This is a genomic window from Rubrivivax rivuli (assembly GCF_004016505.1).
Classification (GTDB): Bacteria; Pseudomonadota; Gammaproteobacteria; order Burkholderiales; family Burkholderiaceae_C; genus Rubrivivax; species Rubrivivax rivuli.
The window spans coordinates 619,513-676,175 of the sequence record NZ_SACR01000001.1 but is presented as its reverse complement, the minus strand read 5'-3'; the positions used below and the strand labels follow the sequence as shown (position 1 = coordinate 676,175).

Genomic DNA, 56,663 nt, shown 5'->3' with positions numbered 1-56,663 from the left:
CACCACGGTGAGCATCGTGTACTCGTGCTGGGGGCCCATCCATTCGTCGTGGGCCGCCAGGTAGGCCAGCATGCGGCGGGTGTACGGGCTGCCATCGACGGCGGCGAGGATCTTCATGGGTCAGGTCTCCAAGGTTCTGAGGTCGCCCGCCAGGCGCAAGCAACGGGTGGGCGGCGAAGCCCGAGTGTGGCACCTGCGAACAGGCCCACCCTTGATGTGCCTCACAGCGCCAAGCCCAGCAGCGCCTGGTGACCGGCCTCTTCGCCCTTGCTGGCCAGGCCGCGCGGGTTGCACACCACGCGGGTGGGGCGCAAGCCGGGTCGCGGCACGGTGTAGTCGTGGCGGCAGTGCAGGTGGCCGTGCAGCCACAGGTCGGCGCGGGTGAGCAGCGTCTCGTCGTCGTTGCAGAAGCTGGCGGTGCCGGGCTGCTTGCCGTACCTGGGATCGGCGCTGCGGACGCTGGGAGCAAAGTGAGTGATCACAACTGTCTGGTCCCAGCGGCCCCGGGCCGGCACGGCCAGCGCGTCTTCGAGCCAGGCGCGGCTGGCCAGCGCCTCGGCACGCACCGCCGCGGCGTCGAAAGGCCGGCCGCCACGCGTGGTGCCCATCAGCTGCAGAAAGTAGCCGGCCGCGCGCTCGGCGCGGGCGCGCTGCTGCGGGCCGAAGAGGTCGAAGTCGCTCCAGCGCGTGCAGCCCAGGAAGCGGAAGCGCCGGCCGTCGGCAGCCGTGACGAGGTGGCTGCCGCGCTCCAGGAAGGTGAAACCCAGGCGCTCGCACAGCGCACGCAGGCCGGCCAGCGCGGCATCGAAATCGCGCCCGTCGAACTCGTGGTTGCCGGCCACCACCAGCACCGGCACCGGCCAGCCGGCGAAGCGTTCGTACCCAGCCCAGGTGCTGTCGATGTCGCCGGCCAACACCAGCAGCTCGGCGCCCGGGGCGGGTTGCGGCTCGAAGGTTTCGGTCTCCAGGTGCAGGTCGGACAGCAGTTGCAGCTTCATGGGCGGGTGATGATGGCCCAGCCGGCGTGGGAAGGCCCCCGGGCCTGCTGGCACCGGGGGCCTTGAAAGGGGCTTGCCAGTGACCGGCCGCGCGGGGCGGCCGGGGAATCAGGCGCCCAGGCGTGCCTCGATCTGCGCCTTGGTGGCCGGCAGCGCTGCGGGCAGGTGGTGCTCCAGCTGCTTGAAGAGCTCGGCGTGCAGCGCCAGCTCTTGCTGCCACGCGGTCTTGTCGATGCCGATCACGCTGTTGAACTGCTCGGCCGTGAAGGCCAGGCCGTCCCAGCGCAGGTCTTCGTAACGCGGGCTGGTGCCGAACACGTTGTCGGCGCCCGGCGCCGTGCCTTCCAGGCGGCCCAGCATCCACTCCAGCACACGCATGTTCTCGCCGTAGCCCGGCCAGACGAACTTGCCGTCGGCCCCCTTGCGGAACCAGTTCACGCAGTAGATGCGCGGCAGGCGGGCGCCCGACTTCTGCGCATCGGCCGCCAGGCGTTCGCCGAGGTTCAGCCAGTGCTGGAAGTAGTCGCTCATGTTGTAGCCCATGAAGGGCAGCATGGCGAAGGGGTCGCGGCGCACCACGCCCTGCTGGCCGGCGGCCGCGGCGGTGGTCTCGCTGCCCATGGTGGCGGCCATGTACACGCCTTCGGCCCAGGTGCGGGCCTCGGTGACCAGCGGCACCGTGGTGCTGCGGCGGCCGCCGAAGATGAAGGCGTCGATGGGCACGCCGGCGGGGTTGTCCCACTCGGGGTCGAGCACCGGGTTGTTGGTGGCGGCCACGGTGAAGCGCGCGTTCGGGTGGGCGGCCTTGGCGCCGGTCTCTTTCGCGATGGCCGGCGTCCAGTCGCGGCCTTGCCAGTCGATCAGGTGCGCGGGCGGGGTGTCCGTCAGGCCTTCCCACCAGACATCACCGTCGTCAGTCAGCGCGACGTTCGTGAAGATGGCGTCGCGCTTGAGCGAGGCCAGGCAGTTCGGGTTGGTCAGCTCGTTGGTGCCCGGGGCCACGCCGAAGTAGCCGGCTTCGGGGTTGATGGCGTACAGGCGGCCGTCAGCGCTGGGCTTGATCCAGGCGATGTCGTCGCCGATGGTGGTGACCTTCCAGCCCTGGTAGCCGGCCGGCGGCACCAGCATGCTGAAGTTGGTCTTGCCGCAGGCGCTGGGGAAGGCGGCGGCCACGTGGTACTTCTTGCCCTGCGGGTTGGTCACGCCCAGGATGAGCATGTGCTCGGCCAGCCAGCCCTGGTCGCGACCCATGGTGCTGGCGATGCGCAGCGCGAAGCACTTCTTGCCCAGCAGCGCGTTGCCGCCGTAGCCCGAGCCATAGCTCCAGATCTCGCGCGTTTCGGGGTAGTGAACGATGTACTTGGTGGGGTTGCAGGGCCAGGCCACATCCTTCTGGCCCGCGGCCAGCGGCGCGCCCACGGTGTGCACGCAGGGCACGAAATCGCCGTTCTCGCCCAGCACGTCCAGCGCGCCCTTGCCCATGCGCGTCATGGTGCGCATGCTCACGGCCACGTAGGGGCTGTCGCTGAGTTCAACGCCGATGTGCGAGATGTGGCTGCCCAGCGGGCCCATGCTGAAGGGCACGACGTACATCGTGCGGCCCTTCATCGCGCCCTTGAACAGCGCCTGCTCACCGGTCTGCAGCAGCGCACGCATCTCGGCCGGGGCCATCCAGTTGTTGGTGGGGCCGGCGTCTTCCTTCTTCGCGCTGCAGATGTAGGTGCGATCTTCCACGCGGGCGACGTCGGACGCGTCGCTGCGGGCGAGAAAACTGTTGGGACGCAGCTCGGGGTTGAGCTTCATCAGCGTGCCGGCGTCCACCAGTTGCTGGCACAGGCGCTGGTACTCGGCTTCGCTGCCGTCGCACCAGTACACGTCGGCGGCTTCGGTCAGCGCAGCGATCTGCGCCACCCATTCCACCAGGCGCGCATGCTTCACATACGCGGGCACATTGAGGCGCAGGCCTTCCATCGCGGGACGGTTCACGGGTTCTCCAATCATGGCAATGTAAAAACGGACTTGGGCGAACACCGCCGGAACGCCGGGGTTCGCCGAAGGCCGCTCTCGCCGTGGCGCCAGAGACTGCCGCTGCGCGCCGTTCACTTCACGCGCGGGGCGCCGATTGTGGCGCCGGATGTAATCGCGCTGTAACTCGAAGGGCGCTTCACATCATGCAAATCCGGCATGGCGTGATGCAGTGCCAGCTTGCCAACTGCTGCGCCTTGAAGCCGCCCGGAACAACCCGCCGCCAACACGACAAAAACGCGAGCAAAGACCATGGAAGTGCAGCCAACATCCGCCAACGCGCGGCGGCCCCATCTGACGAACCGGCATCCGAACCGGCAGGCCAAAGCAGTCATGACTGCCAAGGTGGGAATCGAACCCCGCCGAAACCCCCGCCGGCCAGGCACCCCACGATGAGCAAGCTGCCAGCCCGCGTCTTGAGCGTGAATCTGGTGCGCACCGCGCCGCCGGCGCTGACGGGCGGCGGCAGCGCCCGCAGCGGCATCCACAGGCGTCCGGTGGTCGGTCAGGTGCCCATCCGGCTGATGGGCCTGCAAGGCGATGAGCAGGCCGACCGCAGCGCGCACGGTGGCCAAGGTGGCGTGAGCAAGGCCATCTACGCCTATCCGCACACGCACTACGCCTTCTGGCAGACCGTGAGGGCGCAGGCCGGCGTGGCGGGCTGGGGCGAAGCGCTGGCCCCCGGGTCGCTGGGCGAGAACCTGACGCTGGAAGGCCTGCAGGAGACCGACCTCTGGGTGGGCGACCGGTTGCGCCTGCCGCACTGCCTGCTGGCGGTGAGCGAGCCCCGCATGCCCTGGGCCGGGCTCAACGCCGCACTGGGCTTCCAGCACGCGGAGAAGCTGATGGCGCAATCTGGCTACTGCGGCAGCTTCCTCTTGGTGCTGGAGGCGGGCACGGTGGGTGCCGGCGACGCGATCGAGGTGGTGCCGGGCCCGCGCGAGGTGAACATCAAGGATCTGTTCCGCGCCCGGATGCGGCCCGATTGAACGCCGGGCCGCAGCAGGGCGTGGCCCTCAGGCTGCAGCGCCGAGGAACGGGTAATCCGTGTAGCCCTCGGCACCGCCGCCGTACAGCAGTGCCGGCCGCAGCTCGTTCAGCGGCGCGTTCTCGCGCAGGCGGCGGCCGAGGTCGGGGTTGCTGATGAAGGGCTTGCCGAAGGCGACCAGGTCCGCGCCGCCGCTGGCCACGGCGTCCAGCGCCATCGTGCGCGTGTAGCCGTTGTTCACCATCCAGGGTGCGCCGAAGGCGACGCGCAGCGCGGCGTAGTCGAAAGGCGCGTTGTCGCGCGGGCCGCCGGTGGCGCCCTCGACCACGTGCACGAAAGCCAGCTTCAGCGGGGCAAGCTGGCGGCCCACGTGTTCGAAGAGCTGTTGCGCCTGGCTGTCGATGCCGGCGTCGTTGGCCGGCGTCACCGGGCTCAGGCGCAGGCCGGTGCGGCCGCCGCCGATGGCGCCGGTGACGGCCTGCATCACCTCGATCAGGAAACGCGCGCGGTTCTCGATGCTGCCGCCATAGGCATCGGTGCGGTCGTTGATGGTGTCGCGCAGGAACTGCTCGATCAGGTAGCCGTTGGCGCCGTGCACTTCCACGCCGTCGAAGCCGGCCTCGATGGCCAGCTCGGCGGCACGGCGGTACTGGGCCACCACGCCTGGGATCTCGTCGGTGCGCAGCGCACGCGGGGTGGAGACCTCCGCGAAGCCGCCGGCGATGAAGGTCTTGGTCTTCGCCGGCGTGGCGGTGCTGGACAGCGGCGCCACGCCGCCGGGCTGCAGCGAGACGTGCGAGATGCGCCCCACGTGCCACAGCTGCACCACGATGCGCCCGCCTTCGGCGTGCACGGCGTCGGTGACGCGGCGCCAGCCGGCCACCTGCGCGCTGTTGAAGAGGCCGGGCGTGTCGAGGTAGCCCTGGCCCTCGGGGCTGATCTGCGTGGCCTCGGTGACGATGAGGCCGGCGCCCGTGGCCGGGTTGGCGCGCTGGGCGTAGTACTGCGCCATCAGCGCGTTGGGCACCTGGCCGGCGCTGGCGCGGTTGGCGTGCAGCATGTCCAGCGCGGTGCGCACGGGCATGCGCTGGCCCTTCTTGTTGAGGCTGGCGCGCAATACGCCGGCCACCAGCGTGAGCTGGTCTTCGGGCAGCACGCTGGTGTGCGCGTCTTTGCGCTGCTTGCGCCCGCTGTTGAAGCCGGCCGCGCCCAGCTTGCGGTAGGCCGTCTGCACGCTGCACTGCAGCGCCGCGGCGGTGCGCTCCACGATGGGCTTGCGCAGGCCGTGCGGCGCGCGCTTCAGCTCTTCACGGGCGCGGCCGAGGATGTCGTGTTCTGTGGCTGTGAGCATGGTGGGCCAGGTGCCTCAGCGTTGGGTGGTGGGTGGCGCCACCCACGAGAGTTCTTGCGAGCCGCCAGGGGGCGCAATCGGGGTGATGCGCCAGACGCCTTGAGCCAACATCGGCCCCGGCAGCACAGCCACACCGCCGCAGGGCATCCAGCCCGCGGCCAGCAGCCGCTGGACGTTCTGTTCCAGCTGCACGAGGGTTTCGCCGCACGCGATCTGGTACTGCATGGCGCGCCCTCAGCAGCCCGCGCCGATGAGCTGGGCGGCCACGCGGCGGCACTCAGCGGCCCAGAACGAGGGGCGGCCTGCGTTCACGCTGCCGGCGCGTGCGCGCTCCAGCCAGAACACACACTGGTCGGTGAGGTAGAGGGCCTGCTCGCTCATGGCTTCAGCCCCCCTTGCGGCCGCGGCGCGGCGCGGCGGCGGCGTCTTCCAGCGGCTTGGCCCAGATGGGCGAGACGCGCTCGGCCAGGTCGACCGTGATGCCGCGCGCCATGCAACCGTCAACGACGCGCTGCACCAGGTAGTCGAGGCTGTGGCGCGCGCACTTCTCGGCGGCCTCGGTGGCGGGCGCGTTGATCACCTCGTCCACGCTGGCCAGCAGGCGCAGCAGGCACTCTTCGGCCGAGAGCGTCAGGAAGCGCAGCTCTTCAACCTGCGCGGCCTCGGCCTCCTCCATCGTCGCGTCGCGGCGGGTGGCGGCCTCTTCCTCCAGCTTGTCGAGCTTGGCGCTCTTGGACTGGATCACCTTGTCCTTGGCGTCCAGCTTCTTGCGGGCCTCGGCCAGCGCGGCGCGAAGTTCGCGCACGCTCATGGTCTTCATCTCGTCCAGCTCGATGCCGGCGAGCGTGCCGCCCTCGGCCAGCTCGGCGAGGTCTTCATCGGCCTCGTCCATGAGGTCGAAGAGCTTGGCCTTGCCCAAAAGCGACAACGTTGTCGCTTTTGCGGCCAGCGCAGGCGACAGGTACTTGACCGCCGCATTCATCATGCGCTGAGCGCTGCGCGCGCCGATGCCCAGCTGTTCGGTGACGATCTGGGTGAAGTCGCCGTACGGCTCGTTCTCCTTGATCTGGATCAGGCACTTGCCCAGCTCCAGCATCGCCTCGGCGCTCGCGGCCATGAAGAAGCGGGCCTGGCCCACGATGCGGGCGCGGTCGTAGGGCGTGCCGTCGCCGAAGCGGCGGCTGACCTCCAGGCTGCGCTGCGACACTTCGGTCAGCGCGGCGCTGTCGGCCGCGAGGTTCTCGCGGTGCAGCATGTCGGTGTGTGCTGCGGGTTCTGGGCTGGGCTTGCGGCCACGGTTGGACATTGCGAAAGGCTCCTCAGCTGCGGCTGTAGCGGTTGGTGGTCTCATCCAGGCGGCGCTTGGCGCGTTCCAGCGCGGTCTGGTGGCGGGTGTCGTCCTGGAACTTGCTGAAGCGGCGCACCTTGGGCTTCAACTCCAGCAGCGCCGCAATCTCAGCGTTCACGTCTTCCACCCGCGGTGGCATCTCTTCTTCTTCGCTGGTGGGGTACATCGCAGCGTGGATGCGCCGGCCCAGCTCGGGCTCGGCGCGCTCGACGGCATCCAGGCGCAAAACGGCGGCAATGGCTTGGACGGCGATGACGGCCTCAACAGCGCGACCGTCTACTTGTTCCAGCGCACCAGCTCGAGCACGCCACCTGCGCTGCCGAGTGCGAACGTCACGTACACCTTTGGTAGTGGCGCAGCCTCGGGGGTCAACAACGGCTGGGTGCAGAGCCTACCGACTTCAGGCGGCAGCCATCGCTGGGTGACAACGGCGACGGCGCTCTCAACGGGCTCGACGGACACGATCCTGCCTGGCGAATGGGCTGCGGCCAGCTTGCTGGCTGAGGATGGGCTGCAGGGGCCCACCGGCAACAAGGTTGTGCGCGTGTACCGCCGCAGCCTCAATGCGCCGAGCGCGCCGGTGGGCGATGGCGTGCCGAGCGGCTGGTCTGTAGCCGCGCCGGGCCCCGACGGCACCAGGTTGTGGATGAGCGAATCGGAGCAGACCACAGCCGGCGTTGTTGTGGTCGCCTGGAGCGCACCCGTGCTGAGCGACGCGACGCCCGGGCCGGGCCCGGTGCAGTTCGGCGTGACCGTCAGCACGCTAGAAATCAACAACGGCGTAGCGGCCAACAGCTACGTGCGACTCAACAACGACGGCACCTTCTCTCAGCGGGTGGGTGCTGGCGGCTCTTGGCTCCCTGCTGGCAATTGGCACTGGCCCACCACGGTAGGCATCGGCGCCTCGTTCCGCGTGCGCACGGTAGCTGCCGGCGACATGCTGGCCTTCGGGATTCTGGAGAGTTGGGTAGCTCTCAGTACCGAGCCGATCTTCCGGCTGGAGCAGGCTGTGTCGCCCAGCGCATATGCGCAGAAGAGCGCCACGCTGCAGCACTTCATCGCGGCAACTGGTGTAGACACCGTGCTGGCCACCGGCTACAGCTTTCTCGACGCTGCCTACGACCCTGCCTTATGAACGCTCCTCTCGCGAAGCTGAAGTTCCTGGCCTGTCAGGACATTGACCGCAAGGCAGGTGAGGTGCGTCTCAAGTTCATCAGCGCCGCTTCTGGCCAGCAGCGGGTGTACGAGCGCAAGCGTGCCGAGGCGGCTGCGCTGGTGGCCGACCCGCAGTCCATGCCCGGCAACTTCTTGTTCGCCGAGGCGCAGCGTACGGGCCGCTCGGCGATGGAGGTGGCTCAAGCCATCCTGGCAGCCGTCTGTCGGGAAGACCTGGCAGCGCCGTTCATAGAAGCTGAGCGCGTAGGCGGCAAGCGCGACGTGCGCCTGGCGAACAGCCCGGAGGCGGTGGCCGCCGCGCTGGCCAGCAGCTTGGCGGCGCTCGAAGCCGCGACCGATTAGGGGGACACCGGGATGACCATCAAGCAGAGTGGCCAAGGCGAGGACGCTGCCTGGGAAGTGTGGGTCGGCCGCAGCCGCAGGCGCTTGTTCGTGTGGCGGAAGCTCGGCGGCCGCGAGGCGGCGCACGAGGCGGCCAAGCAGGAAGAGCAGCGCATGCGGGCCGAGCAGCCCAAGCCTCTGGCCAGGGCCTCGGCATGGCTCAGGCAGGCGATCGGGCCGCGCAAAGGGCCCTGAGCGGCCGTAAAGAACAGGGCGACTGGCTGAGGTGCGGTAACACCTCATCCAGCCGCCAGTCAGCAGTAGGAGCTGCTTCCCAGCCAAGGCCCTGCCGCCTCGCGAGGCGGGCCGAGGATGTACCGGAGCACTCGATGGCACAACCCATCATCCCGTGGATCGGGGGTAAGCGGCGGCTCGCCGAGACCCTGATCAACCGCTTTCCGCCGCACACCTGCTACGTTGAGGTGTTCGCCGGCGGCGCCGCTTTGTTCTTCATGCGCCCGCCCGCCGAGGTGGAAGTGATCAACGACGTGAATGGCGAGCTGGTGAACCTCTACAGGGTCGTGAAGCACCACCTGGAAGAGTTCGTCAGGCAGTTCAAGTGGGCGCTCAGCTCGCGCGAGGTCTTCAAGTGGACCCAGGCCACGCCGCCTGAGACCCTGACCGATGTGCAGCGGGCCGCTAGGTTCTTTTACCTGCAGCAGCAGGCCTTCGGCGGCCGCGTCGACGGCCAGACATGGGGCACGGCTACCACTGGCGGCCCGATCAATCTGCTGCGCATCGAGGAGAACCTCAGCGCTGCCCACCTTCGCCTTGCTGGCGCCTTCGTCGAGCATCTGGACTGGGGCACGTGCGTGGATCGGTACGACCGGCCGCACACGCTCTTCTACCTCGATCCGCCCTACTGGCAGACCGAGGGATACGGGGTGCCCTTCCCCTGGTCCGAATACGAGCGGCTGGCTGAGAAGCTGGCTTCGATCAAGGGCAAGGCCGTGCTGAGCATCAACGACCACCCCGACATACGCGCCTGCTTTGCTGGCTTCGAGCTGGAGGAGCTGAGCATCGACTACACGGTCGGTGGTGGCCAGAACCGGGCAGCCAGGCAGGAGCTGATCATCTACAGCTGGCCGCGGAGCGCTGACCCGCCCGGCCTGTTCTGAGCATCCTGGCCGCCGCCTCTTTCCTCCTCGGCAATTTCCTTGCCGCCTGGGAAAGAAGGCCGGTCTGCGGTTTATCTCACTTGCGGGCCGAATTTTTCGCGCGCGGCATCAGCCCGGCCCCCCGTGGCTGCGGGGGGCCGGCCGCCGCCGATGAGCTCCTGGGCTCAGGTGCCCTGCTTTGCAGGGTGACCCCTTCCCACACCGAGAGCGCCCCCATGATCCACAGCCCCTTGTTCCGTGCCGCCGCGGCGGCCGCCCTTCTTGGCGCCACCGCCCAGGTTTCGGCCGGTGTCGTCTACGCCAGCAACAGCAACTCGCTCTACACCCTGAACAAGGTCGACGGTTCCGCCACCTTGGTCGGAACCATGCTGACGGCCGCCAGCGGCCGCGCCGTGATCGACATGACCGCCGTGGGCACGACGCTCTACGGCCTGGTGCAGCAGCAGGTGGGCAACGTGGTGCAAACCAACCTGGCGGTGATCGATGCCGCCACGGCCACCCTCACCGACCTGCCGCTGATCAACGGCATCGTCACCAACAGTGGTCCGGCGCGTCGCATCGACGCGATCGCCTACGACGCGGCCAGCGGCCGCATGTACGGGGTGAACAACGGACCCGACCGCTCGCTGTACACCCTCGACCTCGTCACGGGCGCCGCCACACGCATCGGCGCACTGCCCAGCGTGAGCGACCCCAACATCCAGTACCGCAGCCTGGGTTTTGGCGCTGGCGGTGCGCTGTTCGCCGCGCTCATCACCGCCGGCAGCAACAGCGCCTCCCAGCTCGTGCGCCTGGACCCCGCCACCGCCGCGCAGACCCTGGTGGGCTCCACCTTGGCCGACACCATTGCCGACCTGGCCTACGACGCCGACGATGGCGTCTTCTACGGTGGTGGGTCCAGAACCGAAGCCTCGACCGGCAACACGGTGACCGCGTTCCTGTCCATCAACACCCTCACGGGTGCGGCCACGGAACTGAGCAGCGGCTTCGCAGGCGGGTGGAACGGGCTGGCCGTCGTGCCAGCCGCCGTTCCCGAACCCGGCACGCTGCTGCTCGCGGCGCTGGCCATCACCGGCCTGCTGGCAGGGCAACGGCGCAAGCCCATGGCGCCCTGAACCAGGCCGGGCCGGGGCCGGGCGGCCTCAGCGAACGCCCAGGGCCGCCAGCTGGCCCTGCCACCAGGGTGTGAGCTGGCCGGCCCGGGCCAGTGCCGCCCCACTTTGGCGGGCCTCGGCCAGCGCAGCTTGCGCTGCGGCATCGCCCTCGCCAGCCCAGGCGGCCCCCAGGGCCTGCGCCCAGGCCAGGCGCACGCGCACCAGCGCCAGGCTGGGTGTGGCCTGCAGCTGCGCCTGCAACGCGGCCTGTGCATCGCGCAAGGTCGCCTGGGCTGCAGGCCTGTCGCCCAGGGCGTGCTGCACCTGGGCCTTCAGCAGGAAGGCTTCGGCCAGGTCGGCCGCCGCCCGCGGGTTGGCGGGCAAGGTGGGCGGCAGGTGCGCCAGTTGCGCCAGCGCGGCCCGGGCCTGCCCCTGCTTCAGCAGGCTCTGCGCGAGCTCGCGCTGCAGGTACAGGTGCTGCGCGTAGAACGGGCCGTCGGCCGGCGTGAACACCGCGCTCACGGCCAGCAGTGCGGGCAGCTCGCGCGCATTGGCGGCCAGGGCTTCGGCGTCGCCGATCAGGTTGTTGACTTCGCCAAAACGGCGGCCGATGTTGGCCAGGCGCGCGCGCAGGTGGCGGTCGTCGGGCTCGGCGCGGTGGCGGGCCCACAGGGCGTCCAGCGCCTCGCGCGCCGCGGCGCGGGCGTCGGCGTGGGCCAGGCGGTGCGCCTGGATCTCGGCCAGGCGTGACTGCGAGGTGCTCAGGTACACGGCCGCGTCGCGGCTGTCGCGCATCTGGCGCAGGGTGCGGGCCGTGGCGAGCGCGTCTTGCACGGCGGGCAGCGCGTCATCGGCCCGGCCTTCGGCCAGCAGGCGTGCCGCCTTGAAATCCTGCGCCACGCGCAGGTTCTCGTGCGTCTTCAGCCCCGGTGACAGGGCCAACAAGGCCTGCGCCGCGGCCAGCTGCGTTTCGGCCAGGGCCAGGCCGCGGGCGTAGGCCTCGCCGGTCTGCCGCGTGCTCACGCCGGCCAGGCGCTGCACGGCGTCGAAACGCGCGTCCTGGGCTTCGAATTGCAGGCCGGCATCGGCGCCCGCGGCTGCCACGGCCTTCTCGGCCAGCGCCAGGGCTTCGTCGAAACGGGGCAAGGCCTGCGGCAGCTGGCCCTGGCTGAAGGCGTTGTCGCCCAGGCGCACCAGCGTGCGGGCCAGGGCCACGCAGGCCGAGCGGGCCGTGCCGGGCTGGCCCGACGCCGTCGGGCCAGCCGGGGCCGCCCCGCTGGCCGCTGCCCCAGTGCGCGGCGCTGCGGGCTGGACCACGCCGCTGGCGCACAGGCTGCGGCGCAGCGCCTCGGCGCGTTCGTAACTGCGCTGCGCGCCCGGCAGGTCACCCAGGTTCGCGCCCGTGACGCCCTTGCCCTGCATGTCGCCCACGGCTTCGAAGCCGTCGGCCACGTCGGCCAGCAGGGCCTGGTCGCCGCTGGCCTCGCGGCTCAGGCCCTCCAGGTAGCTGAGCGCGTCGGCCACCAGGGTGCGGCGCACGGCCAGCGTGCCGGGCACGGGTTCCAGCGCGCGGTTGTAGTCGAACACCACCTTGTTGGCGATGCTGCGCACGGCTTCCAGCCGGGCCTGCGCCACGGCCTGCTGGCGGCGCGCCTCCATGGCGTTGAGCTGGGCCCAGGCCGCGGCCGACAGCACGGCCACCGTGGCCAGGCTCGCCCCACCCACGGCCCAGCGGTGGCGCGAGACGAACTTGCCGGCGCGGTAGGCCGCGCTGGGCACGCGGGCCGTGACCGGCCGGCCCTCGAGGTAGGCCTGCAGATCGGCGGCCAGGGCTTCGACCGAGGCATACCGCCGGGCCCGCGGTTTCTCCAGGGCCTTCAGCACGATGGCGCGCAGGTCTTGCGGCACGCGGGCTTGCTGCAGCGGCAGCGGGTCAGGCTCGCGTTCCAGCACGGCGCGCAGCGTGGCCAGGGTTGAGGCCGATTCACCGCTGGCCACCAGCGCCCCGCCGCTCGGCCCGAAGGGCCGCTTGCCCGTCAGCAATTCGTACAGCACCACCCCCAGGCTGAACACGTCGGTGGCCACCGAGACGGGCTGGCCCAGCAGCTGTTCCGGGCTGGCGTAGGCGGGCGTGCAGGCCGCGCGCTGCGTGTGCGTGCCTTCGTCGCCCGACAGCACCTTGGCGATGCCGAAGTCCAGCAGGCGCACGCGGCCCGTGGTGTCCACCAGCACGTTGGCCGGCTTGATGTCGCGGTGCACCAGCAGCTGCGCGTGCGCAAACTGCACGGCGGCACACAAATCAAGCACCAGCCGCAGCCGCGCGGTGGTGTCCAGCCCCTGGCGCTGGACGTGCAGGGGCAGCATCACGCCATCCACGTACTCCATCACCAGGAAGGCACAGCCCTGGTCGTGGCCGGCATCCAGCAGGCGGGCGATGTTGGGGTGTTCCAGCCGGCCCAGCGCGCGCGCTTCTGCGGCAAGGCGCGCCGCGCCTTCGCTGCCCACCAGCGCGGGCGGCAGCACCTTGATGGCCACTTGCTTGTCGAAGGCGCCGTCGGCACGCTCACCCAGCAGCACCACGCCCATGCCGCCATGGCCGATCTCGCGCAGCACGCGCCACGCGCCCAGGCGCTCGGGCCAGCCCCCGGCACCGACGCTCGCCGCCCAGCGGGCCGGCGCCCCGAGCCCGGGCGAGGTGGCCATGGCGCCGGGCAGCAGGGCCAGCACCGCCGCGGCCAACGCTGGCTCTTCGGTCTGCAGGGCCAGGATGCGTGTCTCGCGTTCGGCCGCAGGCAGCTCGCTCAGGTCGTACAGGGTTTGCTTGAGGGCTTCGGGATCGGGGTGCGGGTGGGTCACGAACAGGGGTCTCGGCGTGTCGCGGGCGTGCTTCGGCGTGCTTCCGGGGTGTCTCAGGTCATCAGCTGCGCCAGGCGAGCGCGGGCGTAGACCCAGTCGCGCTTGACCGTGGGCTCGCTCACTTGCAGGGCCGCGGCGATCTCGCCCACGTCCAGCCCGGCGAAGACCTTCATCTCCGCCACCTGGGCGGCGCGGGCGTCTTCGGCGGCCAGCTGCGACAGCGCCTGGTCGATGGCCAGCAGCTCTTCGGGGCCGGCGGCCGGGCAGGGCGCGGCGTCGGCCAGCGACACCGTCACGTGCGGCACGTCGCCCTGGCGTTTGGCCGCCCGGCGCGCATTGGCGTGGTTCACCAGGATGTGCCGCATGGCGCGCGCCGAGAGCGCCATGAAGTGGCTGCGGTCGGCCAGCTGCAGCGGGCGCTCGCCTGCGCTGAGCTTGAGCCAGGCCTCGTGCACCAGGGCGGTGGGCGACAGCGTGTGGCCCGAACGCTCCTGGGACATCAGGCGCGCTGCCAGGCGGCGCAGCTCGGTGTAGAGCAGGGGCCAGTGGGCGGCCACATCAAAACCAGCCTCGCCAAGCGGCAAGCCGGCGGGTTGGTCGGGGATCAGGGCATCCATGGGGCGCGCAGGCTAACCCAAGGCCCGGCGAGCCCGCCCCCATGGCCCCGGGGGGCGCCAGGGCCGAATGTGGCGCACTGCACAACCAGGGCCGATGGCGCGGGAAATTGCGCGCGCTTCGGCCGGTGGCGGGGTGCCCTTGACGCAGCCCTTGACGCAGCCCTGGCCGCGGGCCGGTGCGCCCGTGGCACCATCGCTGCATGAATCTGCCCCAAGCTCACTTCGTTCGCGGCCCCCGAGGCGTGTGTCAGCACCTTCGGGCCCACGGGCAGGCCTGACGTGCTCGCCTACCGACACGCCTTCCACGCCGGCAACCACGCCGACGTGCTCAAACACACCGTGCTGGCCCTCGTGCTGCAGCACATGAACCAGAAAGACAAGGGCTGGCGCTACATCGACACCCACGCCGGCGCCGGGGGTTATTCACTGGAAGGCGAGTACGCCAAGAAGCGCGGCGAGTTCGAACTCGGCATCGCCAAACTGCTGGATCGCCCCGACCTGCCCGAACCCCTGGCCGAACTGGTGACGCTGGTGCGCGCCTTCAACGGCGGCCCGCGCATCACGCAGTACCCCGGCTCGCCGGCCATCGCGCAGATGCTGATGCGCCCGCAAGACCAGCTGCGCCTCTTCGAGATGCACCCCACCGACCACAAGATCCTGGCGAGCTACCTGGGCGACATGCCGGGCATCGAGGTCAAGCTGGCCGACGGGTACGGCTCGCTGAAATCGCAGCTGCCGCCGCCCACGCGGCGTGGCGTGGTGTTGATCGACCCGCCCTACGAGATCAAGACCGACTACGCGCGCACGCTGGCCGCGCTGCGCGAGGCGCTGGAGCGTTTTGCCGACGCCGTGGTGGTGATCTGGCTGCCGCAGCTGCAGCTGCTGGAAGCCGCGCAGCTGCCGCCGCGCTTGAAAGCCACGGCCGACAGCGCCGGCAAGAAGGGCTGGCTGCACGCGCAGCTGACCGTAGCGCAAGCCGACGAGCGCGGCTTCGGCATGCTGGGCAGCAGCGTCTTCGTGGCCAACCCGCCGCACACGCTGTTCACGGCGCTGCAGCCGGTGCTGCCCTTCCTGGTGCAGACCCTGGGCCAGTTCGACGGGGCGCGCTCGGCGCTGGACCGTTCGGCCAAATCCTGATGTCTGCGATCTGCTGATTTCGAGGTGGTGATGGACCTGCGGTTTCGCCGCTCGGCGCTGGTGCGCGTGGCGCCCTTTGTCTTCTTCATGGCCGTGCTGGCCTTGCGCGGCCATGCGCCCACCGATGGCAGCTGGGGCTTCGACACCCGTTGGCTCTATGCGCTGCAGGCCGGCGGCACGGCGCTGCTGCTTGCGCTGTGGTGGCGCGAGTACGGCGAGATCTCGCGCCAGACCTGGCTGACGCTGCGCGAGGCGCTGTTCGCCATCGCCGTGGGCGTGGCGGTCTTCGTGCTGTGGGTGAACCTGGACGCGCCGTGGATGAACCTGTCCACCGCCAGCACCGAGCCCTTCGTGCCGCGCACCGCCACGGGCGGGCTCGACTGGGCGCTGATCGCCGTACGCATCGCCGGCGCGGCGCTGGTGGTGCCGGTGATGGAAGAGCTGTTCTGGCGCAGCTTTCTCATGCGCTGGATCCAGCAGCCGGTCTTCGAGAGCGTGTCGCCCGCGCAGGTGGGCCTGCGCGCAGTGGTGCTGAGCACCTTCGTCTTCGTGCTAGCGCACACCCTGTGGCTGGCCGCCATCGTGGCGGGCCTGGCCTACGCCTGGCTCTACATCCGCACTGGCAAGCTCTGGGCCGCAGTGCTGGCGCATGCCGTCACCAACAGCGTGCTGGGCGTGTGGGTGGTGATGACGGGGAACTGGCAGTTCTGGTGAAGCTGCCGCCGCGGCGCTAGACGCCGCGCGCCCGGTCGGCGTGGAACTGCACGCGCCAGCTGTCGAAGCGGTCTTCGTCCAGCGCCTGGCGCACCTCGCGCATCAGGTTCACGTAGTAGTGCAGGTTGTGGATGCTGGCCAGCATCGGGCCCAGCATCTCGCCGCAGCGGTCGAGGTGGTGCAGGTAGGCGCGGCTGAAGTTCTTGCAGGTGTAGCAGGTGCAGGTTTCGTCCACCGGCGCTTCGCTGTCGCGGTGGCGGGCGTTGCGCACCTTCAAGTCGCCGAAGCGCGTGAAGAGGTGGCCGTTGCGCGCATTGCGCGTGGGCATCACGCAGTCGAACATGTCCACGCCCTGCGAAACACCTTCGACCAGGTCTTCGGGCGTGCCCACGCCCATCAGGTAGCGCGGCTTGTGCGCCGGCAGGCGGTGCGGGGTGTGCGCCATGATGCGCAGCATCTCGTCTTTCGGCTCGCCCACGCTCACGCCGCCCACGGCGTAACCCGGCAGGTCCATCGCCACCAGCGCGTCCAGCGACTCTTGCCGCAGGTTTTCGAACATGCCGCCCTGGACGATGCCGAACAGCGCGTTGGGGTTCTCGAGCCGCGCGAATTCGGCTTGGCTGCGCTTCGCCCAGCGCAGGCTGAGTTCCATGCTCTTGCGCGCCTCGGCCTCGGTGGTGAGGTGGCCCTTCACCTCGTAGGGCGTGCACTCGTCGAACTGCATGACGATGTCGCTGTTGAGCACGGTCTGGATCTGCATGCTCACCTCGGGCGTGAGGAAGAGCTTGTCGCCGTTGACGGGCGACGCGAACTTCACGCCCTCTTCCGAGATCTTGCGCATCTCGCCCAGGCTCCAGACCTGGAAACCGCCGCTGTCCGTCAGCATGGGCTTGCTCCAGCCCTCGAAGCGGTGCAGCCCGCCGAACTTGCCGATGACGTCCAGCCCCGGGCGCATCCACAGGTGGAAGGTGTTGCCCAGGATGATCTGCGCGCCCATCTCCTCCAGGCTGCGCGGCAGCACGCCCTTCACGGTGCCATAGGTGCCCACCGGCATGAAGACCGGCGTTTCCACCGTGCCGTGGTTCAGCGTGAGCGTGCCGCGGCGCGCGTGGCCGTGGGTCTTGTGGAGTTCGAACTTGAGCATCGGGCGATTGTCGGTGCGCTGGCGCGCTGGCTTCAGCGCGCCAACTGCAAGAGCATCGCGTCGCCGTAGCTGAAGAAGCGGTAGCGGCTTTCCACCGCGTGCCGGTACAGCGCCTGGATGTGGGCGTGGCCGGCAAAGGCGCTCACCAGCATCATCAGCGTGCTCTTGGGCAGGTGGAAGTTGGTGAGCAGCAGGTCCACCACGCGGAAGTCGAAGCCCGGGGTGATGAAGATGTCGGTGTCGCCGCGGTAAGGGCGCAGCGCGCCGCCACCCGCACGCGCAGCCGATTCCAGCGCGCGCAGCGTGGTGGTGCCCACCGCCAGCACACGCCCACCGGCGGCGCGTGTGGCTTCGATGGCGGCCACGGTGGCCTCGCTCACCTCGAACCACTCGCTGTGCATGCGGTGCTCGGCGATGTTCTCCACGCGCACCGGCTGGAAGGTGCCAGCGCCGACGTGCAGCGTCACCGCAGCACGGCCCACGCCTTGCGCGGTCAGCGCCGCGAGCACAGCGTCGTCGAAGTGCAGCGCGGCCGTGGGCGCGGCCACGGCGCCGGGGTGGGCGGCGAACACGGTCTGGTAGCGCGCTTCGTCTTCGGCGTTGTCGTCGTGCGTGATGTAGGGCGGCAGCGGCACGTGGCCGTGGCGCGCCAGCAGGTCCAGCACCGGCGCCGGAAAGCGCAGGTGGAAGAGCGCGCCTTCCGGGCCGGCGCGGCCCAGCACCTCGGCGTCGAAGGCGTCGGCGAAACGCACCACACTGCCGGCCTTGGGGCTCTTGCTGGCGCGCAGGTGGGCCCAGACCTCGTGCACGTCTTCGCCCGGCAGGATGCGTTCGACCAGCGCTTCCGCCGCACCGCCGGTGGGCTTTTCGCCGAGCAGGCGAGCCTTGATGACGCGCGTGTCGTTGAAGACCAGCAGGTCGCCGGCGCGCAGCAGGCCGGGCAGTTCGCGAAACACGCGGTCCACGGGCGGCGCACCGGCTTCGCGGCCGTCGAGCAGGCGCGAGGCGCTGCGCTCGGCGGCGGGGTGCTGTGCAATCAGTTCGGGCGGCAGCACGAAATCGAAGTCGTGCAGCGTGTAGGCCGGGGCGGGGGTGGAGGCGGAAGAAGAGGGCTTCATGGGCAGGCTGTACCGACCTGTTGATGAGGGGGAGGTCAAAATTGTTCCATGCCGACCGAGAAGGCCCCAGCGCCTGCCGCCAAAGCCCTGCCCGCGCCGGTGCGTGCCATGCACAAGCTGGGCCTGGTGCGCGACATCGACCTGGCCCTGCACCTGCCCATGCGCTACGTGGACGAGACGCGCATCGTGCCCATCAGCAGCCTGCGCGATGGCGACACCGGCCAGGTGCAGGGCACGGTGAGCGAGTGCCGCGTGGAGTCGCGCGGCCGCCGCCAGCTGCTGGTGAAGCTGGACGACGGCCACGGCGAGCTCACGCTGCGGCTGCTGCACTTCTACCCCTCGCACCAGAAGACGCTGGCCGTCGGCCAGACGGTGCGCGCGCGCGGCGAGGTGCGCCACGGCTTCTTCGGCCGCGAGATGGTGCACCCCGAGTTCCGCGCCGTGCAGCCCGACACGCCGCTGCCGCAGGCGCTGACGCCCGTCTACCCCAGCACTGCCGCTCTGCCGCAGGCCTACCTGCGCAAGGCCGTGATCTCGGCGCTGGGCCGTGCGCCCTTGCACGAACTGCTGCCGCCCGGCGTGGTGCCGCCGGGCCTGCCGCCGCTGCGCGAGGCGCTGCACACGCTGCACCACCCGGGCCGAGAGACACCCACCGAAGCGCTGGAAGACCACAGCCACCCCGCCTGGCAGCGCCTGAAGTTCGAGGAGCTGCTGGCCCAGCAGCTGAGCCAGGCGCAGGCCCAGGCCGCGCGCGCCAAGCTGGCCGCGCCGGTGCTGCAGGGCGCGCCCGGCGGGCTGGCCGAGCGCCTGCTGGCCGCGCTGCCCTTCACGCTGACGGCCGCGCAGCAGCGCGTGGTGGCCGAGATCGCCGCCGACCTGGGCCGCCCGCAGCCCATGCACCGGCTGCTGCAGGGCGACGTGGGCAGCGGCAAGACCGTGGTGGCCGCGCTGGCCGCCGCCGCGGCCATGGGTGCGGGCTGGCAGTGCGCGCTGATGGCGCCCACCGAGATCCTGGCCGAGCAGCACTTCCGCAAGCTGGTGGGCTGGCTGGCGCCGCTGGGCATCACGGTGGCCTGGCTCACCGGCAGCCGCAAAGGCAAGGCACGCCAGGCCGAGGTGGAGAAGGTAGCCCGCGGCGAGGCGATGCTGGTGGTGGGCACGCACGCCGTGATCCAGGACGACGTGGTCTTCGCGAAGCTGGGGCTGGCCATCGTGGACGAGCAGCACCGGTTTGGGGTGGCCCAGCGGCTGGCCTTGCGCAAGAAGCTGGAAGGCGAAGGCGCGCCCCCAGGCAAGCAGCTGGAACCGCATCTGCTCATGATGAGCGCCACGCCCATCCCGCGCACGCTGGCGATGAGCTACTACGCCGACCTCGACGTCAGCACCATCGACGAACTGCCGCCCGGCCGCACGCCCATCGTCACCAAGGTCTTTGCCGATGGCAAACGGCCCGCCGTCATCGAACGCATCCGCGAAGAGGTGGCACAGGGCCGGCAGGTGTACTGGGTGTGCCCGCTGGTGGAAGAAAGCGAGCACATCGACCTGCAGAACGCCACCGCCACGCACGCCGAGCTGACGGCCGCGCTGCCGGGCGTGCTGGTGGGCCTGCTGCACGGCCGCATGAAGCCGGCCGAGAAGGCGGCGGTGATGGCGCTGTTCACCGCCGGCGAGATGAAGCTGCTGGTCGCCACCACCGTCATCGAGGTGGGCGTGGACGTGCCCAACGCCAGCCTGATGGTGATCGAGCACGCCGAGCGTTTCGGCCTGGCGCAGCTGCACCAGCTGCGCGGACGCGTGGGCCGCGGCGCGGTGGCCAGCGTGTGCGTGCTGCTGTACACCGCGCCACTCTCGCCCACGGGCAAAGACCGCCTGAAGGCCATGGCCGAAACCAACGACGGCTTCGAGATCGCCCGGCGCGACCTGGAAATCCGCGGCCCCGGCGAGTTCATGGGCGCGCGCCAGAGTGGCGATGCGCTGCTGCGTTTTGCCGACCTCGCCGAAGACGGCGCGCTGCTGCAGCGCGCCCGTGAGGCCGCACCACGCCTGCTGCGCGAGCAGCCCTCGGTTGCAGCCGCCCATGTGCAGCGCTGGCTGGCGAGCAAGGCCGAGTACCTGAAAGCCTGAGACCCCGCCCGCGGCGCCGCGCAAAGGAGAATCAACCCCATGACCCTGACCGAGCTCAAGTACATCGTCGCCGTGGCGCGTGAACGGCACTTCGGCCGCGCTGCCGAAGCCTGCTTCGTGAGCCAGCCCACGCTGAGCGTGGCGATCAAGAAGCTGGAGGAAGAACTCGACGTGAAGATCTTCGAGCGCGGCGCCTCGGAAGTGAGCGTCACGCCCTTGGGCGATCAGATCGTGCGCCAGGCGCAGCAGGTCATCGAGCAGGCACAGGCCATCCGCGAGATCGCCAAGCTCGGCAAAGACCCGGTGAGCGGCCCGCTGCGCCTGGGCGTGATCTACACCATCGGCCCCTACCTGCTGCCCGACCTGGTGAAGAACGCCATCGCCACCGTGCCGCAGATGCCGCTGATGCTGCAGGAGAACTTCACCGCCAAGCTGCTGGACATGCTGCGCACCGGCGAGCTGGATGCCGCCATCATGGCCGAGCCCTTCCCCGACACCGGCCTGGCCGTGGCACCGCTGTACGACGAGCCCTTCATGGCCGCCGTGCCTGCGGGCCACCCGTTCGCGCAGCGTGCCTCGGTGACCGCCGAAGAGCTGAAGAACGAGACCATGCTGCTGCTGGGCACCGGCCACTGCTTCCGCGACCACGTGCTGGAGGTCTGCCCCGAGTACGCACGTTTTGCCAGCAATGCGGAGGGCATCCGCAAGAGCTTCGAGGGCAGCAGCCTGGAGACCATCAAGTACATGGTGGCCTCGGGCATGGGCGTGACAGTGGTGCCACAGCTCAGCGTGCCGGCCGAGGTGCAGGCGCACATCCGCTATGTGCCCTTCACCGCGCCGGCACCCACGCGCCGCGTGGTGCTGGCCTGGCGCCGCACCTTCCCGCGCTACGAGGCCATCGCCGCGCTGCGCAACGCCATCTACGCCTGCCCGCTGCCGGGTGTGACGCGGCTGACGGCCTGAGCGCAGCCTGCGGGTGATCCCGGGGCTATGGCGGCCATAGGCCCGCCGGCTATTCCGCCCTTCGATGCAATTGCGTTGACCCTCACCAGGGCGGTTTCTACATTCGACCTCCTGAACCCGCCTGCCCAGGCGCAGCCCCAAGGAGACCCGCGATGTCCAACGAAGCCAAATGCCCTTTCAACCACAGCGCCATGACCATGGCCGCCGGTGGCCGCAGCAACCGTGACTGGTGGCCCGAGCAGCTGAACCTCGACATCCTCAGCCAGCAATCCGAGAAGACCAGCCCCCTGGGCCCGGACTTCGACTACGCCCAGGCATTCGCCCAGCTCGACCTGGATGCCGTCGTCGCCGACCTGAAGGCGCTGATGACCGACAGCCAGGAGTGGTGGCCGGCCGACTGGGGCCACTACGGCGGCCTGATGATCCGCCTGACCTGGCACGCTGCCGGCACCTACCGCATCGCCGACGGCCGCGGCGGCGCCGGCACGGGCGCGCAGCGTTTTGCGCCGCTGAACAGCTGGCCCGACAACGGCAACCTCGACAAGGCCCGCCGCCTGCTGTGGCCCGTGAAGCAGAAGTACGGCAACAAGCTCAGCTGGGCCGACCTGCTGGTGCTGGCCGGCAACGTGGCCCTGGAGAGCATGGGCTTCAAGACCTTCGGCTTCGCCGGCGGCCGCCCCGACATCTGGGAACCCGAGAAGGACATCCACTGGGGCGCCGAGACCGAGTGGCTCGCCACCAGCGACAAACCCAACAGCCGCTACAAGGGCGACCGCGAGATGCAGGGCCCCTTCGGCGCCGTGCAGATGGGCCTGATCTACGTAAACCCGCAAGGCCCGGATGGCCAACCCGACCCCGTGGCCAGCGGCCGCGACGTGCGCGAGACCTTCGCGCGCATGGCCATGAACGACGAGGAGACCGTGGCGCTGGTGGCCGGCGGCCACACCTTCGGCAAGGCCCACGGCGCGGGACCTGAGAGCCACGTCGGCCGCGAGCCCGAAGGCGCCTCCATCGAAGAACAGGGCCTGGGCTGGAAGAACAGCTTTGGCAGCGGCAAAGGCGCGCACACCATCACCAGCGGCATCGAAGGCGCCTGGAAGCCCAACCCCACCACCTGGGACAACGGCTACTTCGACATGCTCTTTGGCTACGAATGGGAGCTGAGCAAGAGCCCCGCCGGCGCCTGGCAGTGGCACCCGAAGAACTGCAAGCCCGAGCACCTGATCCCCGACGCGCACGAGCCCGGCAAGAAGCACCCGCCGATGATGACCACGGCCGACCTCTCGCTGCGTTTCGACCCCGCCTACGAAAAGATCAGCCGCAAGTTCCACCAAGACCCGGCCGCCTTTGCCGACGCCTTCGCCCGCGCCTGGTTCAAGCTGACGCACCGCGACATGGGCCCGAAGGCGCGCTACCTGGGCAAGCTGGTGCCGCAGGAAACGCTGATCTGGCAAGACCCGGTGCCCGCCGTCGACCACCCGCTGATCGACGCCGCCGACCAGGCCGCGCTGAAGGCGCAGGTGCTGGCCTCGGGCCTGAGCACGGGGCAGCTGGTGCGCACGGCCTGGGCTTCGGCCAGCAGCTTCCGCGGCAGTGACAAACGCGGCGGCGCCAACGGCGCGCGCATCCGCCTGGCGCCGATGAAGGACTGGGAAGCCAACAACCCGGCCGAGCTCGCGCAGGTGCTGACAACGCTGGAAGGCATCCAGGCCGGCTTCAATGCCACGGCCGGCGGCGGCAAGCATGTCTCGCTGGCCGACCTGATCGTGCTGGCCGGCAGCGCCGCAGTGGAAGCCGCCGCGAAGAAGGCGGGTGTGGACGTGGCCGTGCGCTTCGCGCCGGGCCGCACCGACGCCCGCGCCGACCAGACCGATGTCGAGAGCTTCGCGGTGCTGGAGCCGCGGGCCGACGGCTTCCGCAACTTCGCCAAGCCGGGCCTGGCGGCGCACGCGGCCGAGCTGCTGGTCGACAAGGCGCAGCTGCTCACGCTCACCGCGCCCGAGATGACGGTGCTGGTGGGCGGCCTGCGCGTGCTGGGCGGCAACCACGGCGGCGCGAAACACGGCGTGTTCACCACGCGTGAAGAAGCGCTGACGAACGACTTCTTCGTCAACCTGCTCGACATGGGCACCGCCTGGCAGCGCAGCGCCACGGAGGGCGTGCTGGAAGGCCGCGACCGCAAGACCGGCGCGCTGAAGTGGACGGCCACCACGGCCGACCTGGTGTTCGGCTCGAACTCGGTGCTGCGCTCGCTGGCCGAGGTCTATGCGCAGAGCGACTCGCACGAGAAGTTCGTGCGCGACTTCGCCGCCGCCTGGACCAAGGTCATGAACCTCGACCGCTACGAGCTGCCGAACAAGGGGCTGTGATGAAGCTGCTGCGCCGCGCCGTCGGCGCTGTCATCGCCGCAGGGGGTTTCACCCTGCTGGTGGCGGCACCCCCAGGCCCCGCTGCGCCCTGGGCCTGAGGCCCGGCGCCACTGTGCCCCGGGGCACAGAACCCGACCCCCGGCTTCGCTAGAGTCCGGGGGTTGTTTTTCACTTTCGGGAGAACCCAGCATGGCCAAGAAATCCAGCGGCAAGAAAGCCGGCGCGGTGGCCGCCACGACCGGCGGCGCACTCATCAACATCGGCATCAGCGAGCATGACCGCGGCGCCATCGCCGCTGGCCTGAGCCGCCTGCTGGCCGACACCTACACGCTCTACCTCACCACCCACAACTTCCACTGGAACGTGACGGGCCCGATGTTCAACAGCCTGCACGCCATGTTCATGGCGCAATACACCGAGCTGTGGAATGCGGTCGACCCCATCGCCGAGCGCATCCGCAGCCTGGGCCATGCGGCGCCCGGCAGCTACCAGCAGTTCACCGCACTGAGCACGCTGCCGGATGCCCCGGCGCTGCCGCCCAAGGCGCTGCAGATGGTGCAGATCCTCGTCGACGGCCATGAGGCCGTGGCACGCACGGCGCGCAGCATCTTCCCGCTGGCCGATGCCGCCAGCGACGAGCCCACCGCCGACCTGCTGACGCAGCGCCTGACGGTGCACGAGCAGACGGCCTGGATGCTGCGATCGCTGCTCGAGTGACCCGGCGGAGGGCCGCCGGCCAAGGGTTCACGCGCAGCCTTTCTCCTTGATAACGATCAGCCCCGCGGGGCGGCCCTGTGCTACCTTGGGCCGATGGACAGCCCCGCCTTCGGCCAGGCCACCCTGAGCAACTGCGAACGAGAGCTGATCCATCTGGCGGGCTCGGTCCAGCCCCACGGTGTGCTGCTGCTTTTGCAGGCCGCTGCTGGCCTGCCGGTGCTGCAGGCCAGCCAGAACACCGCCGCCCTGCTGGGCCTGGAAGCCCAGGCCTTGCTGGGCCGGCCGCTGGCGCTGCTGGGCGGCGACGTGGCCGAGGTGGTGCGCCACCACCTGCCCCGCCTGGCCGGCCTGGGCGAAGTGCCGCTGCCGCTGCGCTGCCACAGCGGCCAGGGCCGCGAGCGGCGCTACTTCGAGGGCACGCTGCACCAGCCGCCCGGCGGCGGCCTGGTGCTGGAACTCGAGCCCGTCGACCGCGGTGTGGGCCTGGGCGGCGGCAAGGCCGTCGCCGCCAGCCTCACCGACCCGCACAGCCCGCACGGCGCGCGCAGCATCGCCGCTGCGGTGCAGCGCTTCTCGGCCGCCGGCACGCTGAACGGCCTGTGCGAGGCCGTGGTGCAGGTGCTGCGCGAGCTCACCGGCTACGACCGCGTGATGGTCTACCGCTTCGACCCCGACGGCCACGGCGAGATCTTCGCCGAGGCCAAGAAGCCTGAACTGGAACCGCTGCTCGGCCACCACTACCCGGCCACCGACATCCCGCAGCGCGCGCGTGAGCTCTACCTGCGCATGCGCGTGCGCGTGCTGGCCGACGTGCACTACACGCCTTCGCCGCTGGTGCCGCCCATGCGGCCCGACAGCGGCGAGGCGCTGGACATGTCGATGTGCCACCTGCGCAGCATGAGCCCGCTGCACCTGCAGTACCTCAAGAACATGGGCGTCACCGGCACGCTGGTGGCCGCGCTCGTGCGCGAAGGGCGGCTGTGGGGCCTGATCGCCGCCCACCACTACCAGCCCCGCCACCTGAGCCTGGCCTTGCGCCAGGTGGTGGAACTGCTGGCCGAGGTGGCCTCCACGCGCATCGCGGCCATCGAGAACTACGCGCACGTGCAGGTGGCGCTGATGGTGCAGCGCCTGGAACAGCGCCTGATCGAGGCCACCAGCACCGAAGGCGACTGGCGGCACGCACTGCTGCGCAGCCCGCAGACATTGCTGCAGCCGCTGGAAGCCACGGGCGCCGCGCTCTTCCACGGCGACGACGTGCTCACCACGGGCGAGGTGCCTTCCACGCGCGAGTTGCGCGCGCTGTGCGATTGGCTGCACGCGCAGCCCGTGGGCAGCGACCAGGGCGCACCCTTCAGCTGCACCGCGGTGGGCCGGCTGCACCCGCCGCTGGCCGGCCTGGCGGCCACGGCCTGCGGGGTGATGGCGGTGCGGCTCTCGGTGCAGCGGCCTGAATACCTGATGTGGTTCCGTCCCGAGCAGCTGCAGACCGTGAAGTGGGCCGGCAACCCCGACAAGGCGGCGCTGCTGGCCGGCGACGGGGCGGGTGGCACCGAGGGCGAACAGGGCCTGCCGCAAGACCCGCTGCAGCTGTCTCCGCGGCGCTCTTTCGCCACCTGGTCGGAGATCGTGCGCGGCAGCGCGCGGCCGTGGACGCTGGCCGAACGCAGCATGGCACGCGCCATCGGCACGGCGCTGGTCGACATCATCGTGCAGGTCAACGCCGTGCGGCTGCTGATCGCCGAGCACCAGCTGGCGCAGATCCGCGCGACGGTACATGCAGCGCGTGAGCCGGTGCTGATGAGCGACGCGGGCGGCCGGCTGATCTTCGCCAACCAGGCCTTCGGCGCCTTGCGGGGCGGAAGTGGGCTGCCCGCCAGCGGCAGCGAGGTGGCCCTGCTCTTCGAAGAACCTGCGCGGGTGCAGGCGGTGCTGGCCGAGCTGGCCCACCAGGCCTGGCGCGGTGATTGGGTGGTGGCCGGCCCGGGCACGCCCGTGGCCGTGCGCGCCGAAGCCGTGCCGGCGCGGGACGGCAGCCTGCTGGGCTGCATCTTCGTCTTCGACGATCTGCGCGCCCGGCGGCAGACAGCGCGTGCGCGCCAGCGACTGGAGGCCTCGCTGGTGCAGGCCAGCAGCGCGGGGCGGCTGCACGACGAGGTGCTCGGCGCCATCCTGGGCAATGCCAGCCTCGCGGCGATGGACATCGCCGACGCCGTGGGCGCGCCTTCGGTGGCGCCGCTGCTGCAGGAGGTGGAAGCCTCGGCGCAGCGAGCCACGCAGCTCTACGACCGGCTGCGCGGCTTCACCACCGGCGGCTGATCAAGCGGCGGCCAGTTCCTCGAACAAGACGCGGTGCTGGGTGAAGGCCCACAGCGCTTCTTCGACCGTGGCGTCTTGCTGCGCGGCGTCGAAGGGCAGGCTGCCGAGTGCGCGGCGCAGCTGCTGGCGCAGCAGCAGCACCTGCGGCGTGTCACCGAAATCGTAGAAGCGCGTGCCGGGCGCGCTGTCGCCGGCCGGCAGGGCGTAGAGCCGAGCCACCAGCCGCTGCAGCACCTGGCCGCCGTGCAGGTCGCCCAGATAGCGCACGTAGGCGTGTGCCACGAGGCTGGGCGCGGCCTCGGCCGCCGGGGCGGCCTGCAGGGCCTGCAGACGTGCCACGTAGGCCCGCATCGCGGCGGCCAGCGGCAGCGCCTCGGCCCAGCCGGGGCCGTGCAGGACCGCCAGGTCTTCGACCAGCGCCGGCGCGCGTTGCAGCGGGCCGGCGGCCAGGATCACGAGGGCAGGCTCGACCGCGTGGGCGGCCAGCGCCGCCTCCAGCGCGGCATAGAGCGCCTGCAGGTTGCGCAGCATCGCGCAGTAGCCCGCGCGCGGCAGGCGCCCGGCCAGCAGCGCGGCCATCGCGCCGCTGCGCTCGGTGGCGGTGTGCAGCTCGCGCGTGGCCTCGCGCAGCCGTTCGGGCAGCGCGGAAGCCACGGGCACCGCGCCGGCGGCCATCAGGTCTGGCCCACTTGGATGTGCAGCGCAACCAGTGCGCCGGCCACCTGGGCCGCCAAGCGCGCATTCGAGAGCACCAGCTCGATGTTGGCCTTCAGGCTGGCGCCGCCGGTGAGTTCGCTCACGCGCGCCAGGAGGAAGGGTGTGACGGCGGCGCCGGCCACACCTTGCGCTTGCGCCTCGGTCAGCGCCTGCGCGATGTAGCCGGCGATGCGCGGCTGCGGAATCTCGTGTTCGCGGGCGATGGGGTTGGCGATCACCACGCCGCCCTCCAGCCCGGCCTGCCACTTGGCGTGCAGCACGGCGGCCAGCTCGGCGGGCGTGTCCGCCCGGGCGGGCAGCTTCAAGCCGCTTTCGCGCGAATAGAAGGCCGGCAGTTCATCGGTGCCAAAGCCGAGTACCGGCACGCCCTGCGTTTCCAGGTATTCCAGCGTCAGCGGCAGGTCGAGGATGGCCTTCGCGCCGGCGCAGACCACGGCGACCGAGGTGCGCGCCAGCTCCTGCAGGTCGGCGCTGATGTCGAAGCTGGTCTCGGCACCGCGGTGCACGCCGCCGATGCCGCCGGTGGCAAAGACCCGGATGCCGGCGAGCGCCGCGACGATCATGGTGGCGGCCACCGTGGTGGCACCGGTGGCACCGCGCGCGATGAGCAGCGGCAGGTCGCGCCGGCTCGCCTTGGGCACGGCCAGACCCTGCTGCGCCAGGCTTTCGATCTGCTCGCGCGACAGGCCCGCCTTCAGCCGGCCATCGATGACGGCGATGGTCGCCGGCACGGCGCCGTGTTCACGCACGGCGGCTTCCACGCGCAGCGCGGTCTCGGCGTTCTGGGGCCAGGGCATGCCGTGGCTGATGATGGTGGACTCCAGCGCCACCACGGGCCGGCCGTGGTGCAGAGCGTCGGCCACTTCGGGGTGCAGGTCGAGCAAGGCGTTCATGTCGGGCCGATCATCGCACCGCCCCACCACCGCGGCCGATAATCGCGCTCCTTCTGAGCCCGCGCACCATGTCCACCGATCTCGCCCCGCAAGTGCGCCGCCGCCGCACCTTCGCCATCATCAGCCACCCCGACGCGGGCAAGACCACGCTGACGGAGAAGCTGCTGCTGTTCTCGGGCGCCATCCAGATCGCCGGCAGCGTGAAGGCGCGCAAGGCCACGCGGCACGCCACGTCAGACTGGATGGAGATCGAGAAGCAGCGCGGCATCTCGGTGGCCAGCTCGGTGATGCAGATGGAGTATCGCGACTGCGTCATCAACCTGCTCGACACGCCGGGCCACCAGGACTTCAGCGAAGACACCTACCGCGTGCTGACCGCCGTGGACGCGGCGCTGATGGTCATCGACGCCGCCAACGGCGTGGAACCGCAGACGCGCCGCCTGCTGCAGGTGTGCCGCGCGCGGAACACGCCCATCCTCACCTTCGTCAACAAGATGGACCGCGAGGTGAAAGATCCCCTCGCGCTGATGGACGAGATCGAGCGTGAACTCGGCATGACCGTGGTGCCCTTCACCTGGCCGGTGGGCATGGCCAAGTTCTTCGGCGGCGTGCTCGACCTGCGCAAGGACCAGATGCGCGTGTTCTCGCCCGGTGAAGACCGCGTGGCGGGCACGGAAGAGATCGTCGATGGCATCCACAACCCGGTGCTGAAGGAACGCTTCGGCGCGGCCTACGAGCAGGCCGAAGGCGAGATCGAGCTCGTGCGCGACGCCGCGCCGTCTTTCGAGGCGGCCGAGTTCCTGGGCGGGCGCCAGACGCCGATGTTCTTCGGCTCGGCGGTCAACAACTTCGGCGTGCAGGAGGTGCTGGACGCGCTGGTCGACCTGGCGCCGCCGCCGGCCGAGCGCCGCGCGATGCAGCGCGTGGTGCAGCCCGACGAGACCAAGTTCACTGGCGTGGTGTTCAAGATCCAGGCCAACATGGACCCGGCGCACCGCGACCGCATCGCCTTCGTGCGCGTGGCCAGCGGCAAGTTCACGCGCGGCATGCGCCTGAAGGTGGCGCGCAGCGGCAAGGAGCTGCGGCCCAACACCGTCGTCACCTTCATGAGCCAGCGCCGCGAGCTGCTGGACGAGGCTTTTGCCGGCGACATCATCGGCATCCCCAACCACGGCGTGCTGCAGCTGGGCGACACGCTCAGCGAAGGCGAGAGCCTGCAGTTCACCGGCCTGCCCTTCTTCGCGCCCGAGATGTTCCGCAGCGTGGAGGTGGCCGACCCGCTGAAGACCAAGCAGCTGCGCGCCGGCCTCACGCAGCTGGGCGAAGAAGGCGCGATCCAGGTTTTCCGCCCGGTGGCGGGCACCGTGCTGCTGCTGGGCGCGGTGGGGCAGCTGCAGTTCGAGGTGGTGGCGCACCGGCTCGAGCATGAATACAGCTGCAAGGCGCGCATCATGCCGGCGCGCTACAACGTGGCGCGCTGGGTGACGTGCCCGCCGGAGAACGGTGGCGACAAGGAGCTGCAGCGTTTCATCGACGGCAACAGCCACCGCGTGGCGCTGGACGCGGTGGACGCGCCCACCGTGCTGCTGGAATACGCCGGCGAGCTGCGCGCCATGCAGGACAACTGGCCCAAGATCCAGTTCCACGCGCTGCGTGAACACGCGGGGCTGGTGTTCCAGAAGCAACTGGACGGTTGAAGACCAGCGCCGTCATCGCCGCTCAACACTGGCTGCGGTAAAGTTCTCCTGACACTTTCCATCGCGCGCCCTGGCCGTACTTCAGCGCACGAACCCCGGGCCCGCTGCCCCTGCACCGGCGGCGCCCGCTGCCAGGAGAACGCAGCCGTGAAGCAACCCGAAGACGCCCTGAACCGGCGCGCCCTGTCCCAGCTGGTCTACCGCAGCCGCGCCACACGCGAGCTGGCGCCGCAGGAGGTGCAGGCCCTGCTGGAAACGGCCCGCGCACGCAACGCGCGTGAACAGCTCACGGGCCTGTTGGTGCTGGACGGCGGGCGCTTCTTCCAGTGGCTGGAAGGCCCGCGCGAGGCGCTGGAGCGCGTGTGGGCTTCCATCCAGCGCGACCACCGCCACCACAGCATCGAACGGCTGCAGACGCCCTGGCGCGCCGAGCGACTCTTCGCCGACTGGCACATGCAATGCGGCAGCACCCAGGCCCTGCCCGAAGTGCCCGGCACCTGGGCCCTGCCGGCCGAGGTCAGCCCGGCGCGCGTGCAACGCGGCGACGAGATTCCCGCCTACCTCAGCGGCTTGGCGCTGTGGGCCCACCTGCCGCCGCCGGCACAGATGGCCGAAGCGCTGCTGGCCGACGACGAGACCCAGGCCCGCGCGCTGGGCGACCGCGTGGCCCGTCTGCAGCCCGACGCTGGCGCCCTGGGCGCCCACGTGCTGGGGCCGGTGTCGCGCGCGATGGCCGCCGCCTGGCAGGACGACCGCTGCACCGGCACGCAGCTCGTCGTGGCGCAAGGTCGGCTGCAGACGCTGATGCGCCAGGCCTGCCCGCTCACCGACCGTGGCGGCTCGGCCAGGCCGGAGGCGCTGGTGGCGCTGTGGCCCGGTGAAACGCACCTCGCTGGCGTCACCTTCGCGGGCATCGCGCTCGATGGCGCCGGCTGGGCCGTGCGCTGCGCCTTCCCGGCCCGGCTGGCCGAGCTGGAAGACCTGCTGGCGCGCCAGGCCGTAGACCTGCTGCACATCGCCATCAGCCCGGTCTTCTGCCGCGACGAGCAACTGCCGGCGATCGCCGCCGCCGTGCGCCGCCTGCGCCAGGCTTCGGCGCAACCGCGCCTGATGGTGGTGCTGGGGGGCCAGGCCTTCCAAGACCTGCCCGGCCTGGCCGTGGTGCTGGGCGCCGACGACACCGGCCTGGAAGAAGGCAGCACTGCGATGGACCTGCGGCGCATGCAGCGTTGGACGCAGGTGCGCAGCCGGTCACCCGGCGCGATGGTGGCGCAGGCGCTGCTGAACGACGTGACGCTGAACATGCAGCGCCGCCTGTTCGGCGTGCCCGAGGAAGAGCAGCCGCTGCAACGCCCCGGCGGCTCGGCCAACGACCAGCAGGCCGACTGAGCCCCTCACGCGCTGGGGGGCGTGAGGCTGCGCCTGCCGCTCAGCGCGCCGCGGCAGGCACCTGCAGGTGGCGCTGCAGGAAGGCTTCCACCTGCTCGAGGAAGTCGGCGTGCTTGCGGGGGTCGAGAAAGCCGTGCGCCACCTCCTGGTAGCGCAGCATCTCCACCGCCACCCCCGCGTTGCGCGCCGCCCGCACGAAGCGTTCGGCGTGCTCGGGCGGCACCCGCCCGTCCAGCTGACCCCAGGCCACCAGCACCGGGCCGCGGATCTCGGCCACACGCGCCAGCGGCGAGGCCGCGCGCAGCAGTTCGGCGTCGGCCTTGGGGTCGCCCACCAGCACCGGCAGTGAAAAACGCTTCGACTCCTCGGACGCGTCGCTGCGCGGGGCGTCGTACATCAGCTGGATGTCGGTCAGGCCCGCAAAGCTGATGCCGCAGCGGTACAGCCCCGGGTGGCGCACCATCGACATCAAGGCGGCGTAACCCCCATAGCTGGCGCCGCCAATGCACACACGCCCGGGGTCGCTGAGGCCGGCTTTCGTGGCCCAGGCCAGGGCGTCGGCCAGGTCGTCCTGCATCGCGGTGCCCCACTGCTTCCAGCCGGACTGGAAGTGCCGCCAGCCCAGGCCCGTGCTGCCGCGGAACTCCACCTCCAGCACGCGGTAGCCGCGCGAGGCGAGGAACTGCGCCTCGGCGTCCCAGCGCAGGTCGCCGCCGCGCACCCAGGGGCCGCCGTGCACCCACAGCACCGTGGGCAGGGGGCGCGCGGGCTGCGCATCGGGTGCCACGCCCGGCGGGTGCGTCACCACCACGGGCAGCACCAGGCCGTCACGCGCCGGCACGCGGTGAAAGCTGCGCCGGCCCTGCGGCGGCAGCCAGGGGCGCAGCTGGCCCAGCGGGCGCAGCTCGCGCCCGGTGTGGTCGTAGTGCAGGTACTCGCCGGCGTGGTCGTCGGCATCGCTGTGCACGATGAAGTGCTGCGCGCCAATGCAGCGGCTGCACATCAGGCTGTTGTAGCGGCCGGGCCGGGCCTGGTCGACCGCGGCCTGGATGCCCGCCAGCCCTTCGTCGAACCACACGCTCACGGGCCGCGAGGCGACGGTGTGCACGCCCACCAGTTGCCGCGTGCTGCGGTCGGACTGGGTGTTGACCTGGAGGTCGTAGCCGGCCAGCGCCACCAGCGGCTCGGGGTCCAGGCGGCCGGTCTTGAGATCCAGGGCGTAGAGCGCGCTGGTGTCGCGCCCGTTGCGGCCTTCGACGATGAGCGTGTGTGCACCTTCCAGATGCACCGGCTGCAGCACGCCCTGGTCGAGCTCGGGCTCGTCGTGCACCACCTGCCAGGTGCTGCTGCCCGGGGCGCGCCAGTGCAGGCGGCTGCGGCCCTGGTGCAGGGTCTGCACCAGGCGCAGTTCGCGCTGCTGGTCCATCAGCCAGGCCCTGCCGTGGCGCGGCAGGCCCTCGGCGGCGCGGCGCACCTTGCCGCTGCGCGTGTCCACCCAGACCACCTCGTCGAGCGTGCCCCATTCGGCCTCTTTCATGCTCAGGCCGTAGGCCATGACCTCGTCGCTGCCGTCGCCGTGGGCCGTGGCCACGCGCCAGTTGTAGGGCATGCCTTCGCGGTGCAGCTGGCTGCCCACGCCGGCCGGCTCGTGCACGTAGGTGATGAGGCGGCGCGGCTCGCCGCCGTCGATGTCGACCGCAAAGGTGCCGGCGCCGTAGGCCTCCACGCGCACGCGCGGCTGCTCGACGTCGTACACCAGGCGGCGGTCGTTGACCCAGAACACGCGGTTGATGTCGCCGTCGCGGTAGGCCGCCAGCGTGCGGGTCTCGGCACCGTCGGCCAAGGCGCGCACGGCCAGCACGCGACGGCCCGAGCTGCCCGTCATCAGCAGCGCCACGTGGGTGCCCGAGGGCGAGATGCGCACGGTGTGCAGCAGCGGCGGGCGCACGAAGTCGAAGGCCGGTGGCGGGCCCGATGCCGCTGCCGGCGGCGCGGCCGTGGTGGCCCCAGCGGGCCCGGCGGCCCAGAGGCTGCAAACCAGCAGCCAGGCGCACGCGCCAGACCAGGCCGTCCTCGGCCATGGAAAACATCTCATTGCCAGCTCCCTGCCGGCGGCGGCCCTGCAGGGCGGGCGCACCTGCCGCAAAACCCAGACACCGGTGGCCAGTCTAGCCAGAGGCGCCCCTCACGCCCGCCCGGCGCGGATCACCCTTGGACGCGGTTCGATAATCGCGCCATGCAGGCCACCCCCGCACCCGCGCCCAGCCGCTTGGCGCTTTACCTCGACCTGATCCGCTGGAACCGCCCCGCCGGCTGGCTGCTGCTGCTGTGGCCCACGCTCAGCGCGCTGTGGATCGCCGCCGACGGCTGGCCAGGCTGGCACCTGCTGGGCGTGTTCGCGGCCGGCACCGTGCTGATGCGCAGCGCCGGCTGCTGCGCCAACGACGTGGCCGACCGCGAGTTCGACCGCCACGTCAAGCGCACGGCCGAGCGGCCGGTCACGCGCGGTGCCATCGCACCGGCCGAGGCCCTGGCCGTGGGCGCGGTGCTGGCGCTGGTGGCCTTCGGCCTGGTGCTCACCACCAACCCGGCCGCCATCCAGCTCAGCTTTCTGGCCCTGGCGGTGACGCTGGCCTACCCCTACGCCAAGCGCGTGCTGTCCATGCCGCAGGCCGTGCTGGGCGTGGCCTTCAGCTTCGGCATCCCCATGGCCTTTGCCGCTGTGCAGGGCAGCGCCGACTGGGGCTGGGCCAGCGTCACCGCCGCGGTGCCGCCGCAGGCCGCGTGGCTGCTGCTGGGCAACCTGTTCTGGGTGCTGGCCTACGACACCGAATACGCCATGGTCGACCGTGACGACGACCTGAGGATCGGCATGAAAACCAGCGCCATCACGCTGGGCCGCTACGACGTGGCCGCGGTGATGGGCTTCTATGCCGTCTACCTGGCCAGCTGGGCCCTCCTCGGGCGTTCGCTGGGGCTGGGCGGTGTGTTCCTGGCCGGCATCGCGCTGGCGGCGGCGCAGGCGGTCTGGCACTACACGCTGATCCGCGGGCGCACGCGCGAGGGCTGCTTCCGGGCCTTCCGCGCCAACCACTGGCTGGGTGCCACGGTGTTCGCGGGCGTGGCGCTGGATCTCGCGCTGCGCTGAAGCGCCAGCGGCCGCTGCTTCAGGCGCGACCCAGTTCCTCGGCGCGCGCGCGCGCCGCGTGCAGCGCCTTCACGAACGCCGCCTTCACGCCGCTGTCGTCCAGCGAAGTGAGGGCCGCGAAGGTGGTGCCGCCCTTGCTCGTCACCTGCCCGCGCAGCTCGTGCGGGGCCAGCGGGCTCTGCTGCGCCAGCGCCGTGGCGCCGGCGAAGGTGTGCTGGGCCAGCAGGCGACCTTGGGTTTCGGTAAGGCCCATCTCGGCGGCGGCCTGCATCATGGCCTCGAGGAAGTAGAAGACATAGGCCGGGCCCGAGCCCGAGAGCGCGGTCACGGCATCAAGCTGGCTTTCTTCGTCCAGCCACAGCGTGGCGCCCGTGGGCGCGAAGAGGCGCCCGACCTCGGCACGTTCTTCGCTGCCCACGCCCGCCGTCGCGTACAGCCCGGCCACACCCTGGCCGATGAGCGCCGGGGTGTTGGGCATGGCGCGCACCACGCGCGCGCTGCCGCTGGCGGCAGCCACGGCCGCGCAGCGCACGCCCGCCATCACGCTGACCTGCAGCGCCGCGCCCACGTAAGGTGCGCAAGGTGCGGCCGCCTCCGCAAACAGCTGCGGCTTCACCGCCCACACCACCGTGGGCGCACCCGCCAGCGCGGCGCCGGCCGCGGGCTGCGCCACCACGCCGAACTGCTGCGCGAGCTTCTCGCGCTGGGCTTCGAAGGGTTCAACGACGGCGATGCGCGCCGCTGGCAGGCCGGCGCGCACCAGGCCGCCGATGAGGGCGCTGGCCATGTTGCCGCCGCCGATGAACGCGATGCTGGGAGGGTTCAGGGTGCTCATGGCGCCGCAGTGTAGGCAGGTGCCGAACGGGGCCAATGACGGCCCCATGCAGGCCTTATGCAAATCATGCATGGCGCTTGGTGAGTTATTCGGCGCCACCCCGCCTACAGTGCGCAGCCATGCCGTGCCGGCCCCCGGCGGCCCGCCCACAAGGCGCACCAGCCGGGCCCGCACGGCTGCCAACACCCAAGGAAGACAAGACCCATGACCTCGCCGCTCTCTTACGTCCAGCCCACCGCCGACAGCCCCTGGGGCACCTACCTGATGCAGGTCGACCGCGTGGCGCCCTACCTCGGCCACCTCTCGCGCTGGATCGACACCCTCAAGCGCCCCAAGCGCACCCTGATCGTCGACATCCCCATCGAGTTGGACAACGGCGAGGTGGCCCACTTCGAGGGCTACCGCGTGCAACACAACCTGAGCCGCGGCCCCGGCAAGGGCGGCGTGCGTTACCACCCCGACGTGACGTTGGAAGAGGTGATGGCCCTCAGCGCCTGGATGAGCATCAAGAACGCCGCCGTGAACCTGCCCTACGGCGGCGCCAAGGGCGGCATCCGCGTCGACCCGAAGAAGCTCAGCAACAAGGAGCTGGAGCGCATGACGCGGCGCTACACCAGCGAGATCGGCATGATCATCGGGCCGCAGCAGGACATCCCCGCGCCGGACGTGAACACCAACCCGCAGATCATGGCGTGGATGATGGACACCTACTGCATGAACACCGGCAGCAACGCCACCGGCGTGGTCACCGGCAAGCCCGTGCACCTGGGCGGCAGCCTGGGCCGTGTGAAGGCCACCGGCCGCGGCGTGTTCGTCACCGGCCGTGAAGCCGCGCGCCGCCTCAACATGAACCTGGAAGGCGCCCGCGTGGCGGTGCAGGGCTTCGGCAACGTGGGCTCGGCCGCGGCCGAACTCTTCGCCCAGGCCGGCGCGAAGATCGTGGCAGCGCAAGACCACACCGGCACCATCTACAACAGCAAGGGCTTCGACATCGCCGACATCACGGCCCACGTGAAGGCCACTGGCGGCGTGGGCGGCTTCAAGGGCGCCGAGCCCATGGACGGCGAAGCCTTCTGGGACGTGGCCTGCGACATCCTGATCCCGGCCGCGCTGGAAGGCCAGATCACCGCCGAGCGCGCGAACCGCATCCAGGCCAAGCTGGTGCTGGAAGGCGCCAACGGCCCCACCGTGCCTTCGGCCGACGACATCCTGGCCGAGCGCGGCGTGCTGGTCGTGCCCGACGTCATCTGCAACGCCGGCGGCGTGACGGTGAGCTACTTCGAGTGGGTGCAGGACTTCAGCAGCTTCTTCTGGACCGAAGACGAGATCAACGTCCGCCTGGACAAGATCATGATCGGCGCGCTGAAGAAGATCTGGGACACGGCCGACCGCCACCAGATCACGCTGCGCACCGCCACCTTCGCCGTGGCCTGCGAGCGCATCCTCAAGGCGCGGGAAGAGCGCGGCCTCTACCCTTGAGGGCAGGCCCCGGGGGCCTTGGTTTCCCGAGGTAAAGCTGCAAAAGCCGGGTTTCCCCGGCAAGTCATAATCCAAGATCGGGTGGCGCCGGCGGGCCTTGTGCTCGCGCGCCTCCCCTTCCAGGCAAACCCTAGGACCCTCGATGACCCCTGCCTCTTCTTCCCGCCGGCTGGCCTTGCTGGCCGCCATGGCCTCGTCCCTGCTGCTCGCTGCCTGCGGCGGCGGTGGCGGCGACGGCAACGGCAACACCACGCTGCGCGCGATCAACCTGACGACGGACCTGCCCAGCCTCGACCTCTACGCCGGCGACACGCGGCGTTTCAGCGCGCTGGCCACCGACGCCATCGCCGCGGGCGTCTCGCTGGAAGCCAATACCTACACGGTGGAAGTCAAGCGCGCCGGTGCGGCCGCGCCCTTGCTGACCGGCTCGTACACGCTGGCCAAGGACAAAAACTACACCGCCATCATCTGGGGCCGCGAGACCGCGCTGCGCGTGAGCACGCTGCCTGAAGACGAGAACGTCGACGACATCACCAGCACCACCGCGGGCCGTGTGCGTTTCTTCAACGCCACCACCGACACCGGCGCGGTCGACGTCTTCCTGACGCCCACCGATTCCACCGGCGACCTGGGCGACGTGCAGCCCATCCGCGCGGCACTGACCAGCGGTTCGCTCAGCGGCTTCAGCGACCAGGGCGCGGCCAACTACCGCCTGCGCGTGACGGGCTCCGGCGACCCCAACGACGTGCGCCTGGACATCCCCAGCATCACCATCCCGGCCAAGAAGTACGTCACGCTGGTGATCACCGCCGGTGCCGGCGGCGTGCTGGTCAACGGCACGCTGATCGAGCAGCGCGCCGGTGTCACCACGCTGAAGAACACCAAGGCGCGCGTGCGCGTCGTGGCCAGCGTCGGCGCAGCCGGCAACGTCAGCGCCAGCCTGGGCGGCAGCACCATCGTCGGCGCGCTGCGCTCGCCGGGCGTGGGCCCCTACACGCTGGTGAACTCGGGCACGCAGGAGCTCATCGTGCGCGCCAACGGCACGGTGTTCTCGACCAGCTCGCGCACCATCGCCCCGGGCGCCGACTACACGCTGCTGGCCTACGGCGCGGAGACCGCGCCCACCGTGTCGCTGCTGACCGACGACAACCGCCTGCCCAGCATCAACACGCGCGCCAAGATCCGCCTGGTCAACGGCCTGGCACTGAGCGAGGCGTTGACGATGCAGGTGGACTACCTGACGCAGACGGCCACCTCCGACATCGCGCGCGGCACGGCTTCGGCCTACGCCACCGTCACGGCGGCCGGCTCGGCCCGCCTGGACATCACCTCGCCGACCGCGGTGGACCCGCTGTTCACGCTGACGGCCGCCACCAGCAGCAACCTGCTGCAGGCCCAGGGCGTCTACACGGTGTTCATGCTGGGCGGCCAGACCACCCCGGCCGGCCGCCTGAGCCGCGACCGGTAAGCACCGCACAAACGCAGGGCCGCCAGCCCTGCGCCGCTACCATCAGGGGGTTCGATCGAACCCCCTTTTTCATTCCATGATGAACCCGCAGAACCTCGACCCGACGCCCGGCGAAGTGCCCTTGTCCTTCGACACCACCGAGGCCGATTTCGAGGCCCAGGTGCTCGAGCTCTCGATGCAGGTGCCGGTGCTGCTGGACTGCTGGGCACCGTGGTGCGGCCCCTGCCGGCAGCTGGGGCCAGTGCTGGAGAAGGTGGTCAAGGCCTACGGCGGGCGCTTCGTGCTGGCCAAGCTGAACACCGACGAGGCGCCGCAGATCAGCGCCGCGCTGCGCATCCGCAGCATCCCGCTGGTGGTGCTGTTCATCGGCGGCCGGCCGGTCGACCAGTTCATGGGCGCGCTGCCCGAAGGCCAGGTCAAGGCCTTCCTCGACAAGCACCTGCCTGCCGACGTGGTGGACGCCGAGGCCGAGCAGGTCTTCGGCCCGCTGGACGCCGCCGCCGCGCTCATGGCCGCGGGCGAACTCGAGCAGGCCCAGGCGCTGCTGGACAGCATCCCCGCCGCCGAACGCGACGACGAACACGCCCGCCTGCTCAAGCGCCTGGCGATGGCGCGCGAGCAGCCCACCGGCAACGCCGACGAGCTGGCCGCGCGCATCGCCGCCAACCCGCGCGACTTCGAGGCCCGCTTCGCGCTGGCCGCGCTGCTGGCGCACGCCGGCGACTTCAACGCCGCCTTCGACCAGCTGCTCGACGTGGTGCTGCGCGACAAGGCCGAAGGCAAGCCCGACCGCGAGAAAGCCCGGCTGCAACTCGTGCAGTGGTTCGACGTGTGCCCCGATCCCGCGGTGGTGAGCCGCGGGCGGCGCTACCTGGGGATGTATCTGAACTGAGCCCGTCCAAGCCGCGTCTGAAGGGCGCGCCAAAGCGTCAGACTTTTTTACAACTTGGCGCTCCGGAAAGGGTGTCGAACAGCGAATATTGTTTGCTGTCAGGGCTTTAGGTCGCATGGCACGTTTCGTGCATCCGCTTGGCGCAAAAGATACTTCTCTTCTCTGCACCGCACGACGAGGCCCGCATGAACAAACTCCTGACTTCGCTGTTGACCGCCACTGCCCTGGCGCTGCCGCTCACTTCGCAGGCCTGGGTGGTGAAGCAATGGCAAGTGCCCACGGGCCCGACCAGCCTGAACGACGCCGTCAATGCCATCACCTCGGGCCCGGCCAGCTTCACGGGTGCGGCCACGGTCATCGACTTCACCGACTACGCGCCGAACACGGGTGCCTTCGGTGGCACGGCCGCCTGGCCCCAGGCCGCCGCTGCAGGGCAGACGGGCGAAAACGCGCCGCTCAATGACAACTTCGCCGCGCTGATCACCGGCAACATCCTCGTCACTGCTGCCGACACGTATTGGTTCAGCACCTACAACGACGATGGCTTGCGTCTGCGCATCGACGGCATCGACGTCATCGTCGACGACTCCCTGCACCCGGCGAACACCCGCTACGGTTCGATCAACCTGTCCGCCGGTCTGCACAGCGTTGAGCTGGTGTTCTTCGAGAACCAGGGCGCCGCCACGCTGGAGTTCGCCTGGGCCCGGGGCAGCCAGACCGCACAGTACAGCCTGGTGACCTCGGTGCCGGAGCCCGGCAGCCTGGCCCTGGCTGGCCTGGCCTTGTTGGGTCTGGGCCTCAGCCGCCGCAAGGCCTGACCGCTACAGCACCCTCCAGAACGCCCGCATTTCGCGGGCGTTTTGCTTTGTCGACGGTTCAGGCCAGACCGGCCAGCAGCTCGGCGTTGCCGCCGGCTGCCGCGGTGTTCACCGTCACCGTCTGCTCGGCGCAGAAGCGGTAGAGGTAGTGCGGCCCACCGGCCTTGGGGCCGGTGCCGCTCAGGCCTTCGCCGCCGAAGGGCTGCACGCCCACCACGGCGCCGATCATGTTGCGATTGACGTAGACGTTGCCGATGCGCGCCGTGTCGGCAATGCGCTGTGCGCGGCTGTCGATGCGCGTCTGCACGCCCAAGGTGAGGCCGTAGCCCAGCGCGTTGATCTGGCGCACCACCTCGTTGACGTCACCCCCCCAGCGCACCACGTGCAGCACGGGGCCGAAGATCTCGGTCTTCAGCTCGGCGATGCGGCCGATCTCGAAGGCGATGGGGGCCAGCAGCCGCGGGAAGCTGCTGCGCACAGGCGTCTCGCCCAGCAACTTCGCCTCACCGCGCAAGCGGCGCACCTGGGCGCCGATGGCAGTGAAGGCTTCGTCGTCGATCAGCGGGCCCACGTCGGTGGCGAGCTCGGCCGGGTCGCCCACGCGCAGCTCGGCCATGGCGCCGCGCAGCATCTCGATCACGCCGTCGGCAATGCCTTCGTGCACGCACAGCAGGCGCAGGGCACTGCAGCGCTGACCGGCGCTGCGGAAGGCGCTCTGCACCACGGCGTCCACCACCTGCTCGGGCAGCGCGGTGCTGTCCACCACCATCGCGTTCAGGCCGCCGGTCTCGGCGATCAGAGGGACGATGGGGCCGTCCTTCGCGGCCAGCGTGCGGTTGATCAGGCGCGCCACCTGCGTGCTGCCGGTAAAGCACACGCCCGCCGTCAGCGGGTGCGCCACCAGCGCGGCGCCCACGGTTTCGCCCAGGCCGTGCAGCAGCGCCACGGCGTCTTGCGGCACACCCACCTCGTGCAGCAGCGCCACGAAGTGCTGCGCCACCAGCGGCGTCTGCTCGGCCGGCTTGGCGGCCACGGTGTTGCCGGCGACGAGTGCCGCCACCACCTGCCCAGCGAAGATGGCCAGCGGGAAGTTCCACGGGCTGATGCAGACGAAGACGCCGCGGCCGTGCAGGCGCAGCAGGTTGCTCTCGCCCGTGGGGCCGGGCAGGGGCTGGTCCATCAGGCGCGCTTCGGCCTGATCGGCGTAGTAGCGGCAGAAGTCCACCGCCTCGCGCACCTCGGCCACGGTGTCGCCCAGGGTCTTGTGCGCTTCCTTCACCAGCAGGCCGCAGTAGGCGGGCAGGCGGGCTTCCAGCAGGTCGGCGGCCTTGCGCAGCAGGGCAGCGCGTTCGGCCAGCGGGCGTGCAGACCAGGCGTCGAAGCCGGCGTGCAGGCGCTGCATCGCGGCGTCGGCATCGGCGGCGCTGTGCATGGACAACGTGCTGAGATGCGTGGTGGCCACGGCGGCGTCCAGCGGCGCGCGCATCGCGAGGCAGGCGAGGTCCACGCCCACCGAGTTGGCGCGTGCGCCGGGCCCGCTGCCGTACAGCACCTGCGGCAATGGCAGCGCTTCGTCGCTGCTCGGCGCCAGCGGGCTGGCCAGCAGCTGCTCGGCGCTGACGTGTTCATCGGCCAGCTGGTGCACGAAGGACGAGTTGGCGCCGTTCTCCAGCAAGCGGCGCACCAGGTAGGCCAGCAAATCGCGGTGCTCGCCCACGGGCGCGTACACACGCACCGGCGGCGCATCGGGCCCGCTGGCCAGCACCTCGCGGTAGACGCCGTCGCCCATGCCGTGCAGGCGCTGCATCTCGAAAGCAGCGCCCTGCTGGCGCGCCAGCTGCAGGATGGCGGCGATGGTGCCGGCGTTGTGCGTAGCGAACTGCGGGTAGATCAGCGCGTGGTGACTGATCAGGCGCTCGGCGCAGGCCAGGTAGCTGATGTCGGTGTGGTGCTTGTGGGTGAAGACGGGGTAGCCGGGCAGGCCGCCTTCCTGGGCGCGCTTGACCTCGCCGTCCCAGTAGGCGCCCTTGACCAGCCGCACCATGAAGCGCAGGCCGTGGGCCTGGGCGATGCGGGCCACCTCGTCCACCACGGCCAGCGCGCGCGTCTGGTAGGCCTGCACGGCCAGACCGAAGCCCTGCCATTGCGGGTGTTTCGCGGCGATGTGGCGGGCCAGGGCCTCGAAGAGATCGAGCGAGAGCTCCAGGCGGTCGCTCTCCTCCGCGTCGATGGTGAGGTTCAGGTTGGCCTGCGCCGCCTGGTCCACCAGGCCTTGCACACGCGGCAGCAGTTCGGCGAACACCCGTTCACGCTGCGCGTCTTCGTAGCGCGAGAACAGCGCGCTGAGCTTGATGGAGATGCCGTCGGCCGCCATTGGCGAGCTCGCCACGCGGCCCTGGGCAATGGCGGTGATGGCATTGCGGTAGCTGGCGAGGTAACGCTCGGCATCGCGCTCGGTGCGCGCGCCTTCGCCCAGCATGTCGTAGCTGAAACGCAGCCGCGCCTGCGCCTTGCGCTGGCTGTCGGCCTCGGCCATGGCTTCCTGGATGGTGCGGCCCAGCACGAACTGCCGGCCCAGCAGCTGGATGGCGCGCACGGTGGCCGCCACCACGGTGCGGGCGCCCAGGCGCTGCATCAGGCCCGGCGGGTTGTCCTGATCGGGCAAGAACTTCTTGCTCAGCGAAATGGCGCTGGCGCTGATCTGCGCCAGCATCTTGTGCGCAGAGCCTTCGGCGGCCCCGTCGAAATCACCGCGCCCGAGCTGGTCGGCCGTCAGCGCGATGGCCGTTTCGGCATCGGGCACGCGCAGCAGCGCTTCGGCCAGGCGCATCAGCGCCAGGCCTTCGGCGCTGCTGATGGGGTACTCGCGCAACAGGCTTTCCATGGCCCAGAAGGGCGCCGGCTTGTCGCGCACGGCCTGCACCCAGGGCTTGGCGCCGGCCACCACGGCCGGCCAATCGAGCTTGCCCTGCAGCGCGCCGAGCAGCTGCGACAGCACCTCGTGCTCAGGGCGGTAGGGGAAGGGCAGGCGGGCGGGGCTGGGGTTCATGCGGACCTCGGGGCGTAGCGTGGCGACAAGGGGTGGCGGGCTGAATAGCTGCGCAGCTTATGCGGCCTCGGGCCGCACCGGATTCGGAAAACCGTCCGCTCGGCGGAGAATCCTTCAGCATGAACGACCCCGAAAGCCCCCGCAGCGAGCGCGAGCTCGACAAGATCGACCGCCGCATCCTGCGCGTGCTGCAGGCTCACGGGCGCATCAGCAACCTGAAGCTGGCCGAAGAGGTGCACCTTTCGCCCACCGCCGTGCTGGAGCGCGTGAAGCGCCTGCACCGCGACGGTTTCGTGCTCGGCTACGAGGCGCGCCTGAACCCGGCCAAGCTGGGCGCCGGCCTGCTGGTCTTCGTCGAGATCCTGCTCGACCGCACGGTGCACGACGTGATGGACATCTTCAAGGCCGCGGTGCAGGTGCGCCCCGAGATCCTGGAGGCCCACCTCGTGGCCGGCGGCTTCGACTACCTGCTCAAGACCCGCGTGGCCGACATGGCCGCCTACCGCGAGTTCATCGGCAGCGTGATCTGGACGCTGCCCGGCGTGCGCGAGACGCGCACCTACGTGGTGATGGAAGAAGTGAAGAACAGCAGCCTGCTGCCGGTGTAGGCCGCCCGCGCCACGCGCTGCCTCAGTGCAGCGCCCCGCGCTGCTCTCGCAGCCATTCGGCCACCTGCGCCGCGGCCAGCGGCTCGGCCATGTGGAAGCCCTGGCCGTAGCCGCAACCCAGCTCGCGCAGTTGGGCCATCTGCGCGGCCGATTCGATGCCCTCGGCCACCACTTCCTTGCGCAAGGTGCCGCCAAGCTGAATGATGGCGCTGACCACCGCCGCGTCATCGCTGCCCGGCAGCAGCTGGCTGACGAAGCTGCGGTCGATCTTCAGGCTGTCGATGGGCAGCTTGCTCAGATGGCTCAGGCTGCTGTAGCCGGTGCCGAAGTCGTCCACCGCCAGACGCACGCCCAGCTGGCGCAGCGCCGCCAGCGTCGGCAGCACGCCATCGATCTGCGACATCAGGATGTTCTCCGTGAGCTCCAGCGTCAGGTGCTGCGGGCGCAACCCGGCCTCCACGATGGCACGGCCGATGCGCGCCACCAGCGCAGGGTGCGCCAGGTCGTGGGCCGAGAGGTTGATGCTCATGGTCAGCTCGGCCAGGCGGGGGTCGCTCAGCTGCCACTGGCGCAGCTGGTGGCAGGCGCAGTGCAGCACGAAGTCGCTCAGGCCCAGCATCAGGCCGCTTTCTTCGGCGATGGGCAGGAAGGCCGCCGGGGGCAGCAGGCCATCTTGCGGGTGCTGCCAGCGCACCAGCGCCTCGAAACCGGTGAGGCGCCCGCTTTCCTCGCCCGGGCGCAGCGCGAACACCGGCTGGTAGACCACCACCAGCTGCCCCTGCTCGACGGCGGTGCGCAGTTCGCCTTCCAGCCGCAGCCGGTCGGACACCGCGGCGTGCAGGCTGGTGTCGAAAAGTGCGTAGCGCGCCTTGCCGCCGGCCTTGGCCTTGTACATGGCGGTGTCGGCGTCACGCAGCACCTCTTCGGCCGTGGCGTAGCCGATGGCGCTGAAGGTGATGCCGATGCTGGCCGTGGCAATGAGCTCCACCTCGCCCAGGCGGAAAGGCTGGTGCAGGGCTTCCATCAGGCGCTCGGCCAGCAGCACGGCGTCGCGCTCGTGCTCGATGTCGGTGACGAGGATGGCGAACTCGTCACCGCCCAGGCGCGCGACGATGTCACCCGGCCGCAGCTTCTCCTGCACGCGGCGCGCCACCTGCTGCAGCAGCGCGTCGCCGGCGTTGTGGCCCAGGCTGTCGTTGACGAGCTTGAAACGGTCGAAGTCGATGAACATCACCGCCCAGGGCTTGCGCGGGTCGGCCTGGTAGCGGGTCAGCGCGCTGACCAGGCATTCCTGGAAGCGACGTCGGTTGGGCAAGCCGGTGAGCGGGTCGTGAAAGGCCAGGTGCTGCAGGCCGGCCTCGGCGCGGCGGCGTGCGCTCACGTCCTGCGCCTGCAGGATCAGGCAGGGCTGGCCGGCGCCGGCTTCCGTGGCGGGCTCGGCATCGGGCACCGGCTCGGTGAAGAAGCTGCAGTTCAGCGAGAGCCACACCGCGCTGCCATCGGCGTGCACACAGCGCAGCTCGCGCGAGAAGGCCTCGAAATCGCGCCCGCTGGCCAGCCCGAGTTGCTGCGCCAGCAAGGGGCGCTCGCTCTCTTCGACGAAGGCCGTGAAGGGTTGGTGCAGGAGCTCGGCTTCGCTGCGGCCGAGCAGCGCGGCCAGCGCCGGGTTGGCCTGCAGGATGCGGCCATCGAAACCCAGCAGGGCCATGCCGATGCTGGCGTGCGTGAAGGCGCTGTGGAAGCGGCGCTCGCTGGCCTGCAGCTCGCGCAGGTGGCGGGCGGCGGCCTGGGCCTCGCGCTCGGCCATCGCGGCCTCGCGCGCGGCCGCGCTCTCACCCGCCTCGCGCAGCGCGATGCCCGCTTCCTGCTGCCGGAAGTAGAAGTGCAGGGTCACCAGCAGCATGGCCAGCAGCGGCACCATCACCAGCAGCACGCCCACGCCCTGCGTGCGCCAGGTGAAGAAGAGCAGCGTGGCCACGCTGGCGCTGCCGGCGTAGGCCATGCCGACCCAGCGGAACACGCTGAACAGGCCTTTGGGCTGGAAGAAGGCCTCGCCGCGCTTGAGCTGCAGCACGCCCGAAAGCAGCGAGGCGTTGATCAGGAAGTACAGCGCAGCGGCCGCCATCGTGGCGGCCAGCACCACCGCGGCGCTGTCGAAGCCCCGCGCCGCCAGTGCCGCAAGGCCGGCCTGCAGCGGCAGGCTGACGGTCAGCATGGCCAGCGTGGCGGAGGCGGGGCTGAAGAGGCGGCTCGTCCAGCGCCGCGAGGCCCGTGCCGAGCCGACGAAAGCCTCGGCGGCCGCAGCCACGGCAGCGGCCGCCGGGCCCAGCACCAGCAGCAGCAGGAAGATGAAGATCTCGCCGGCCGCATAGGCGATCTTGGTGCCCGGCACGCGGATCGGGAACATGCCGGCGCCGATGGCCAGCACGGTGGCGCCTGCCACCTGCAGCCAGGCCAGCCAGCTCATCTGGGCCAGCTGCCCCAGGCAGAACAGCAGCGCCACCATGCCGCCGCAGAACGCTGTCCACCAGAAACGCGCCGCCGTCCCGTTGTAGTCGGGCATCAGCCGTTGGTGCACCTGCCGCCAAACCGGGGCACCCAGCCCGCTGGCCGAGGGTGGGGGCGGTGTTGCCGGCGGCTGCAGGCTCAAGGGCGGAGGCGCCGGACCGGCGCTGGGGCTCTCATGGTCAGTGCATTGTCAACGGACCGGTGGCAGCGCGCAGCCCCGAAAGCTGCGACAAGTTGGGCACGGCGCCGGCGTCGGAGGGGGGAGGCGCCGCGACGGCCTCGCTGCCCTGCAGCAGGCGCGGCACGTCGGCCGGCTTCAGGGGCCGCGACAGCAGGTAGCCCTGGCCGAAGGCGCAGCCCATGTCCTGCAGCTGGCGCAGCTGCTGCTCGGTCTCGATGCCCTCGGCCACCACGTCCTTGCCCAGCGAGCTGCCCAGCAGCACGATGGAGCGCACCACCGCGGCCTCGTTCGAGCCGGCTTCGAGCCGGCTGACGAAGCTGCGGTCGATCTTCAGGCCGTCGATGGGCAAGGTGGAGAGGTGGCTGAGCGACGAGTAGCCGGTGCCGAAGTCGTCGATGGCCAGCACCACGCCCAGCCGGCGCAGTTCCTTCAGCGCGGGCAGCGCGCCCTCCAGGCGCGACATCAGGATGTTCTCGGTGAGCTCCAGGCACAGGCGGTCGGGGCGCACCTCGGCTTCCATCAGCGCACGCATCACGCGGGCCACCAGCGCGGGGTGTGCGATGTCGTGGCCCGAGAGGTTCACGTTCATCGTCAGCGCTGCAAAGGCCGGGCCGCGCAGCTGCCACTCGCGAAGCTGCCGGCAGGCGCAGTGCAGCACGAAGTCGGTCAGCCGCACCATCAGGCCCGCTTCTTCGGCGATGGGCAGGAAGGCGCCCGGGCTGATGCTGCCGTCCACCGGGTGCTGCCAGCGCACCAGAGCCTCGAAGCCGGCCAGCCGCGGTGCGCCGCCCGGGCCCGCAGCGCCGCCGCGCAGGTCGAACACCGGCTGGTAGGCCACGCTCAGGCGGCCGTCGTCGATGGCGTGGCGCAGCTCGCCTTCCAGGCGCAGGCGGTCGGCCACCTCGGTGTGCAGGCTGGTGTCGAAGAGCGCGTAGCGCGCCTTGCCTGCGGCCTTGGCCTTGTACATGGCGGTGTCGGCGTCGCGCAGCACGTCTTCGGGGTTGGCGTAGCCGAGGGCGCTGAAGGTGATGCCGATGCTGGCGCTGGTCATCAGCTCGGTGCCGCCCACCACGAAGGGCTGGCGCATGGCCTCCATCAGCCGCTCGGCCAGGCCCACGACGCAACGCTCGTGCTCCACATGGCGCACCAGCACGGCGAACTCGTCGCCGCCCAGGCGCGCCACCACGTCGTGCGGGCGCAGGCTGTCGCGGATGCGCTGCGACACCTGCACGAGGAAGGCATCGCCCGCGCTGTGGCCCAGGCTGTCGTTGATGAGCTTGAAGCGGTCGAAGTCCAGGAACATCACCGCGTAGGCATCCGCCGCGGCGCCGCTGGCGTTGAGCTGTGCCACGGCCTGGCCCAGCAGCTCGTGGAAGCGGCGGCGGTTGGGCAGGCCGGTGAGGCTGTCGTGGAAGGCGAGGTGGTGCAGGCCCTCTTCGGCCATGCGGCGCGCGGTGACGTCCTGCAGCTGCAGGATCAGGCAGGGCGCGCTGGAGCCGGGCTCGCTGAAGAAGCTGCAGTGCGCCGTCACCCACACCGGGTGCCCGTCGGCGTGGCGGCAGCGCAGTTCGAGCGCGAAGCTCTCGAACTCGCGGTCGCTCACCAGCCCCAGCTTCTCGGCCAGGGCCTGGCGGTCGTCTTCGAACACCACGTCCTGGAAAGCCTGGTTCAGCAGCGCCTGGTTCTGGCGCCCGACCAGCGCGCACAGCGCGGCATTGGCCTGCAGGATGCGGCCGCTGAAGTCCAGCAGCGCCATGCCGATGCTGGCGTGCGTGAAGGCGCTGTGGAAGCGGCGCTCGCTGGCCTCCAGCTCCTGCACGTGGCGGCGCGCGAGCTCGTTCTCGCGCTCCTGCGCTTCGGCGTTGGCGCGGCGCACCGACTCCGAGGCCTCCTGCTGGCGGAAGAAGTAGTGCAGCGTGGCCAGCATCATGCCCAGCAGCGGCACCATGGCCCCCAGCACGCCGATGCCCGACTGCAGATAGACCAGATAGAGCAGCGAAGCCACCGCCGCGCTGCCCACGTAGGCCAGGCCCACGCCGCCAAAGACGCCGAAGAGATCGGCCGCGCGCAGCCGCTCGTTGCGCTTCAGGCGCGGCACGGCCGTCACCAGCAGCGTGTTGAGCATGAAGTAGCCCAGGGCGCAGGCCATGGTGGCCAGCAGCAGCAGGCCGGCCGAGGCGGAGACCTTGTCGATCAGCGCGTGCAGCGCAGACCCCGTGGCCCACATCGCCAGGGCGGCCATCGCGGGGCTGACGATGCGGCTCGTCCAGCGCTTGGAGGCCCGCCAGGAACCGACAGCGCCTTCACCCGCCGCCGCCAGCGTGGCCGCAGCCGGCCCGTGCATCAGGAGCAGCAGGATGATGAAGATCTCGCCCGCGGCGAAGGCGTGCTTGGAGTGCTTCACGCGCACCGGGAAGAAGCCGGCCGTCATCGCGATGAACACGCCGGCGGCGATCTGCCACCAGGCGCTGCGCCCCAGCTGCGCCACCTGCCACGCGGCCACCACCAGGGCTGCCGCACCGGCCACGGCCGCCAGCCACCAGTAGATGGTCGCCTTGCGGTTGTAGTCGGGCATCAAGGCGCCGTGCAGCCGCTGCCACCAGGGCAGGGCCAAGGACGCTTCCGGGCTGACGGCTCGTTCCGACATCGGGGTGGGCAGACAAGGCGCAGCAACGCTGCGGGTTGCGGCGCAGGAAGCGCCGCCTCAGCAAGGTTGTCGGCCGGCGGCAGGCCGCCTTGAGTCGGCGCCCGCGCCGAGCGCCCCGGTCACTCGCCCTGGAGTGCCCCCTGGGTGTCGAAACCCAGCCGCACGCCGCCGCTTTCGGCCAGCACCAGGCCTTCGGCCAGCACCAGGCCCTCGGCCAGCACCAGGCCTTCGGCCAGCACCAGGCCCTCGGCCAGCACCAGGCCTTCGGCCAGCACCAAGCCCTCTGCCAGCACCAGGCCTTCGGCCAGCACCAGCCCTTGCGTCAGCGTGAGGCCACTGCCGCCGGCGAGCCAGCCGGAGAGGTCTTTGGTGCGGATGAAGGCCCCGGTGCCAGCCAGCATGGAGCTCTGCCCCGCCAGCGGCTCGGCCCGCACCACGCCCGAGGTCAGCAAGGTCTGGCTGAGCGGCGTGCTGAAGACGAGGTGCGAGAGGTAGGTGTTGGGCTGGATGCCCGTGCCCGACCAGTAGACCGGCGTCTGCCGCTGCACCGTGTTGCCCGCCCAGACCAGGCGCGGGTCCCAGATCGGCTGGTAGCGGCTGAACAAGGCCGTGCCCGTGAGCAGGCGGTTGCCGCCGGCGTAGACGATGCGCGACCAGTCGAAGCCCGAGCCGCTGATGTTGCTCTTCTGCTGCGGGAAGGCCTGGCCCACGGCCAGCAGGTTGGCGCCCGGCAGCAGCGTGCCGGCTTCGATGGCGCTGGCAATGTCGGTGCGCAGGGCCCGTGCCAGCGCGATGGCGCCCGTGAGGTTCAGGTTGCCGGCGCCTTGCTCCAGCAGGTTGCCTTCGGGCAGCGGTTCGGCCGTGTACTGCAGGATGGCCTTCACCAGCGGCGGCGTGAGCCCCGGGTTGGCCTGCAGCAGCACCGCCACGGCGCCCGAGACCACCGGCGCGGCCACCGAGGTGCCGCTCATCATCATCTGCGTCTCGGGCGTGAACTGCGAGATGCCGACCGGCGTGACGAGATTGGCGTAGTGGTTCTGCGCCAGGCGGTTCCAGGACTGAACGCTGCCGCCAAAGGTGGCGGCCGCACTGACGATGCGGTTGCCGGGCGCCACCAGGTCGGGCTTGAGCAGGTTGTCGACGCGGCGCACACCGGCGGCGTCGATGCGGCTGCCGCGCGTGGGGCCGCGCGAACTGAAGCGGGCCACGCGGTCGTCGGAGCGCCCGTTGGTGCCGAAGAAGTTGACGGCGCCGACGGTGATGACGCTGGGGTCGATGCCCGGCGAGCCGATGGTGCCGTGCACGGCCTGGCCGCTGCTGCTGAGGCCGAAGTTGCCGGCGGCGGCCACGACCGTGATGCCCGCGGCGGTGGCGGCGCGCGCGGCCAGGCACAGCGGGTCGGTCTGCCACGACTCGGTGGAGGCCGCCGCGATGCTCAGGTTCATCACGCGGATGTTGTAGGCGCGGGCGTGGTATATCACCCAGGCGATGCCTTCCAGCGCATCGCTCACGGTGCCGGTGCCGGCGTCGCTCAGCACCTTCACGTCGTACAGCGTGGCGTTGGGTGCCACGCCGGTGGTGTCGGGCGTGGTGCTGCGGTAGAACTGCGCGCGCCCGGCGGCCACGGCCGCCACGTGCGTGCCATGGCCGTACTGGTCGGCGTAGAAATTGTTGTCGTTGGCGATGGCGGCCTCGAAGCCCGTCTGCTGCGTCGAGCCCGGGCGCAAGGTCTTGCTCAGGTCGGTGCCCGCCTGGAAATCGGCCAGCCGGGCATTGAGCATGTTCACGCTGCGCGCCACGCGCGTGCCGCCGGTGGCGTTGTTGAAGGCGTAGTGCGCCTTCATCACGCCCGAATCCAGCACGGCAATGCCGATGCCGCTGCCGTCCAGGCCCGAGTAGCCGAACTTGGTGCTGTTCGCGCGGACGTTCGGGCTGAGCGCGCCGGTCACGGCTTCCAGCGTGCTGGCGGTGCGCACGATGTCGCGGTTGGGCGAAACGCTGACCACGTCGTCGCGCTCCACCAGGCGCTTGACCAGGCGGGCTGGCACGTTGACGGTCAGCGCACGCAGCGCCCCGTGGCGCACCTGCACCGAGCCGCCGTTGCGGGTGATGAAGTTGCGCAGCTCGGTCAGCTCGGGGTCGCGGGCATTGCTCACGACGATGGCGTTGACGACACGCACGCCGCGCACCTGGCGCTCCCAGCGCTGCGCCCGCCGCTCGCCGCGGGCAGCACGGGCGGCCACGGCGTCGTCATCGGTAGCGTCGTGCAGGTCTTGCGCGATCTTGGCGTGCTTGCGCTGCCAGGGGCCTTGGGCCGAGGCATCCGACAGTCCGAAACCCGCCACCAGCAGCGACAGCCCCATCAGCGTGAGGGCGCCGGCACGCAGCCACTGTGCGGCAGGCAGCTGCGCGCTGCGCTCGATGAGCACGACGAACCGATGCGTGGAAACCATGTGCAAACCTCGGGGTGGCGTCTGCCTGTCGGCGCTGCCGACGGGCCAGGATTGTCTGTGGATGCCGCGGCCGGCTTGTCAGCCACCCCCGCGTTGCGAAACCTGAAGGCAGCTGACCTGAAGGCCACCCCTGCACATCGTTGGGCCGGATTCTGCACAACCGAAACTCTTTGTTAAGAGGTGTGTCGGCTGCAAGTGCGGCGCTTGTGGGCGTTTTTCACGCCCGCCGGCGCACCGGAGGCTTCAGCGCCGGCCGAAGATGGCCGTGCCCACGCGCACCACGGTGCTGCCTTCCAGCACCGCGGCCTCGAGGTCGGCGCTCATGCCGGTGGACAGGGTGTCCAGCGCCAGGCCGCCGGCATTCAGCCCCGCCAGCAGTTCACGCAGCGCCCGGTGCGGCGCGCGCTGCGCCTGTGGCGTGGCGGCCGGCTCCGGGATGGCCATCAGCCCGCGCAACTGCACGCGCTGCCTCGGCAGCGCCGCCACGGCGGCCGCCAGCGCCGGCAGTTCGGCCGGCGGCACCCCGCTCTTGCTGTCTTCGCCACTGATGTTGACCTGCAGGCACAGTTGCAGCGGTGGCAGGTGCGCCGGGCGCTGCTCGGCCAGGCGCTGCGCCACCTTCAGGCGGTCGACCGAGTGCACCCAGTCGAAGGCCTCGGCCACCGGCCGCGTCTTGTTGCTCTGCAGCGGCCCGATCAGGTGCCACTGCACGGGCAGCGGCCCGCCACGCAGGTCGGCCAGCGCCTCGATCTTGGCCAGCGCTTCCTGCACGTAGTTCTCGCCAAAGGCCTGCTGGCCGGCGGCATGCGCTTCGCGCACCGCTTCGGCGCCGAAGGTCTTGCTCACCGCCAGCAGCGTGAGCGTCGGCGGTGCGCCCGGGGCCGCCGGCGGCGGCGCCAACGTGAGGATTTCCGCGCTGCGGCCCGCCTCGGCGCAGGCCGCCTGCAGGCGCCGCTTCACTTCTTGCAGCTTGCTTCCGATGGTGCTCATAATCTTCCGAGAGCTTAAGCGCTGGTGCTTGGGCGTCGGTGCACGCCACACGAACTCATGGACATCACGCAGCTGTTGGCCTTCTCGGTCAAGAACAAGGCCTCCGACCTGCACCTCTCGGCCGGGCTGCCGCCGATGATCCGCGTGCACGGCGATGTGCGCCGCATCAACGTCGAAGCGCTGGACCACAAGGCGGTCCACGACATGGTGTACGACATCATGAACGACGCCCAGCGCAAGCACTACGAAGACACGCTGGAGTGCGACTTCTCGTTCGAGATCCAGGGCCTGGCGCGCTTCCGCGTCAACGCCTTCAACCAGAACCGCGGCGCGGGCGCGGTCTTCCGCACCATCCCGAGCAAGATCCTCACGCTGGAGCAGCTGGGCGCGCCCAAGATCTTTGCCGAGCTGGCGCTCAAGCCGCGCGGCATGGTGCTCGTCACGGGCCCCACGGGTTCGGGCAAGAGCACCACGCTGGCGGCGATGGTGAACCACCTCAACGAGAACGAGTACGGCCACGTGCTGACGGTGGAAGACCCCATCGAGTTCGTGCACGAGAGCAAGAAGTGCCTGGTCAACCAGCGCGAGGTGGGCCCGCACACGCTGAGCTTCGCCAACGCGCTGCGCAGCGCGCTGCGCGAAGACCCCGACGCCATCCTCGTGGGCGAAATGCGCGACCTGGAAACCATCCGCTTGGCGCTCACTGCCGCGGAAACCGGCCACCTCGTCTTCGGCACCCTGCACACCAGCAGTGCGGCCAAGACCATCGACCGCGTGGTCGACGTCTTCCCCGCGGCCGAGAAGGAGATGGTGCGCGCGATGCTGAGCGAATCGCTGGTGGCAGTGATCTCGCAGACGCTGTGCAAGCTCAAGGACGGCAGCGGCCGCGTGGCGGGCCACGAGATCATGGTGGCCACCAGCGCCATCAAGAACCTGATCCGCGAGAACAAGATCGCGCAGATGTACAGCGCCATCCAGACGGGCCAGAACCTGGGCATGCAGACGCTGGACCAGAACCTCGCCGACCTCGTGCGCCGCAACATCATCTCGCCGGCCGAAGCGCGCAGCAAAGCCAAGATCCCCGAAAACTTCCCTGGATGACACTGCCATGCTGACAACGCGACCCAGCTTCCCGCCGCGGAACCGGCTTTGCCGGGCCGCTGGCGGACGGCCCCCCCGGGGGGTAGCGAGCGCCAGCGAGCTTGGGGGCTGACAGGATGGAACGCGACCAGGCCTCGAAATTCGTCAACGACCTGCTGCGGCTGATGATCAGCCGCAACGGCAGCGACCTTTTCCTTACCGCCGACTTTCCGCCCGCCATCAAGATCGACGGCAAGCTCACCAAGGTGAGCCCGCAGCCGCTGACCGGCCAGCACACGCTGGCGCTCACGCGCGCGGTGATGAACGACAAGCAGGGCGCCGAGTTCGAACGCACCAAGGAGTGCAACTTCGCCATCAGCCCGGCGGGCGTGGGGCGCTTCCGCGTCAATGCCTTCGTTCAGCAGGGGCAGGTGGGGCTGGTCTTCCGCACGATCCCGGCCACGCTGCCCACCATCGACGGCCTGGCGCTGCCCAAGGTGTTGAAGGAGGTCAGCCTCAGCAAGCGCGGCCTGGTCATCTTCGTCGGGGCCACGGGCAGCGGCAAGAGCACCTCGCTCGCAGCCATCGTCGACCACCGCAACGAACACAGCTACGGCCACATCATCACGGTGGAAGACCCGGTGGAGTTCGTGCACCCGCACAAGAACTGCATCGTCACGCAGCGTGAACTGGGCATCGACACCGACAGCTGGGAAGCGGCGCTGAAGAACACGCTGCGCCAAGCGCCCGATGTCATCCTGATGGGCGAGATCCGCGACCGCGAGACCATGGAGCACGCCGTGGCCTTCGCCGAGACCGGCCACCTCTGCCTGGCCACGCTGCACGCCAACAGCGCCAACCAGGCGCTGGACCGCATCATCAACTTCTTCCCCGAAGAGCGGCGCCAGCAGCTGCTGATGGACCTGTCGCTCAACCTCAAGGCCCTGGTCAGCCAGCGCCTGATGCCGCGCGAGCAGGGCCGCGGCCGCGTGGCGGCGGTGGAAATCCTGCTGAACACGCCGCTGGTCAGCGACCTCATCTTCCGCGGCGAGGTCAGCGAGATCAAGGAACTGATGAAGCGCAGCCGCGAGCTCGGCATGCAGACCTTCGACCAGTCGCTCTTCGACCTCTACGAAAGCGGCGCCATCAGCTACGAAGACGCGCTGCGCAACGCCGACAGCGTGAACGACCTGCGCCTGCAGATCAAGCTGCAGAGCCAGCGTGCGCGCAGCAATGACTTGTCTCTCGGCACCGAGCACATGAAGGTGGTCTGAAGCAGCCCCCAGGCTGCGGCGCTTCGCGTCCTCGCCACTCCCGTGGGGGCTGAGCGGGACGAGAACCCGTCCCTGCGGACGGGTTCTCGCCAGCGAAGGCCTGCCGGCATGCTTGCCGGCAGGCTCTTGCAGCGGCCCGGCAGAGCCGGTTCCGCGCAAGCGGCTTGATCGCCGGCTGTGTCACGATTCGGGGATGAGCACACCCACCGCTGCGGCTTCCCGCACCTACGACACCGTTCCCGCACGTCGCGTGGCCTTTCTCGGCCTGGGCGTGATGGGCTATCCCATGGCCGGCCACCTGGCGCGCGCCGGGCACCAGGTCACCGTCTACAACCGCACCACCGCCAAGGCCGAGGCCTGGGCCGCGGCCGAAGGCGGGCGTTTCGCCGCCACGCCGCGTGAAGCGGCCGCCGGTGCCGACTTCGTCTTCGCCTGCGTGGGCAACGACGACGACCTGCGTGCCGTGACGCTGCGCGCAGACGGCGCCTTCGCCGGCATGGCGCCGGGCGCGGTCTTCGTCGACCACACCACCGCCAGCGCCGAGGTGGCGCGCGAACTGCACGGTGCCGCCAAGACGCTGGGCCTGCACTTCGTCGACGCGCCCGTCTCCGGCGGCCAGGCCGGCGCGGTCAACGGCGCGCTCACGGTGATGTGCGGCGGCGACGCCGCGCCCTTCGAGGCCATGAAACCCGTGGCGCTGCACTTCGCCAAGGCCGTCACGCGCATTGGCGAGGCCGGCGCCGGGCAGCTGGCCAAGATGGTCAACCAGGTGGCGATCGCCGGGCTGGTGCAGGGCCTGTCGGAAGCCATCGCCTTCGGCCAGAAGGCCGGCCTGGACATGCCGCTGGTGCTGGACGTCATCGGCAAGGGCGCTGCCCAGAGCTGGCAGATGGACAACCGCGGCAAGACCATGGTCGACGACAAGTTCGACTTCGGCTTCGCCGTCGACTGGATGCGCAAGGACCTGGGCCTGGTGCTGGAAGAAGCGCGCCGCAACGGCGCCCGGCTGCCGGTGACGGCGCTGGTGGACCAGTTCTATGCCGAGGTGCAGGCCCTGGGCGGCCGGCGCTGGGACACCTCCAGCCTGATCAAGCGGCTGAAGTGAAGGCCGCCGGGCCGCCGCGGCGGCCCGGCGCCTGGATCACTTGGTGACGCCGGGCGTCGGCGCCGGCATCGGGGCCGGCTGCGGGGCCGGGGCCGAGACAGGGCCGGAAGGTGCAGGCGCAGGCGCGGCAGCGGGAGCCGCTGGCGTGGCCGTGCTCACCGGCGCGGGTGCCGGCGCCGGCGTGGTGCCGCGGCCGATGTTGGCCAGTTCCTGCTCGCTGATCACCTCGAAGGCGCGCACGACCTTCTCGACGCCACTGACCGCCCGCGCCAGCTCGGTGCCGCGGTTGGCCTCGCGCTCGGTGACGCGACCCATCAGGTAGACGATGCCGCGTTCCACCACCACCTTGTAGGCGTTGGCCTGCACGTCCTTGGCGTCGATCAGCGTGGCCTTGACCTTGCTGCTGATGAAGGTGTCGGTGGTGCGCGAACCGAGGGGGCTGTTCGGCCCGATGCCCAGCTCGTTGAGCACGGCCTTCACGTTCTCGACCTTGGCCACCGCCTGCTCGACCGCCTGCTTCTCGGCCGCGCCGGGCACTTCGCCGGTGATCAGCACGGTGCGGTTGTAGCTGGTGATGTTGACGCGGCCCAGCGTGGCCAGTTCGCGCACACGCGCCGAAGCGCGGAACTCGATGCTCTCGTCTTCGAGCTGGATGCCGGTGGTGCGGCGGTCGGTGGCCACCAAGCCCCCGCCGACGACGGCGCCGCCAACGATCAGCGGGGCGCAACCGGCCAGCGTGGCGCCGGCCAGCACCAGGGCCACGGCCGTCAGGCCGGTGCTGGAAAGAGAGCGGTTCTTCTGGACAAGGCTCACGGCGCTTGGTCTCCCATCAACTGGAAATCGACGGCATCGCACAGGCAGTGCAGCACGAGCAT

47 protein-coding genes (2 of these 47 only partly in view) are annotated in these 56,663 nt (G+C 70.5%); 24 read left to right on the top strand and 23 right to left on the bottom strand.

Translation table 11 applies throughout. The annotated features are described in order from the left end of the window. The 3 genes from EOE66_RS02895 to EOE66_RS02885 all read right to left on the bottom strand — a co-directional run. Positions 1-117: the start of a universal stress protein gene (locus EOE66_RS02895; RefSeq protein ID WP_128227167.1), read on the bottom strand. 306 nt of this gene lie to the left of the window's left edge; the window shows 117 of its 423 coding nt (coding positions 1-117); it begins with the start codon at positions 115-117; its stop codon lies beyond the left edge, outside the window. A gap of 104 nt (positions 118-221) precedes the next feature. Then, on the bottom strand, positions 222-998 hold the full coding sequence (locus EOE66_RS02890; RefSeq protein WP_128227166.1) for a metallophosphoesterase: 777 nt from the start codon (positions 996-998) through the stop codon (positions 222-224). A gap of 108 nt (positions 999-1,106) precedes the next feature. Continuing rightward, on the bottom strand, positions 1,107-2,984 hold the full coding sequence (locus EOE66_RS02885) for a phosphoenolpyruvate carboxykinase (GTP) (protein WP_128227165.1): 1,878 nt from the start codon (positions 2,982-2,984) through the stop codon (positions 1,107-1,109). Between the two features lie 431 nt (positions 2,985-3,415). Here EOE66_RS02885 and EOE66_RS02880 point away from each other — a divergent pair, with 431 nt between their 5' ends. Further along, positions 3,416-4,012 (top strand): MOSC domain-containing protein, encoded by a 597-nt coding sequence (locus EOE66_RS02880; protein ID WP_128227164.1) that lies wholly within the window; start codon positions 3,416-3,418, stop codon positions 4,010-4,012. Between the two features lie 27 nt (positions 4,013-4,039). On the opposite strand, the gene EOE66_RS02875 is transcribed toward EOE66_RS02880, so the two are convergent. The 5 genes from EOE66_RS02875 to EOE66_RS02860 form a co-directional block, all read right to left on the bottom strand. Beyond that, positions 4,040-5,095, bottom strand: coding sequence for an alkene reductase (locus tag EOE66_RS02875; RefSeq protein ID WP_128227498.1), 1,056 nt, complete (start codon positions 5,093-5,095; stop codon positions 4,040-4,042). Between the two features lie 282 nt (positions 5,096-5,377). Beyond that, on the bottom strand, positions 5,378-5,587 hold the full coding sequence (locus EOE66_RS02870; protein WP_128227163.1) for a hypothetical protein: 210 nt from the start codon (positions 5,585-5,587) through the stop codon (positions 5,378-5,380). A gap of 9 nt (positions 5,588-5,596) precedes the next feature. Beyond that, positions 5,597-5,743, bottom strand: coding sequence for a hypothetical protein (locus tag EOE66_RS21710; protein WP_164884976.1), 147 nt, complete (start codon positions 5,741-5,743; stop codon positions 5,597-5,599). Positions 5,744-5,747: 4 nt separating this feature from the next. Beyond that, the gene (locus EOE66_RS02865) at positions 5,748-6,668 is read right to left on the bottom strand and encodes a DUF3102 domain-containing protein (RefSeq protein ID WP_128227162.1); all 921 of its coding nucleotides are present in this window, start codon (positions 6,666-6,668) and stop codon (positions 5,748-5,750) included. A 13-nt stretch (positions 6,669-6,681) separates the two neighbouring features. After that, entirely contained in the window at positions 6,682-6,876 is a 195-nt protein-coding gene (locus tag EOE66_RS02860) for a hypothetical protein (RefSeq protein ID WP_128227161.1), read from the bottom strand. 6 nt (positions 6,877-6,882) lie between these two features. Between EOE66_RS02860 and EOE66_RS02855 the strand changes: the two genes are divergently transcribed. From EOE66_RS02855 to EOE66_RS02835, 5 genes are all read left to right on the top strand, one after another. Then, positions 6,883-7,845, top strand: coding sequence for a hypothetical protein (locus EOE66_RS02855; RefSeq protein ID WP_128227160.1), 963 nt, complete (start codon positions 6,883-6,885; stop codon positions 7,843-7,845). Beyond that, positions 7,842-8,228 (top strand): hypothetical protein, encoded by a 387-nt coding sequence (locus tag EOE66_RS02850; protein WP_128227159.1) that lies wholly within the window; start codon positions 7,842-7,844, stop codon positions 8,226-8,228. The genes EOE66_RS02855 and EOE66_RS02850 overlap by 4 nt, the downstream gene beginning before the upstream one ends. A gap of 12 nt (positions 8,229-8,240) precedes the next feature. Next, a complete protein-coding gene (locus EOE66_RS02845; RefSeq protein WP_128227158.1) occupies positions 8,241-8,462 on the top strand; it encodes a hypothetical protein in 222 nt (73 codons plus the stop codon). Positions 8,463-8,596: 134 nt separating this feature from the next. After that, entirely contained in the window at positions 8,597-9,385 is a 789-nt protein-coding gene (locus tag EOE66_RS02840) for a DNA adenine methylase (RefSeq protein ID WP_128227157.1), read from the top strand. Positions 9,386-9,600: 215 nt separating this feature from the next. Beyond that, entirely contained in the window at positions 9,601-10,500 is a 900-nt protein-coding gene (locus EOE66_RS02835; RefSeq protein ID WP_128227156.1) for a PEP-CTERM sorting domain-containing protein, read from the top strand. 27 nt (positions 10,501-10,527) lie between these two features. Here EOE66_RS02835 and EOE66_RS02830 read toward each other — a convergent pair whose 3' ends face one another. Further along, positions 10,528-13,335, bottom strand: a complete 2,808-nt coding sequence (locus EOE66_RS02830) for a serine/threonine-protein kinase (protein WP_128227155.1) — start codon at positions 13,333-13,335, stop codon at positions 10,528-10,530. 53 nt (positions 13,336-13,388) lie between these two features. Next, on the bottom strand, positions 13,389-13,952 hold the full coding sequence (locus tag EOE66_RS02825) for an ECF-type sigma factor (RefSeq protein WP_128227154.1): 564 nt from the start codon (positions 13,950-13,952) through the stop codon (positions 13,389-13,391). Positions 13,953-14,231: 279 nt separating this feature from the next. Between EOE66_RS02825 and EOE66_RS02820 the strand changes: the two genes are divergently transcribed. Together EOE66_RS02820 and EOE66_RS02815 are read left to right on the top strand one after the other, a co-directional pair. Continuing rightward, positions 14,232-15,089 (top strand): 23S rRNA (adenine(2030)-N(6))-methyltransferase RlmJ, encoded by an 858-nt coding sequence (locus EOE66_RS02820; protein WP_128227153.1) that lies wholly within the window; start codon positions 14,232-14,234, stop codon positions 15,087-15,089. A gap of 30 nt (positions 15,090-15,119) precedes the next feature. Continuing rightward, positions 15,120-15,803 (top strand): CAAX prenyl protease-related protein, encoded by a 684-nt coding sequence (locus EOE66_RS02815; protein ID WP_128227152.1) that lies wholly within the window; start codon positions 15,120-15,122, stop codon positions 15,801-15,803. A 16-nt stretch (positions 15,804-15,819) separates the two neighbouring features. On the opposite strand, the gene tgt is transcribed toward EOE66_RS02815, so the two are convergent. Both tgt and queA read right to left on the bottom strand, forming a co-directional pair. Continuing rightward, positions 15,820-16,947: a tRNA guanosine(34) transglycosylase Tgt gene (tgt, locus tag EOE66_RS02810; RefSeq protein WP_128227151.1), complete on the bottom strand. Its 1,128-nt coding sequence runs from the start codon at positions 16,945-16,947 to the stop codon at positions 15,820-15,822. A gap of 32 nt (positions 16,948-16,979) precedes the next feature. Further along, positions 16,980-18,065, bottom strand: coding sequence for a tRNA preQ1(34) S-adenosylmethionine ribosyltransferase-isomerase QueA (gene queA / locus EOE66_RS02805; RefSeq protein WP_128227150.1), 1,086 nt, complete (start codon positions 18,063-18,065; stop codon positions 16,980-16,982). Positions 18,066-18,113: 48 nt separating this feature from the next. On the opposite strand from queA, the gene recG reads away from it, so the two are divergent. The 5 genes from recG (at position 18,114) to EOE66_RS02780 (ending at position 26,557) form a co-directional block, all read left to right on the top strand. After that, entirely contained in the window at positions 18,114-20,189 is a 2,076-nt protein-coding gene (recG, locus tag EOE66_RS02800) for an ATP-dependent DNA helicase RecG (RefSeq protein WP_128227149.1), read from the top strand. Positions 20,190-20,228: 39 nt separating this feature from the next. After that, positions 20,229-21,152, top strand: a complete 924-nt coding sequence (locus EOE66_RS02795) for a hydrogen peroxide-inducible genes activator (RefSeq protein WP_128227148.1) — start codon at positions 20,229-20,231, stop codon at positions 21,150-21,152. Between the two features lie 152 nt (positions 21,153-21,304). Next, positions 21,305-23,521 carry a catalase/peroxidase HPI gene (gene katG / locus EOE66_RS02790; protein WP_128227147.1) on the top strand — a complete coding sequence of 739 codons (2,217 nt, stop codon included), beginning with the start codon at positions 21,305-21,307 and terminating at the stop codon, positions 23,519-23,521. Positions 23,522-23,710: 189 nt separating this feature from the next. After that, positions 23,711-24,238, top strand: coding sequence for a Dps family protein (locus EOE66_RS02785; protein WP_128227146.1), 528 nt, complete (start codon positions 23,711-23,713; stop codon positions 24,236-24,238). 93 nt (positions 24,239-24,331) lie between these two features. Beyond that, the gene (locus tag EOE66_RS02780; protein WP_128227145.1) at positions 24,332-26,557 is read left to right on the top strand and encodes a GAF domain-containing protein; all 2,226 of its coding nucleotides are present in this window, start codon (positions 24,332-24,334) and stop codon (positions 26,555-26,557) included. Here EOE66_RS02780 and EOE66_RS02775 read toward each other — a convergent pair whose 3' ends face one another. Together EOE66_RS02775 and EOE66_RS02770 are read right to left on the bottom strand one after the other, a co-directional pair. Beyond that, positions 26,558-27,232 (bottom strand): biliverdin-producing heme oxygenase, encoded by a 675-nt coding sequence (locus EOE66_RS02775; RefSeq protein WP_128227144.1) that lies wholly within the window; start codon positions 27,230-27,232, stop codon positions 26,558-26,560. Then, positions 27,232-28,167: a pseudouridine-5'-phosphate glycosidase gene (locus tag EOE66_RS02770; RefSeq protein ID WP_128227143.1), complete on the bottom strand. Its 936-nt coding sequence runs from the start codon at positions 28,165-28,167 to the stop codon at positions 27,232-27,234. Before EOE66_RS02770 ends, EOE66_RS02775 begins: the two co-directional genes overlap by 1 nt. A 68-nt stretch (positions 28,168-28,235) precedes the next feature. Here EOE66_RS02770 and EOE66_RS02765 point away from each other — a divergent pair, with 68 nt between their 5' ends. Together EOE66_RS02765 and EOE66_RS02760 are read left to right on the top strand one after the other, a co-directional pair. Next, positions 28,236-29,864 carry a peptide chain release factor 3 gene (locus EOE66_RS02765; protein ID WP_128227142.1) on the top strand — a complete coding sequence of 543 codons (1,629 nt, stop codon included), beginning with the start codon at positions 28,236-28,238 and terminating at the stop codon, positions 29,862-29,864. Positions 29,865-30,011: 147 nt separating this feature from the next. Beyond that, the gene (locus EOE66_RS02760) at positions 30,012-31,253 is read left to right on the top strand and encodes a BLUF domain-containing protein (protein ID WP_164884975.1); all 1,242 of its coding nucleotides are present in this window, start codon (positions 30,012-30,014) and stop codon (positions 31,251-31,253) included. Between the two features lie 40 nt (positions 31,254-31,293). Here the strand turns inward: EOE66_RS02760 and EOE66_RS02755 are convergent, their stop codons facing one another. Further along, a complete protein-coding gene (locus tag EOE66_RS02755) occupies positions 31,294-33,348 on the bottom strand; it encodes a S9 family peptidase (RefSeq protein WP_128227140.1) in 2,055 nt (684 codons plus the stop codon). A gap of 141 nt (positions 33,349-33,489) precedes the next feature. On the opposite strand from EOE66_RS02755, the gene ubiA reads away from it, so the two are divergent. Next, positions 33,490-34,401 (top strand): 4-hydroxybenzoate octaprenyltransferase, encoded by a 912-nt coding sequence (gene ubiA, locus EOE66_RS02750; protein ID WP_128227139.1) that lies wholly within the window; start codon positions 33,490-33,492, stop codon positions 34,399-34,401. A gap of 19 nt (positions 34,402-34,420) precedes the next feature. Here ubiA and proC read toward each other — a convergent pair whose 3' ends face one another. Then, a complete protein-coding gene (proC, locus tag EOE66_RS02745; RefSeq protein ID WP_128227138.1) occupies positions 34,421-35,236 on the bottom strand; it encodes a pyrroline-5-carboxylate reductase in 816 nt (271 codons plus the stop codon). Between the two features lie 204 nt (positions 35,237-35,440). Between proC and EOE66_RS02740 the strand changes: the two genes are divergently transcribed. From EOE66_RS02740 to EOE66_RS02725, 4 genes are all read left to right on the top strand, one after another. Next, positions 35,441-36,715 carry a Glu/Leu/Phe/Val family dehydrogenase gene (locus tag EOE66_RS02740; protein ID WP_128227137.1) on the top strand — a complete coding sequence of 425 codons (1,275 nt, stop codon included), beginning with the start codon at positions 35,441-35,443 and terminating at the stop codon, positions 36,713-36,715. A gap of 142 nt (positions 36,716-36,857) precedes the next feature. Beyond that, positions 36,858-38,183, top strand: coding sequence for a DUF4397 domain-containing protein (locus EOE66_RS02735; protein WP_128227136.1), 1,326 nt, complete (start codon positions 36,858-36,860; stop codon positions 38,181-38,183). A gap of 76 nt (positions 38,184-38,259) precedes the next feature. Beyond that, the gene (locus EOE66_RS02730) at positions 38,260-39,075 is read left to right on the top strand and encodes a tetratricopeptide repeat protein (RefSeq protein WP_245478873.1); all 816 of its coding nucleotides are present in this window, start codon (positions 38,260-38,262) and stop codon (positions 39,073-39,075) included. 185 nt (positions 39,076-39,260) lie between these two features. After that, on the top strand, positions 39,261-39,893 hold the full coding sequence (locus EOE66_RS02725; RefSeq protein ID WP_128227496.1) for a PA14 domain-containing protein: 633 nt from the start codon (positions 39,261-39,263) through the stop codon (positions 39,891-39,893). A gap of 58 nt (positions 39,894-39,951) precedes the next feature. Here the strand turns inward: EOE66_RS02725 and EOE66_RS02720 are convergent, their stop codons facing one another. Continuing rightward, complete coding sequence (locus tag EOE66_RS02720) at positions 39,952-42,942, bottom strand: L-glutamate gamma-semialdehyde dehydrogenase (protein ID WP_128227135.1); 2,991 nt, start codon at positions 42,940-42,942, stop codon at positions 39,952-39,954. 119 nt (positions 42,943-43,061) lie between these two features. Between EOE66_RS02720 and EOE66_RS02715 the strand changes: the two genes are divergently transcribed. Continuing rightward, positions 43,062-43,550 (top strand): Lrp/AsnC ligand binding domain-containing protein, encoded by a 489-nt coding sequence (locus EOE66_RS02715; protein ID WP_128227134.1) that lies wholly within the window; start codon positions 43,062-43,064, stop codon positions 43,548-43,550. Between the two features lie 22 nt (positions 43,551-43,572). On the opposite strand, the gene EOE66_RS02710 is transcribed toward EOE66_RS02715, so the two are convergent. The 4 genes from EOE66_RS02710 to EOE66_RS02695 all read right to left on the bottom strand — a co-directional run bounded on the left by EOE66_RS02710 (position 43,573) and on the right by EOE66_RS02695 (position 52,329). Continuing rightward, positions 43,573-46,113 (bottom strand): putative bifunctional diguanylate cyclase/phosphodiesterase, encoded by a 2,541-nt coding sequence (locus tag EOE66_RS02710; protein ID WP_128227133.1) that lies wholly within the window; start codon positions 46,111-46,113, stop codon positions 43,573-43,575. Positions 46,114-46,237: 124 nt separating this feature from the next. Further along, complete coding sequence (locus EOE66_RS02705) at positions 46,238-48,886, bottom strand: putative bifunctional diguanylate cyclase/phosphodiesterase (protein ID WP_128227132.1); 2,649 nt, start codon at positions 48,884-48,886, stop codon at positions 46,238-46,240. Between the two features lie 119 nt (positions 48,887-49,005). Then, positions 49,006-51,339, bottom strand: a complete 2,334-nt coding sequence (locus EOE66_RS02700) for a S8 family serine peptidase (RefSeq protein ID WP_128227131.1) — start codon at positions 51,337-51,339, stop codon at positions 49,006-49,008. Between the two features lie 243 nt (positions 51,340-51,582). Beyond that, on the bottom strand, positions 51,583-52,329 hold the full coding sequence (locus tag EOE66_RS02695) for a YggS family pyridoxal phosphate-dependent enzyme (protein WP_128227130.1): 747 nt from the start codon (positions 52,327-52,329) through the stop codon (positions 51,583-51,585). Between the two features lie 57 nt (positions 52,330-52,386). Between EOE66_RS02695 and EOE66_RS02690 the strand changes: the two genes are divergently transcribed. The 3 genes from EOE66_RS02690 (at position 52,387) to EOE66_RS02680 (ending at position 55,788) form a co-directional block, all read left to right on the top strand. Then, positions 52,387-53,430 (top strand): type IV pilus twitching motility protein PilT, encoded by a 1,044-nt coding sequence (locus tag EOE66_RS02690; RefSeq protein WP_128227129.1) that lies wholly within the window; start codon positions 52,387-52,389, stop codon positions 53,428-53,430. Positions 53,431-53,546: 116 nt separating this feature from the next. Then, positions 53,547-54,683, top strand: coding sequence for a PilT/PilU family type 4a pilus ATPase (locus EOE66_RS02685; RefSeq protein WP_128227128.1), 1,137 nt, complete (start codon positions 53,547-53,549; stop codon positions 54,681-54,683). Between the two features lie 193 nt (positions 54,684-54,876). Further along, positions 54,877-55,788 (top strand): NAD(P)-dependent oxidoreductase, encoded by a 912-nt coding sequence (locus EOE66_RS02680; protein ID WP_128227127.1) that lies wholly within the window; start codon positions 54,877-54,879, stop codon positions 55,786-55,788. Between the two features lie 36 nt (positions 55,789-55,824). Here the strand turns inward: EOE66_RS02680 and EOE66_RS02675 are convergent, their stop codons facing one another. Both EOE66_RS02675 and EOE66_RS02670 read right to left on the bottom strand, forming a co-directional pair. Next, positions 55,825-56,601, bottom strand: coding sequence for a BON domain-containing protein (locus EOE66_RS02675; RefSeq protein ID WP_375137449.1), 777 nt, complete (start codon positions 56,599-56,601; stop codon positions 55,825-55,827). Next, positions 56,598-56,663: the 3' end of an SIS domain-containing protein gene (locus EOE66_RS02670; RefSeq protein ID WP_128227126.1), read on the bottom strand. 480 nt of this gene lie beyond the right edge of the window; 66 of the gene's 546 nt are visible here — the last part of the coding sequence; the start codon falls outside the window, past its right edge; the stop codon is at positions 56,598-56,600. Before EOE66_RS02670 ends, EOE66_RS02675 begins: the two co-directional genes overlap by 4 nt.

Excerpts from the sequence above, each read along its gene's own strand:
- EOE66_RS02890 (WP_128227166.1), bottom strand. The coding sequence starts at position 998 with ATGAAGCTGCAACTGCTGTCCGACCTGCACCTGGAGACCGAAACCTTC.
- EOE66_RS02880 (WP_128227164.1), top strand. The coding sequence starts at position 3,416 with ATGAGCAAGCTGCCAGCCCGCGTCTTGAGCGTGAATCTGGTGCGCACC.
- EOE66_RS02875 (WP_128227498.1), bottom strand. The coding sequence starts at position 5,095 with ATGCCCGTGCGCACCGCGCTGGACATGCTGCACGCCAACCGCGCCAGC.
- EOE66_RS02870 (WP_128227163.1), bottom strand. The coding sequence starts at position 5,587 with ATGCAGTACCAGATCGCGTGCGGCGAAACCCTCGTGCAGCTGGAACAG.
- EOE66_RS21710 (WP_164884976.1), bottom strand. The coding sequence starts at position 5,743 with ATGAGCGAGCAGGCCCTCTACCTCACCGACCAGTGTGTGTTCTGGCTG.
- EOE66_RS02865 (WP_128227162.1), bottom strand. The coding sequence starts at position 6,668 with ATGTCCAACCGTGGCCGCAAGCCCAGCCCAGAACCCGCAGCACACACC.
- EOE66_RS02860 (WP_128227161.1), bottom strand. The coding sequence starts at position 6,876 with ATGTACCCCACCAGCGAAGAAGAAGAGATGCCACCGCGGGTGGAAGAC.
- EOE66_RS02850 (WP_128227159.1), top strand. The coding sequence starts at position 7,842 with ATGAACGCTCCTCTCGCGAAGCTGAAGTTCCTGGCCTGTCAGGACATT.
- EOE66_RS02845 (WP_128227158.1), top strand. The coding sequence starts at position 8,241 with ATGACCATCAAGCAGAGTGGCCAAGGCGAGGACGCTGCCTGGGAAGTG.
- EOE66_RS02840 (WP_128227157.1), top strand. The coding sequence starts at position 8,597 with ATGGCACAACCCATCATCCCGTGGATCGGGGGTAAGCGGCGGCTCGCC.
- EOE66_RS02835 (WP_128227156.1), top strand. The coding sequence starts at position 9,601 with ATGATCCACAGCCCCTTGTTCCGTGCCGCCGCGGCGGCCGCCCTTCTT.
- EOE66_RS02825 (WP_128227154.1), bottom strand. The coding sequence starts at position 13,952 with ATGGATGCCCTGATCCCCGACCAACCCGCCGGCTTGCCGCTTGGCGAG.
- EOE66_RS02815 (WP_128227152.1), top strand. The coding sequence starts at position 15,120 with ATGGACCTGCGGTTTCGCCGCTCGGCGCTGGTGCGCGTGGCGCCCTTT.
- tgt (WP_128227151.1), bottom strand. The coding sequence starts at position 16,947 with ATGCTCAAGTTCGAACTCCACAAGACCCACGGCCACGCGCGCCGCGGC.
- queA (WP_128227150.1), bottom strand. The coding sequence starts at position 18,065 with ATGAAGCCCTCTTCTTCCGCCTCCACCCCCGCCCCGGCCTACACGCTG.
- recG (WP_128227149.1), top strand. The coding sequence starts at position 18,114 with ATGCCGACCGAGAAGGCCCCAGCGCCTGCCGCCAAAGCCCTGCCCGCG.
- EOE66_RS02795 (WP_128227148.1), top strand. The coding sequence starts at position 20,229 with ATGACCCTGACCGAGCTCAAGTACATCGTCGCCGTGGCGCGTGAACGG.
- katG (WP_128227147.1), top strand. The coding sequence starts at position 21,305 with ATGTCCAACGAAGCCAAATGCCCTTTCAACCACAGCGCCATGACCATG.
- EOE66_RS02785 (WP_128227146.1), top strand. The coding sequence starts at position 23,711 with ATGGCCAAGAAATCCAGCGGCAAGAAAGCCGGCGCGGTGGCCGCCACG.
- EOE66_RS02780 (WP_128227145.1), top strand. The coding sequence starts at position 24,332 with ATGGACAGCCCCGCCTTCGGCCAGGCCACCCTGAGCAACTGCGAACGA.
- EOE66_RS02775 (WP_128227144.1), bottom strand. The coding sequence starts at position 27,232 with ATGGCCGCCGGCGCGGTGCCCGTGGCTTCCGCGCTGCCCGAACGGCTG.
- EOE66_RS02770 (WP_128227143.1), bottom strand. The coding sequence starts at position 28,167 with ATGAACGCCTTGCTCGACCTGCACCCCGAAGTGGCCGACGCTCTGCAC.
- EOE66_RS02765 (WP_128227142.1), top strand. The coding sequence starts at position 28,236 with ATGTCCACCGATCTCGCCCCGCAAGTGCGCCGCCGCCGCACCTTCGCC.
- EOE66_RS02755 (WP_128227140.1), bottom strand. The coding sequence starts at position 33,348 with ATGAGATGTTTTCCATGGCCGAGGACGGCCTGGTCTGGCGCGTGCGCC.
- ubiA (WP_128227139.1), top strand. The coding sequence starts at position 33,490 with ATGCAGGCCACCCCCGCACCCGCGCCCAGCCGCTTGGCGCTTTACCTC.
- proC (WP_128227138.1), bottom strand. The coding sequence starts at position 35,236 with ATGAGCACCCTGAACCCTCCCAGCATCGCGTTCATCGGCGGCGGCAAC.
- EOE66_RS02740 (WP_128227137.1), top strand. The coding sequence starts at position 35,441 with ATGACCTCGCCGCTCTCTTACGTCCAGCCCACCGCCGACAGCCCCTGG.
- EOE66_RS02735 (WP_128227136.1), top strand. The coding sequence starts at position 36,858 with ATGACCCCTGCCTCTTCTTCCCGCCGGCTGGCCTTGCTGGCCGCCATG.
- EOE66_RS02730 (WP_245478873.1), top strand. The coding sequence starts at position 38,260 with ATGATGAACCCGCAGAACCTCGACCCGACGCCCGGCGAAGTGCCCTTG.
- EOE66_RS02725 (WP_128227496.1), top strand. The coding sequence starts at position 39,261 with ATGAACAAACTCCTGACTTCGCTGTTGACCGCCACTGCCCTGGCGCTG.
- EOE66_RS02720 (WP_128227135.1), bottom strand. The coding sequence starts at position 42,942 with ATGAACCCCAGCCCCGCCCGCCTGCCCTTCCCCTACCGCCCTGAGCAC.
- EOE66_RS02715 (WP_128227134.1), top strand. The coding sequence starts at position 43,062 with ATGAACGACCCCGAAAGCCCCCGCAGCGAGCGCGAGCTCGACAAGATC.
- EOE66_RS02710 (WP_128227133.1), bottom strand. The coding sequence starts at position 46,113 with ATGCCCGACTACAACGGGACGGCGGCGCGTTTCTGGTGGACAGCGTTC.
- EOE66_RS02705 (WP_128227132.1), bottom strand. The coding sequence starts at position 48,886 with ATGTCGGAACGAGCCGTCAGCCCGGAAGCGTCCTTGGCCCTGCCCTGG.
- EOE66_RS02700 (WP_128227131.1), bottom strand. The coding sequence starts at position 51,339 with ATGGTTTCCACGCATCGGTTCGTCGTGCTCATCGAGCGCAGCGCGCAG.
- EOE66_RS02695 (WP_128227130.1), bottom strand. The coding sequence starts at position 52,329 with ATGAGCACCATCGGAAGCAAGCTGCAAGAAGTGAAGCGGCGCCTGCAG.
- EOE66_RS02690 (WP_128227129.1), top strand. The coding sequence starts at position 52,387 with ATGGACATCACGCAGCTGTTGGCCTTCTCGGTCAAGAACAAGGCCTCC.
- EOE66_RS02685 (WP_128227128.1), top strand. The coding sequence starts at position 53,547 with ATGGAACGCGACCAGGCCTCGAAATTCGTCAACGACCTGCTGCGGCTG.
- EOE66_RS02680 (WP_128227127.1), top strand. The coding sequence starts at position 54,877 with ATGAGCACACCCACCGCTGCGGCTTCCCGCACCTACGACACCGTTCCC.